Below are 57,671 nucleotides of genomic sequence, written 5' to 3'. Positions count from 1 at the left end.
GCAGGTAGCGCGCATAGGCGCTTGCGTCCAGGTGGTAGGCGTAGTTCATGCCGCCCCGAGGGAGGTGGGCGAACTTGTTCTCCTGGGAGGCGCGCAATTCGAGGCAGTAGTCGCCGTACTCGCCCGCCAGGCCGCGCTCGCGGCCCTTGTGCCAGAAGTGCTGGAAGCCGGCGGTCCAGTGGTCGGTGCCGGTCAGGCCGAAGGAGTGGATGTAGTCCTCGTTCACGTTGCGCCAGTTTTCGAAACTGATGCCGAGCTTGAAGGTGGCCTTGGTCTCGGCCATGAACTCCTGCTCGTTGATCTCGAGGAGGTTATGGAAGTTCAGCAGGGTCGGGATGGTCGCCTCGCCCACGCCCACGGTGCCGATCTCGTCGGATTCGACCAGCTTGATGTCGAGGCGCTTGCCCAGCACCTTCGAGATGCAGGCCGCCGCCATCCAGCCGGCGGTGCCCCCGCCCGCGATGACGACGCGGCGCACGGGCTTGCCCATGCCGTTCAGACCCTTGTCCATGCTTGTCTCCTCAGCGGTTCATTCTTTTCAGTAGTTGGGCGCGGATGCTGCGCACGCTGTCGGCATCCATCGGCGCCAGGGCGCGGCGCGCGTTCGGCGGAATATGGGCGGCGGTCTTCTCATCCGCTTCGAACACGTAGTGGCGGAACAGCCCGGCCCAGGCCTTGCGCTGTTCCGGCGGCAGGTCGCGCACGCTCATCAAGGCATGCATCAGCGCGTTCATCGGCGTATCCATGTAGCCAGGCGACTGGCGCCACCAGTAGTTCACCAGCACGTTGAAGTCTTCCAGCGCCTCGATGTGATGCCACCACATGCTGGGGATGAACAGCGCATCGCCCGCTTCCATCTCGACAGCCAACGCATGCTCCATGGCCGTGGCAAAACGCGGGAAGCGTTCGAGATCGGGCTTCAGGAAGTCGACCAGGCTGATGGCCTGCCCGGCGGGCGTCAGGTCGAGCGGGCCGATATAGAGGTTCTCGACTTGTTCAGGTGGGAACAGGGTGAAGCGGCGGCGCCCGGCGACCACACAGGCCAGGTTGTCCGGCAGGTCGTAGTGGGCCGCGATGCGGGTACGGTTGCCGATCCAGATCGAACCCAGCGCGTCGCGCCCGCCGAGGTCGATGGCGTTCTCGTCGTGGAAACCGGGCAGGCAGCTGTCGATCGTGGTCGAGCCGACGTAGATGGCCGGCTGCTGTTGCGGGGCAGCGCCGCGGTAGCGTTCAAGCTCGGCCAGCACCTTGTCCAGGCGCACCGACACCGGTGCGAAGTTAAAGCCATCCATCGCCTCGTTGTAGAAGAAGCGGCCTTCGATCTCGGGCGGGCCGAACATGGCATTGACGGTGGCGTCGCGGTAGAAGCGGCGCAGGTAGGCGTCGGCAGCAAGCGCGGACGCGCGCGCAGCCCGGACCATCGGCCATTGCGCCACCAGGCCGCGCAGCACCACCGGTTCGGTGGACGCGAGGACGGCCGCCGCAGGGCGGCCGGGGCCGAGGTCGCGCGGCGTCAGGCCGGCCAGCTCGCGGATCGGCTTAGGCGCGGGCAGCACGGCGGGCATTTTTGCGGTCGATCAGCGCCCGGAAGTTCGACAGTGAAGCGAGCTGGAAGTAGATCGCGCTGAGGTAGCCGGCCTTGTGCAGGCTGTCGAGGGTTTCGGCGTCGAGCGCGGCCAGGCGGTCTTCGTTGATGGTGTAGAAGCCGGCGAGACGGTTCTGGGAACCGTCGTCGAGCGTCACATCGAGCGAGAAACCTTCGATCAGATCGTGCTTCACGAGGGCCTCGACGAAGGCGGCATTCGCCGCCATGCCTTCGTGGACGGCGAGCAGCATCGAATTGACGTTCTCGAGGTAGGGGCTCATGCCGCCGTGCGGCAGGAAGATCGGCTCGCCTTCATGCGTGCTGACGCGCGGGCTGTCCAGGTCGATGTGGATCATCAGCTCGTCGCCGTCGCGGCCGATCAGGAAAGGCAGGCGGTCGACCAGCAGCGGGATGGTGCTGGCATCCCAGCCTTCGTCTTCCAAAAACAGGTTTTCGTCGGACTCGAAACCGAGCAGCGCCACCGGTTCGAAGGCGCTCGCTTCGCTCTCCTTGCGGAAGATGATCGGATAGTGGGCCTGCAGCAGCCGGAATTCAGCCGGGAAGGTCGGCACGAAGGCGTGGCGCTCGGTGATGTCGCGGCCGTGGCGGGTGATCACGCGCAGGTCCTTGTGATCGATGTTATTCAGCAGTACGGGATTGGCCATCGGTGTCGTCTCTTTCGTTCTCGTTGTTTATGTCGTCGGAAGCCCGTGGCGCACGATGTGCGCGACGAGCATGCGGTTGTCCGGCAGCGCGGGCAGCATCCTGCGGGTCTGGTCGGCGGCCTGGCGCAGGAAGCCGTCGGCGATCGCGCCGTTGCCCTCCCCGATGCGCTCGCGCCGGGCCAGGCCGGGCTCCGGCTTGAAGCCCATCCCGTACAAAATATACTGGTAGCTCGCCGCCGGGAAGACTTCCTGGATGCGGTTGAAGTCGTAGCGCGAGGGCGGACGGTGGCGCCACAGCGCCAGCAGCTCGTCCAGGCGCTGCGGGATGGTGTCGCCGCGGCGGTTGTCGCGCCAGTAGCCATGCGGATCTTCCGCGCCCTCGCGGCGGCTCAGGACATAGTGCAGTTTCAGGAAGTCGATCACCCGCTCCCAGCGGTAGCTGAAGGTTTCGTTGAAGCGCCGGGCACTGAGCTCCATCTGCGCGCGCGTGACCGGCATCTCGTCGGCCAGCATCGCCGCCGACAATTCGACCATGGCCAGCGCCGAGGCTTCCAGCGGCTCGATGAAGCCGGCGGACAAGCCTATCGCGACGCAGTTGCGGTGCCAGAAGCGCTCGCGGTAGCCTGGTTCGAAGGACAGCTTGCGCGGCGTCGGGATGTCGTCGGGGCCGCCGGTCGCGCGGATGTAGGCGCGCAGCGCGCGTTCGGCCGCATCGTCGCCGGTGTGCGCGCTCGAATACACGTGGCCGATGCCGCGCCGGGAAGGCAGGCCGATGTCCCAGATCCAGCCGGCTTCCTGCGCGGTGGACGTGGTCTGCGAGGCGATCGGATCATCCTCGTGTACATAGGGCACCTGCACCGCCAGCGCGCTGTCGTTGAACAGGACGCCACGCTGCGGAAGGAAGGGCACGCCGTAGTGCTTCCCGAGCAGCAGCGACTGCATGCCGGTGCAGTCCACGAACAGGTCGCCGGCCAAGTCGCCATGCGCCTTGGTGTGCAGGGCGGCGATGTCGCCATTGTCGTGGGAGCGGATGCCGGTGACGTGGTCCGGCACGTAGTCCACGCCGAGCTTTTCCAGGCAGTGCTTCTTGAGGAACAGGCCGAACTTGCCGGCGTCGAGGTGGTAGCCGTAGTTGGCCACCGCTGCGAATTCGGGCGTGACGGCCTGCTTGGGCGCGCGCCCCTGCACGCACAGGTGCGGCTGGTAGCTCACCAGGTCGGCGAAGGGAACGCCGGCATGGCGCTCGAGCCAGCGGCCGGCCATGTCGGCCTCGCCCCAGCCCTGGGGCAGCACGAAGGGGTGGAAGTAATAGTCGTGGTCGGCGCCGCTGACCCAGCGGTTGAAGCGCGAGCCCTGCTTGAAGGCGGCATCGCATTCGCGGAAGAAAGCGGATTCGGACAGGCCGGCCGCGCGCAGGGTGTCGCGCATGGTCGGCCAGGTACCCTCACCGACGCCGATCGTCGGCACGTCGGGCGACTCGATCAGCGTCACGCGCAGGCCGCCGTCACCAAGCGCCTTGAAGCTCGATGCAAGGACGGCGGCAGTCAGCCAGCCGGCCGACCCTCCGCCCACGACGACGACATGCCTGATGGTGGTGATCGCCATATTTGTTTTCAATAAAACCAATGCTGGGCAAGTCTAACCTGAAAGTGAACACAGCGGACCGTGGCATCGGCCAGGGCCCGCTGGTTTTTTTGCCAGCCTCAGCTTAGAACTTGTAGCGGGCCGACAGCATGTAACGCGGACCGGACTGCTCCACATACAGCGCCTGACGCTCGTTACGGCCATGCACGCGCCGGATCTCGTCGGTCAGGTTGATGCCTTCCAACTGGACACTGATGTTCTTGTTGACGTTGTATCCGATGCTCAGGTCAAGCTGGCCGTAGGCTTCGACATACTGCGGGTTCGGCCCCACGCCGTCGAAGGTCGAGGTCAGGAACCTGTCGCGCCAGTTGTAGGCCGCGCGCACGTTCCACTTGTCGTTCTCGAAGATACCCACCAGGTTGGCGGAGTCGCTCAGGCCCACCAGCGCGAATTGCTCGCCGATGCTGGCATTGTTGTACTGCAGGCCCGAGTCGACCTTGGTGAAGTTCGCCTGAACGCCGAATCCGGAGGTGCCGAACATGTGCTGGACGTTAAACTCCAGGCCGCGCAGGCGTGCCCTTTTCTGGTTCGAGTAGCTGGTGATCTGGAAGTTGGCGATCGGGTCGTTCGGCTGGCCTGCGATGGAACCGGTGGCATTGCCGTTGACATCATCCGGTCCGCGCGTCACGCCAGGACGTCCCGCGAAGTTGCGGAAGATGTAATTGCGGATGCAAGTCGTGTCCGAACTCGCGCAGCCGGCGCCGATCGCCGCGTTCCAGTAGGCGCCGCCCACCGGGGTGCGCAGGCCGAAGGGCTGGGCGGTGACCTGCGACTGGCCGGCGTAGTTCTCCAGGCTCTTGCGGAAGTGGCCGACCGAGACGAAGCTCGACTTGTTGTAATACCACTCCCAGGCCAGGTCGATGTTCTTCGACTTGACCGGCAGCAGGCCCGGGTTGCCCTGGGTTCCCCGGCCGCCTTCGATACGACCCTGCACCTCGAGCACCTGGCCGCCGGTCAGCTGGTCATAGCGGGCGCGGCCGATGGTTTCGCCGTAGCTGAAGCGGCCCTTCATGTCGGAACGCAGGTCGATATCGGCGTCGAAGCTCGGCAGCACATGGTGGTACTTGCCGGTCAGGGTGGTGAAGGACGGCGTGCCGAAGCCCACCGCGAACTCGTTCTGCGACAGCCAGGTGTAGGAGGTGGCGATCGGCACCAGCGCGGTCGAGGTGACGTCGGTCTTCTCGTAGCGCACGCCCAGGGCGGTATGCACCGGCATCGCGAAGTCCCAGTCGGTGTTGAACTGCAGGTACAGGCTCTTCGATTTTTCGCGGGTGCGCTGGTCGGTGGTGTAGTTCGGTTTCGGCAGGTACAGCTCCGGCTTGCCCGTGACCGTCGCGGCGAGCTGGCGCAGGGCGGCGAAGTCGAAGGTGTAGAAGGTGTTGAACAGGTTCGGGTTGTCGTGGCCGTCGATGTTGTCGAAGTACTGGCGCAGGCTCTCCTGGTGGAAGTAGCTGGCCGGGTAATCCGACGCCTTGGTCGCGCCGCCCCAGGTGTCGTCACGCTGCTGGACCGAGAAGGCCGAGCGGTTCTTCACGTCGGTCGAGGCCAGGCCGAACTTCAGCTCGGATGCTTCCAGCATCTTCCAGCTGCCGTGGGTCTGCAGCTGGGTGATTTCGCTCTTGACATAGCCGTTCTCGAAGACCGAACCGGTCACCTGCTGCGGGGCGCGCTGGAAGTCGGCGCCCTGGATGCTCAGGACCGGCAGGTCCTTCGAGAAGTCGACGCTGGTGGTGCCGCGGCTGAAGCTGGCGGTGCCCAGGACGTTGGACGAGCCGAACGGGCTGTCCGGTACCGATTCGGCGGTCGAGCGGTGCGCGTCCAGCTCGAGGCGGACGTCGCTGTTGACCTTCCACGCCGCGTTGAAGCCGAGCGACTTGTTCTGGGTCTTGGTGGCGAAATCGGCGCCGCCCATGGCGATGTCGCTGTTGGCCGGGTTGATGATCTCGGTGTACACCAGCGGCGCGGCGACCGGACCGTTGGTCCAGGTGCTCGAGGACGGACCGAAGTTGAACCAGGCCGAGAGGTCCTGGCGGCGGGTCTGGATCTTGTTTTCAGAGTAGGTGTAGTCGAGGGTCGTGGTCAGGGCCTTGCTCGGCGCGAACTGGAACACCAGCTGGCCATTGGTGCGCTGGCGCTGGATGCCGTTCATGGCGTAGTTCATGTTCTGCGGCACCTGGTACAGGTCACCCGGCTTCGGACGGTTGGTGATGTTCTCGGAGCCCGGGGTGCCCGGCTGCGGGATAGTGCCCCAGTTGTTCTCGTCGCCGCGGAACGGCCCCCTCCAGCCGTTGCCGACGGAGGCCACGTTGTAGCCCAGATTGCGTTCCTGGTAGCTGGCCGACAGGCCGATACCGAAGCGGCCGTCGGCCGAGGTGTTGCTGTAGATGCCAGACACTTCGGGGGTGACCTTGCCGCCGCGCTGGACGTCCGCCGGCAGGTTGTCGGCCGAGCGGTCATACACGCCCTTGACGCCGATGCTGGCCTGCAGGCCCGGACGCGAGAGCGGACGCGCGGTCAGCACGTTGATGGTGGCGCCGATACCGCCGGTCGGGGTCTCGGCGCGCGCCGATTTATACACCTGCAGCTGGGAGATCGCTTCCGACGCGATGTTGGCGAAGTCGTAGGCGCGGCCCGGGCGGTCGCCCAGGCTCGAGGTCGGCATCTGGCGGCCGTTCAGCAGCACCAGGTTGAAGTCGGGGCCGACACCGCGCACGGTGACTTTCGAGCCTTCGCCGATGCTGCGGTCGATCGACACGCCGCTGATGCGCTGCAGCGATTCGGCCAGGTTGGTATCCGGGAATTTGCCGATGTCTTCGGCGACGATGCCGTCCACGAAGCCCTGCGCATTGCGCTTGAGGTTCATCGACGATTCGAGGCTGGCGCGCAGGCCGGTCACGACGACGGTCTGGACGCCGGCCGGCGAGGAGGGGGTGCTGGCTTCCTGAGGGGTGACCGCGGCCGGATCGGTGGCGGCGGCAGCGCCAGGGGTCGAGGCGACTTCCTGGGCATGGGCCGGGATGAATGCCGCGCACGCGCTGGCTACTGCCAGGCTCATCAATGTCTGTTTAGCCTTGGGGTAATACATGGTGCTCTCCTGTTTTTTTTAAAATGACCGTCACCCAATCCAACGGTGTCTCCACTACCTGTGCCGGGCTGCACGCTGCCGGCCTTCGATGCTGTCGTCCCTGCTGCCGCCCCTATCGCCGGGCACCTCCTCGCCACCACGCGGCACAGCGAGGACATGCGGCCAGTGCCGATGCCCTCGCTGTCAGGTAGCGGGTAAAAGCTTGCGCGTTGCGCTCATTCATCTGTTAATCGCTCCGGCTTGCATCTCGCGATGCAGTCGTTGATCAAGCAATTCGTCTGGTGCGTGGAAACGTTTCCACGTCAGTTGTCTGAATATTAGGGTTAGCAAAAAAAATTGTCAACGGAATATTCCACGTCGGTATGACCCGAAATGCGGCTGATTTGCAACACTTGGACAGATTTCATGGTAACGTTTCCAATATCCGACCGAAAAGGGGGTGAGCGATGGAGCGACATGGGACGATGTGGCCTGCCGGGCATGCTGGCCGCGCCGCTCTTGCGCTGCTCGTCGCACTGCATGCGGGCCTTCCTGCCGCCCAGGCAAGCGAAGCGGTGCCGGCATTCAGCTGGCCGCACGGGGCGCGCGCCGCGGTCAGCCTCGCCTACGACGATGCCCTCGATTCACAGCTCGACCATGCCCTCCCCGCCCTCGACAAAGTCGGCTTCAAGGCCAGCTTCTACCTGCAGCTGTCGAATCCCTCGGTGGCGCGGCGCATGGAAGACTGGCGCGCAGCCGCACGGCGTGGGCACGAGCTCGGCAACCACAGCCTGTTCCACCAATGCGCCCGCAGCAAACCCGGGCGCGACTGGGTCGCAGCGCACCGCAACCTCGACACCACCAGCGCGGAACAGATGCGCGACCAGGTCCTGCTGGCCAATACCATGCTGGCGGCGATCGATGGGCGGCGGGAACGCACGTTCACCGCGCCCTGCGGCGATACCCTGGCGGGCGGACGCGACTACCTTTCCGCGCTGCGGGACAGCTTCGTGGCGATCAAGGCCGGCAACAACAGCGGCGTCATCGACGCGATGCAGTCGCTCGATCCGCTCGCCATGCCGGTGGCGGCGCCCCAGGGCAGCAGCGGCGCGGAGCTGATCGCCATCGTCCGCCAGGCGATGCAGCGCGGGACCATGGTCAACTTCACCTTCCACGGCATCGGCGGCGACTACCTCAGCGTCTCCGTGCAAGCCCATGACGAACTGCTGCGCTTCCTCGCCGCGCACCGCCGGCAAGTCTGGACCGACAGCTTCATCAACATCATGAAACACGTCAGGCAGCAGCAGGCCCGCCGGCCTGTGGCGCCCTGAACGCACAAGGGGCACCCCGCCTGCGCAGTAGCCAAGGCTGCGGAGATAGCGGGCGCCATCCGCGTCATTCCGGCTTTTTTACGCTCCAGACCGCGGATTGCGCAGTTCATCGCAATCGCTTCGGTGACGGCGCGGCAGCGCCCTATAGTGCTTCCATTGCCACCCTACCGGAGAACAAGCATGAAAAAACTGTTGAGTGCCGCCGCCGTTGCCGCCACGCTCGCACTGGTCGCCAGCCCAAGCTTTGCCAATGACGTCGTACGCGAAAACCGCAGCGTCGATGCCAAGGTCACCAAGGTGAAACTGGACGGCATCGTCGACCTCGTTGTACGCCAGGGCAATACGCCCTCGCTCGTCGTCTCGGGCGACCGCCGCTTCGTCCAGCGCATCACCACCTCCCAGCGTGGCGACACGCTGGAAATCGGCACCGACTCCTTCAGTACCCGCCGTGGCGAGATGAACGAGAAACTACGCGCCGAGCTGACCGTGCCCAACCTCGCCGAATTCACCTCGGAAGGCGTGGGCGCCTCGACCCTCACCGGCTTCTCGGGCAATTCCATCCAGGTTGCCCTCGACGGCGCCGGGTCGGTGACCATGAACAGCAACTACCGCAACATCGATGCACGCCTGGGCGGCGTCGGCGGACTGGCCCTGAACGGCGTACGCGCCGACCGCGTGGACCTCAGCCTGCGCGGCGCCGGCCGCATCAGCATCAATGGCGAGAGCAAACTGCTGCGTGCCAAGCTGGCGGGTGTCGGCAGCCTGGAAGCTCAGGGCTTGCGCGCCGAGTCGGTCGACCTCGACATGAGCGGTCTTGGTGGCGCGACGGTGCACGCGACCCGTGCGGCCGAGATCGACCTGAACGGCATGGGCTCGGCCACCGTCTACGGTAACCCGGCAACACGTAAGGCCAACACCAACGGCATGGGCAAGGTCGCCTGGAAGTAAGCCGCGCAAGTGTCGCCACAGGGCCCGGCGCTACTGATTGCGCCGCTCCCTGATCACCATGCTGTTCCGCACTTCCTTCACCCCCGGCACGTCGCGGGCAAGCTGCGCCGCCCGTGCCGCGCTCTCGGGCGACTCCACGAAGCCGCTGAGCTGCACCGTTCCCTTGTAGGTTTCGACCTGGACTTCGGTCGCCTTGACCTGGGCGTCGGCAGCGAAGGCCGTCTTGACCCGGGTGGTGATGGCGGCATCGTCGATGTATTCACCGGTGCCACGTTGCGCGGACGAGGGGGCGCAGGCACTGAGGATCGCCAGCACCAGGCCGAGCAGGATCAGATGGATGCGGTAGGAAAGATTCATGGAAGGCTCCCGAGAGAAGGCAGACCAGCCCATTCTCTCGGGAGCCCTTGATTCGCGTTTGATACCGAACAAACGTGCAAACGGACCTTTTTTCAATCAGCTTTGTTCAATGCCAGTACCGGTGCCGCGGCGTCCCTGGCCGGCGGCCGCAGGGCAAAGCCGGGCCGCGCGATGTCGCGTCCCAGCACCACGCGCAAGTTGGCGGGCGCGCAGCCGGCCACTTCCTGCAGCTGCGCCTTGCCGAGGCGGCTGGCCAGGCGCTCCGCGGCTGCGCGGTAGCCCGCTTCGAATTCGATGCGGGTCTGGCGCACGCCGAAACCCGGCTGGTTCGACAGGCGCGCCACCTTCAGTCCGTCCGTACCGACCTGGCGTGCCAGCTTGCGCGCCATGCCCGGTACGCCATTTCCATTACGGACTTCGACCAGCGCGAGGCCTGGAGCACTGCCGTCCGGTATGGCCGGTGGCGGTGCCGGTAGCGATGCGGGTGCCGGCGCTGCCGCGCTTGCCGGCAAGGGCCCGCGCCGCAGCGCCAGCATGCCATCCGGTCCGGCATACAGCTGTACCTGGCCCCATCCCTCGTCCTCGCGCCCGGGCGTCTTGAGCGCGCGCTCGATCGCCGCGACCGTGGTCGGGCTGCCGGCGGCGGCATAGTCCGCGCGCAGGTCATGGGCGCGCAAGGCGCCGGCCTGGCTCAGCATCTGCTGCGCGCGCTCTTCCTGCCCGAGCATGCGCAGGGTCTCGCCCAGCAATTGCCAGGAACGGTGGTTCAGCGGATCGAGCAGGCAGGCCTTCTCGAGCGCGACCAGGGCCTGGTCGTATTCTCCCTTGAGGAAGTAGGCATGCCCGAGGTTGCTGAACAGGTAGGCCTTGCCCGGACCGGACGACAAGCTGAGCGATTCCGTCAGCGCCCGCCACAGCGCGATCGCCGTCGCGAACTCGCGCTGTTCCGCGTACAAGGTGGCCAGCCCGTTGCGCGCGTTCACGTGTCCGGGGGCCGACTGCAGCGCGGCCTGGTAGGCGGCGCGCGCTTCGTCATAGCGGCGCGCGAGGTGGTGGTTGCGCCCTGCCAGGTAGGCGTCGTCGGCGGCCGGCGTGGCGCCGTCGAAAGCGGGGTGCGTGCCGAACGGCGCACATGCCGCCAGGCCGGCGCCGGCACACAGCAGCGCCAGACGCATGAGTAAGTTGGTTCGCATCGTAGGCTCCTTCGTGTTCATTGCGCGCCGGTCAGTTTGCCCAGGGTCCGTGAAATCTGGATCATGGCCGGACCGAGCAGTACCATCATCAGCATGGGGAATATGCAGAAAATCAGGGGGAACAGCAGTTTCAGGCCGATGCGGGCAGCGCATTCCTCGGCCACGATGCGCCGCTTGTGACGCAGGCTGTCGGACTGTACGCGCAGCGCGTCGCCGACACTGGTCCCGAAACGCTCGGACTGGATCAACATGGCCACCAGCGCGTCGACATCCTCGACGCCCGAACGCAGCGCGAAATTGCGCAGCGCCTTCTCCTTGGTGAAGCCGGCGCGCATTTCCATCAGGACGAGCTGCAATTCCTGGGCCAGCACCGCGCTCTTGATGTGGATCTCGCCCGCCACCTTGACCAGCGCGCGCTCCAGGCTCAGGCCTGCTTCGACGCATACCGTGAGCAGGTCGAGCGCATCGGGAATGGTTTCGAAAATCTCGCGGCGGCGGCGTTGCACGATGCGTTCAAGGATGATGTTCGGCAGGTAATAGCCGAGTGCGGCCGCGATCAGCAGCAAGCCCATCAGGCGCGAGCCCGGCAGCGCCTTGCTGTAGATGACGGTCAATGCCGCCGCCAGTGCCGGAAGCGTCAGTGCGAGCACCGTCTTCGACGCGAAATACAGCGCCAGGGCGGATGGATTGCGCCAGCCGGCGTTCATGAAGCGCGTGCGCAGGCTGGATTTTTCCCACCCTTCCTCGGGCACCGACAGCTTGGTCAGCGGCTTGACCGCGCTGGCGACGCGTTCGACCCAGCCGCCGCCGGCATCCAGCTGGCCCTGCTCCGCATTGCCGTGGAAGCGGCGCAGGCGTTCGCGCAGGGCCAGCGGTGCAAACAGCACCAGTCCGAGCCAGGCGAGGCCGGAGACGACGCACAGGACGATGAGCAGGAAGATCAGCTGGGAGGATGTCATGTTCACCTCTGGATGGAATGCGGGCCGGACTCAGATGCGGATGCGGATGATCTTGCGCATCCAGACGCTGCCGACCACCATCAGGCCAAGGCCGTACCACATCATGCGTATGCCGCTCGGGTCGGTCCAGAGCACGCTGATGTACTTCGGGTTCATCACCACCATCATGCCCAGCACGGCGAACGGCAGCGCGGACAGGATCATCGCCGACATCCGCCCTTCCGCCGACAGCACGCGCACGTGCCCCACCAGTTTCAGGCGGGCACGGATGATCTGGCTGATATTCCCCAGGATCTCGGCCAGGTTGCCGCCCGATTCGCGCTGGATCAGCACGGCGATGATCATGTAGCGCAGGTCGGTCAGCGGAATGCGCGCGGCCATGGCGTGCAAGGCCTCGTTCATCGGCGCGCCGTAGTTGATTTCCTCGCGGGCGATGCGGAATTCCCCGCTGAGCGGCTCGGGCAGCTCGTTGCCGACGATCTGAAGCACGTTGCTGAACGAGTGGCCGGCACGCAGTGCGCGCGCAATGAAATCGGCGGCATCCGGCAACTGCTGCTCGATGCGGATCAGGCGCCGCTGGCGTGCGCGGCGCAGCAGGACCCACGGCACACACAAGCCGAACAGGGCCACCAGCACGCGCAGCGCGGCCGGCATCTGCCAGCCGAGCGACGCCAGGCCGGCAGCAAGCATGCAGCCGAGCGACCAGGCCAGGAACTGCCCGACCGTGTTGCCGGTGCCGGACTGCACCAGCAGGACATCGATCCGCTGCGCCAGCGGGATGCCGTGCAGGATGCGGTCGAAGGCCGCGTTGCGGCTGTAGGGACGCTGCTTGAGGATCGAGATCCGCTCGCCGCTGCGCCCTGAAGAGCCGGACATGACCTGCAGCCGGCGCGCGATGCGCCGCGCCGCCGCGCCATGCGTGCCCATCCACCACAGGTAGGCGCCCTCGATCGCGAGGACCGCGGCCGCGAACAGGAATACCACGAAAGCGTAGAACAGCGCGTCCATGCTTCCTCCTCAGTCGAAGGTCCGGTCGGGATCGAAGCTGTCTTCCGGCACCGGCACGCCATACATCTTCAGGCGGTCGGCGAAGCGCGGACGAACCCCGGTGGCGCTGAAGCGCCCTTTCACCTTGCCGTCGGCGTCCACGCCGCTCTGCTCGAAGCGGAAGATCTCCTGCATCGAGATGATGTCGCCTTCCATGCCGGTGATCTCCTGCAGGCTGACCACCTTGCGCGTGCCGTCGGTCAGGCGCGAGGCCTGCACCACCACCGTCACGGCCGAGACGATCTGCTGGCGGATCGCACGCGCGGTCAGGTTGACGCCGGCCATGCTGACCATGTTTTCCAGCCGCGACAGCGCGTCGCGCGGGGTATTCGAGTGGATCGTCGCGAGCGAGCCTTCATGGCCGGTATTCATCGCCTGCAGCATGTCGAGCGCCTCGGCGCCGCGCACCTCGCCCAGGATGATGCGGTCGGGGCGCATCCGCAGCGCGTTGCGCACCAGGGCGCGCTGGGTCACCTCGCCCTTGCCTTCGATGTTGGGCGGACGGGTTTCCAGGCGCACCACGTGCGGCTGGCGCAGCTGCAGCTCGGCCGCGTCCTCGATCGTCAGCACCCGCTCGGTGGCCGGAATGAAGCCGGAGATCAGGTTCAGCAAGGTGGTCTTGCCGCTGCCGGTACCGCCCGAGATCAGGATGTTCACCTTGGCCGCGCCCAGGCTTTCCAGCACCCGGATCATGGGCGGCGTCAGGCTCTTGTAGTCGAGCAGGTTCTGCACCGACAGCGGCGTGGATCCGAAACGGCGGATCGACAGCAGCGGACCGTCGACCGCCAGCGGCGGGATGATCGCGTTGACACGCGAACCGTCCGGCAGGCGCGCGTCGACCATCGGGCTCGACTCGTCGACGCGCCGGCCCACGCGCGAGACGATCTTCTCGATGATCTTGATCAGGTGGGCGTTGTCATGGAAGCTGATGTCGGTGAGTTCGAGCTTGCCGCGCCGCTCGACGTACACCTTGCTGGCGGTATTGACCAGGATGTCGGAGACGGTCGGGTCGTTCAGCAAGGGCTCGAGCGGGCCGAAGCCGAGCATCTCGTGCTGGATGTCGAGTACCAGGTGGTGGCGCTCGTGCTGGTTCAGCACGATGCGCTCCTCTTCGATGATGCGCTGGATCAGCAGGGCCAGCTCGTGCTTGAACTGTTCGGCGGTGAGCCGCTTGAGGCGCTCGAGATCGATGCGGTCCAGGATCATCTGGTGCATCAGCTTCTTCAGCTCCTGGTAGGCCTGGTTCGCGACTTCCGGCGGGACAGCGCCGGGCTGGCGCTCCTGGCCGGAACTCGCAAGGCGTTCACGTAAGGACATAAGTGGCTCCGGTCGTTCTGTCTTCCGTGAATCAGTCGTCGGCTTCGCCGCGCCCGAACAGGCGGTCGAACAAGCCCCTGCTCTCCTGCACGCGGCGGGTCGTCACCAGTTCGACCATGTCGGCCAGGCTGCGCGCGGCGGCGCTCGAGCGCGACAGCTGCAGCACCGGTACGCCCTGATTGACCGAGTCGGTCACGGCCACGTAGTCGTTGGGGAAGGTATGCACGACTTCGCAGCCGAGCGCCGCATGCAGGTCCTGCAGACGCAGCTTGCCGCCCTTTTCGTAGCGGTTGACGATCAGCCGGATGTGATCCAGCACGTAGCCGAGCGAGCGGAAGATGTCGAGCAGGCGGCGCGCATCGCGGATGTCGGGCAGTGCCAGCTGCAGCACCGGATAGATGGTGTCGGTGACGTCCAGCGCGCGCAGCGACACCGCGTCGATCTGGCGGCCGACGTCGAGCAGCACGTAGTCGTAGTGCTGGCGCGCGACACGCAGGATGGTGTCGATGTGTTCCGGCTTCGCCTCCCTGGCATGGGCGGCATCGTCGGCTGCCGCCAGCACGCCGAAACCCGGCGTGACGTGTACTACGCAGGACTCGAGAAACGGCCCATCCACACGTGCGATCTGCGCGCAGACGTCGGACAGGGTCATGGTCGGCTTCTGGTCGGACACGTACAGCGCAGCGTCGCCGAACTGGCCATGCAGGTCGATCAGCAGCACCTTCTTGGCGGCCAGGGTGGCGAGCGCGTAGCCGAAATTGGTCGAGATGAAGGTGGCGCCGCTGCCGCCCTTGCAGGCGATGAAGGCGAGGATCTTCCCGTCGCGCAGGCCCGAGACCCCGGCGGCGGCCGATATGCGGTCCATCGACTCATGGAAGGCGCGGTGCACCAGCGGCAACTGCAGCACTTCGCGCACACCGGCACGCATGGCATGGATCAGGAGTTCCGGCTGCTGCTGGTCGGCCAGCAGCATCAGGTGGGCTTCGGGATACTGGCGGCTGAGGCGCTCGAGCAGGGCGGCCTCGGAAGGCTCGGTCTCGGTGGCATCGATGATGACCAGTTGGGGGCTGTCGGCTTCGGGCCGGTCGAGTGCCTCGCGCAGGCTGGCGCGGACGGCCCCGAGGTTCAGCGGCGGCACACGCGCGGCCCCCTGGGAGGCGATCTCCGCATAGAGCTGGCTGTCGCGGCTGATGAGTAGCGCTTTCATGGCGGGCCTCGTTGCTGGCACATCGTGTCAAAGTGGAAGGCAGGCGCTCATCGTGCGCCGCCGGTGGTGACGAAGATCGGGGCCGGGGCACTCTCCGGCTGTGCGAAGCTGCGCTGGTAGCGCTCGTGTGCGCCCTTGGCCGCGCGGCCATCCACCCCGATGGCGGGATTGCGGTTGGACGCCGCCGCCGGGTCGAGCACCTGGACTGCCAAATTGGCGCGCGTGGCGCTGCCGAATTGCCTGTCCCACTCCGGCGTGGTGTGCATGCAGCCCTGCAGGCAGGCGGCCATCAGCGCCGGCAGCAGGAAACGGGTCGTGGTCTTCACGGATGCCTCCTATTTGAGTTCGAAGCCGCCGGCGGTCTGCGCGGCGGGGGGCGCGGCCTGCGGCGTGGACGCGGCAGCAGTGGTCGTGGCCGGGGCATCGCCCTCGAGACGGCCGCCGATCAGTACCTCGCCGCGGGTCGGGATGCCCACCTTGTCGGTCGGCAGCGAGTAGCCGGCGCCCGCGATCGGCTTGACCAGCCGCGCGGTGATGATGAACACCAGTTCGGTACGGTCCTGCTGGTAGTCGGTGCTGCGGAACAGCGCGCCCAGGACCGGGACTTCGCCCAGCATCGGCAGGCCCTTCAGGTTGGCCACCAGGTTGTTCTTCACCAGGCCGCCGATGGCGAAACTCTGGCCGTCATGCAGCTGCACGGTGGTGCTGGCGCGGCGCGTGGTCACGACCGGCAGGATCGCGTTGCCGGTGAGACCGACCGCCGATATGCCGATCCCTTCGCGCGACAGCTCCGATACTTCCGGCGCCACCTTCAGGTTGATGCGCCCGCCCGACAGGACGGTCGGGGTGAAGCGCAGGCCCACGCCGAATTCCTTTTCCTCGAGCGTGACCTTGTTGTTGTCCTGGGCAACCGGGATGTAGAACTTGCCGCCGGCCAGGAAGGTGCCCTCCTGTCCGCTGATGGCCAGCACGTTCGGCTCGGCCAGTATGCGCACCAGGCCGTCCTGCTTGTCGGCTGCCCCGACCAGCCGGTTGCCGTTGTCCTTGTCGAAGCGCAGGCCGCTCTGTGCCTTACCAGTCAGGAAGTTCGACACCAGCCGGGTCGTCCAGCTGCCCGAACCGAAGCTGAACGCGGTGTCGGTCTCGAGCCGCTCGAGCAGGGTCTTCGACACCTCGGCGATCTTGACCTCGAGCTGCACTTGCTGGGGCGCGCTGACGTTGAGCAGGTTGACCACGCGCGTGGCGGCTGCCGCGATGCCGCCGCCGGCACCGGCGCTGTTAGCGCTGCCGTTGTTGGCCAGCGGGATGACGCCGTCGTGATCGTTGGCCTTGTCGGCGGACGGCAGCTGGCGCAGCGGGCGCCGCACGTAGGCAGTCGCCAGCTCGACCGCGCGGGTGATCGCGCCGGCATCGCTGACGGTGCCGGTCAGCACCAGCGAATCGGCGGCGGCCATCACCCGGATGTCCTTCTCTTCGGGCATCGCTGCGGCCAGGGTCGCCTGCAGAGCGGCAGGGTCCATCGAGACCACGATGTCGACCACGCTGCACAAGCCGCTTTTTCCCTGCACGATCATATTGGTGCTGCCGACGTCGACGCCGGCGATGTACAGCGTGTCCGGCGACACCAGCATCGCCTGCACGATCGCGGGATTGCCCACGCTGCGGTTGAGCACCCGCTCGGGCAGGCGCAGCATGGTGGACTTGCCCATGTTGAGCGACAGCGTGGCCGGGCGCGCGGCCTCGCCGCTGCAACCCATCGTGGGTTGGGAGCGCGTTTCCTGCGGTTTGGCGGGAGCGGGAGCGGCCGGCTTGGCAGCTGCGGGAGCCGCATTGGAGGGCACGGCGGCGGCCAGCGCCAGGCCAGCGGCGAACCGTGCAAGATTGAGGCGTCTGTTCATGGCATCCATCCCGGATCGGTGAGGTCAGAAGCATTCCTGTGAAGCGTGCAGGCCGTTGATGACCTTGACGCAATCACGCCGCGGCGCTGCTGCAGGGGGGACTCGGCGCGGCGCCTGCGCCTGCGGCCGGGGTGGGCGCACCGGCAGCGCCACCGTCCGCACCGGCGAGGCCGGCGCCGGCAGCAGGTTCTCCTTGGTGGCCCCAAGGGTCTCGGCCGGGGCCGGATCGACCTGGTTGCGCAGTGCCAGCGACAGGGTGCCGACGCTGCGCGCCAGGTCGAGCTTTTCGGCCTGCTCGGGCGTGACTTCGAGCGTGACGGCATTCACGACCTTCGGCTTGGTTTCGTCGCGGTTGACTTCCTGCGCCACCGCCAGCACCAGGATCCGTTCCAGCACGATCTTGGAAATGCTCCGCTCGCGCGGCCGTCCGTTCTGCGCTTCCTCCTCGGTCTCGGTGCTGACGATGATGTCGACGTAGTTACCCGGCAGGGCGAAGCCGGCCACGCCGATCACGTCGTTGACGCGGACCGTGATGGCGCGCTTGCCCTCGGTGATCAGGGCCGACAGGCCGCCCACGGTGCCGGCCGGCGCCAGCTTGGCCTCGCTCAGCGGCTCGCCCGCCAGGATGCTGGACTTGAGCACCCGTCCCCCGAGCTTCTGGGGGTCGTCGAACGCACCTTTCGGCACGCTGTGGGCCGGCCAGTCGACCAGCTTGAGCATCTCGGGCGCCAGCCGCTGGCCGATGCTGATGTCGGCCCCCGCCACCACGATGCGGCCGGCGCTCTTGGCCGGCTGGGTCAGCAGCCAGCGCGAGGCCAGCAGGACGGCCGCCAGGCCGAACAGGATCGCGAGCGCCATCACGATCACGGCACGCTTGTTTTTCATCGGGCATCTCCCAGGTTACCGGGTTCGAGCGCCGCGCAAGAACCGAACAGGCTGCTCCACGCCTGGACCACGCTGTTCACGTCGAGACGTGGCGTGTGGTCGGCGAACCCGGCGAAGTCGGCAATCCGGCCCAACAGCTCATGCGGCCAGGCAGCCAGCAACGGACGCCGGGTGCGGCGGTGCAGTTCGTTGATCAGGTAATCGATGGCGCCGTCGTCGGCCTCGATGCCGCGCAGCCGGCATTCACGCCACAGCAGCGCGCGGTAGCCCCCTTCGGAGAGCGGGCCCACCGGAATCCGGTAACCGACGCGGCGCATGCAGGATTCATCCAGCACCGCCTGTGGCGCCAGGCTCGTGACCAGCACCAGGGACACGTCGAACGGCAGGGCGTGGCTGGCCCCGCCCGCCACCGCGACGTGGTCGGCGCCGCTCTCGAGCGCGCCCAGCCAGCGGTGCAGCACTTCGGCAGCCGGCACCCGCTGGCGGCCGATGTCGTCGAGTACCAGCAGGCCGTTGTTGGCCAACAGGTGCGGCGGCGCGCGCAGCACGCCGCTGGCGGCGTCGATGCGCAGCTCCAGCATGTCGCGCGCCAGTTCGGCGCCCACATGTACCAGCGGACGCTGGCACAGTGCCCAGCGCGCGTCGCAGCTGCGCCGGTCTTCGAGGCCTCGCGGCTGCAGCGGCGCCGGATGCAGGCCAGGGTCGTAGATCTGCACGATCTCGTGGTTGACCAGCACCGCGTAGGGAATCGCCACGGGCTCCTGGCGCAGCCGTGCGAACTTGCGTGCCAGCGTCGTCTTGCCGCTGCCGGAGGGTCCATACAACATCAGCGGGCGGTTCGAATGCAGCGCCGCGCCGATCAGCTCACGCACCGCGGGTTCGATGCCATCCTCCGCCAACGTGGCTTCCAGCTCGGCGGGGGTGACGCGGGCGGCGTCGGGCTGGCGCAGCGACTGCTGTTCCACGACGCCGCGGTAAGCATCGAGCGTCACCGGCGCCGGCCCGGCGTAGCGCGATTCGGCCAGGTACTCGGCAGCGGCGCGTTGCCCGAAGGCGGTCAGCTGGTAATGCACGTCGATGTCGGAATCGCCGTGCCAGGCCACCTCGGCCAGCTGCTCCGCGATCAGCCCTTGCAGCACTTCGCGCACCACGCTGACCGACAGACGCAGGCGTCCGGTCAGCAGCGAGAGCGGCATCTTGCCGCCGGCGTGCATGATCTTGACCGTGAGTGCGGCGACCAGGCGCGCTTCGAGGCCGGTATCGCGCACCGTGCGTGGCTGGCGCGGCAGGATGGGGACAGGCTCTGCCTCGGGTCCACTGCCGGCTGCAGCTGCCGGCAGGCTGTCGCATGGCCTGGATGGTGAAAACACTTCCATAAGGAAACCTCCTGATGAGGTGCGGATATTTCTTACATTTGTTAAATTGATTCTAACCATCGCTCCCGTCCCCCCGTTTGACCTCCGGCAAGGGAAGCGGGAACCGCGAAACCGGGGCTCAACGGCTCATCAGGAAGTAGATCGTGCCGGCGGCGATCGCCACGCCGTAGGGCATCGAACCGACGCTTGGCTGCGCCTCAGTCGGCGCGACGGGAAGCCGCAAGGCAATCCGCCGCACGAGGCTCCAGAAGTTGACCAGCGCCAGCCGCAGGCGCCCCCGGAAGATGATGATGGCCAGGGCCATGACGCCGCCGGCGCACCAGGCGAGGACTGCAATGTGCAAGGCGGCCAGCGGGCCGGTGAACGCGCCGACCGTGGCCATCATCTTCACGTCGCCGGCGGCCATGCCGCGGATGATGTAAAGAGGAAGAAAAATCAGGAGTCCGGCGGCGGCACCGCCGAAACAGGCCAGCAGGGCCTTGGCGGGCTCCGGTGACAGGGAGTGAAGGGCCAATGCGGCCACGAAGCCTGACAGCAGCAACAGATTCGGGATGCGCCGGCTCGCGAGGTCGTTGATCGCAGCGGCGGCTACCAGGAGCAACAGCAGTGTGTCGAGATAGGGTGCGACAAGCATGGTCGGCTCACCAAAAAAAGCCCCCGGTGCCGGATGGCACCGGGGGCGTCAGCGATTACCCGGCGGCGACACCCAGCTCAGTGCCGATATTCTCGAACAGCGTGCTGAGGTTTTCGCCAAGTTGGTCGGCCGCTACCGCAATCCCGAGGCCGACCAGTGCAGCGATCAGCCCGTACTCGATGGCCGTCACACCGTCTTCATCGGCAACGAAGGCTTTGATGGCGGAGGTAATGGTGCTCATGATGAACTCCTTGTAGTGGTTGATAGGACTTCTACTACGGGTCTTACTGACAGACGGGGCCCCGTCTTGTGCTGCTTTCGACTGCGTCTGTCAGTGGGTTCACTGTACCGAATAGTGCCGCGCGGCAAGTTGATGTCGGGCAAGTTTTCCATGTGGAAATGCCGGGGCGCTGTTCCATTTGCGTCTGCACAAACGCGCCGGGCCGGACGCTTAGCGTATTTGCATCAAAACGATAATTATTGTTAAGAATAGTTGCCTACTATACAAAAACGCATTATGCTGTCCCTCTTGCCCGCTTAAAAAAGCGGCAGCTATGCGATCAACCCGGCCGCGCTCATTGCCTGATTCAGTTCTCTCTGTTTCTGAAAAAACCGACATGGATTCCCTCCTGCGACACATGGTGGACATGACTGGCCATCGCGATCACACGATGCTCGACATCTCCGTGATTTCAGCGGTACAGGAACTGGCGGGGGCGCTGCAGACCCGGGTCTTGAACATCGCGACGGTTTGCGGCCAGAAATTCGTCCGTCCGCGCGCCTGCATCCGCGCCGGCGGCGTGGCCTGTCCGGTAGAGATGCACGACGGCGCCAGCCCGGGCGAGCCGATCGCACTCTTTCCGGAACTGGCGCACTGCCTCGAACACCACGATTCGCGCGCCGAAGGCATGGGAAGCGACGGCCTGCGCCGCCTGTGGCTGCCGATCTGGTTCGGAGACAAGGCCGATACCTGCCTCGAGATCACGCACGAGCATGCGTTCACCGCCGAGTCGATCCACACCATCAGCGGGATCGTCAGTGTGTACCGCAACTTCCAGAACCTGCTCGACTACAGCGAGCGCGACTCGCTCACCGGTCTCCTGAACCGCAAGACCTTCGACGACCAGCTGGCGCGCATGCTGCACTGCGCGGAAGCCGAGCCGCTGGTGCCGGGCCAGCCCGAACGGCGCCACCACGGCGCCGAGGAAAAGCAGTGGCTGGCCGTGGTCGACGTCGACCATTTCAAGAGCGTGAACGACCGCTTCGGCCACCTGTACGGCGACGAAGTGCTGATCCTGATCGCCAACCTGCTGCAGTCCTCGTTCCGTTCGCAGGACCGGGTGTTCCGCTTCGGCGGTGAAGAGTTCGTGGTGCTGCTGCGCTCGACCACGCTGGAGAATGCGCGCAAGATCATCGACCGTTTCCGCACCAACGTCGAGGCGCACGTGTTCCCGCAGGTGGGACGGGTCACGGTGAGCGTCGGCTTCACCAGCATCAGCGCCGCCGATTCGCCGGTGGTCACGCTGGGCCATGCGGACCAGGCCCTGTACTTCGCCAAGGCCAACGGCCGTAACCGCGCCTGCCATTACGAGGAACTGGTCGCGAACGGCCTGCTGCAGACCATCGCCACCAACGACACCGCCGAATTCTTCTAACTCGCGGGGGCAACCCGCTGCGCGAACTCCAGCGCGTCTTCCAGGCGGTCGTCGCCCCAGAACATCTCGCCCTGCACGATGAAGGTGGGCGCGCCGAAGATGCCTAGTTGGCGCGCAGCGGCGGTCTGCGCACGCAGCGCTTCCTTCGCATCCTGGTGTCCGGCGGCCTGCACCACCGCGGCGGGATCGGCAACCAGGCCGTCGAGGGCAGCCAGCACCACGCCGGCCTCGTCGATCTCGCGGTCGTGCACCCAGTTCTCGCGCATGATGCGGCGGCAGAATTCCCCGATCCACGGCTGCCCGCTGCCCAGCAGCGCCACGCGCAGCGGCAGCACCGCCCGGCGCGGAAAATTCGTCGGCCGCGTGAAGGCCAGCCCATACTTCGCGCTGCGGCGCGCCATGTCGCGCCAGACGTATTCGCCTTTCTCTTTCTGCTCGGCGAAGGGCGAGCTTTGCCAGCCGAGTTCGCGGAAGATAGGCCCGAGCAGGAAGGGCTTCCAGTGCAAGGGCACCCCCGCGCTGCCGGCCAGGGCCTCGATGCGCATCACGGAGAGATAGCTGTAGTTGCTGCCGAACTCGAACCAGAATTCGATGGGTGCCGCCATGTCTTCCTCCCGCTTCGTGGAAATGGCTATTGTCGCAGCATTGAATCTCAGGCGATGTTCATGAACTGCATCGGGTTGACGTTCCACTTCTCGGCCGGCTCGTGGCGCAGGATCTTGTCGCCGCCGCCGAAGCCGAGCGGCTTGGACAGGTCGAGGGTCTGCGGCTTGATATAGCCGGGCGTCTTGGTGCTGAAGAACACGTTGACCTTCGGCGTGAGCAGGCTGGTTTCGTGCGGCTCGATCACCACGCCCAGACGCCCCGATTCGAGCAGCACCAGGGTGCCGACCGGGTAGATGCCGACGCAGCGCATGAACTCCTGGGCCAGCGTCGGGCTGAAGTGGAACTTGCTCCACTCGTAGATCTTGCGCAGCGCTTCGGCTGCCGGCATGCCCTTGTGGTAGCAGCGGTCCGAGGTAATCGCGTCGTAGACGTCGACGATCGCCGCCATCTGCGCCAGTTCGCTGATGCGCGCTTCGTCCTGCTTGTCCGGATAGCCGCTGCCGTCGCGTCGTTCGTGATGGTGCAGCGTGATGTCGAGCGGGATCGGGCCGATCTCCGGCGTCTTGACCAGGATGTCGTAGCCGTCGCGCGGATGGCGCTTGATGATGTCGAATTCCTCGTCGCTCAGGCGGCCCTGCTTGTTCAGGATGGCGTCCGGCACCAGCGCCTTGCCGGTGTCGTGCAGCAGGCCGCCCAGGCCGGCCTGGTAGATCGTGTCATCGTCCATCTTGCGCGAACGGCAGAACGCGACCAGCAGCGCGCACACGCTGACCGAATGCAGGAAGGTGTAGTCGTCCTTGTTCTTGATGCGCAGGAGGCCCAGCAGGGCGCCGGAATTGCGCAGGATCGATTCGGTCACGCTCTCGACCACCGGCCCCACCTTGTCCAGCTCGACCGCCTTGCCGAGGCGGGCATCGGCCATCACGGTGCGCACCAGGCCGGCGGCCTGCTTGCGGATCTGGGCGGCGCGCTGCAATTCCTCGCCCAGCGACACGCGGGTGACGATCAAGGGCTTGGCCGCGATCGCCGTGACTTCCGCTTCGGTCGCGGCTTCGGCCTGGGCCAGGGTCGGCGCATCGTCCACGTCCATCCCCTTGCTGCAATCGATGACGACGCCGCGGATCTTCGCGTTGCGGATCTTGTAGACCTCGTCCTCGGTCGTGAGCAGGAAACGGTTGCGCACGAAGGGATGTTCCATCCAGCCGCAATCGAGGTCATGGATAAACATCCCGACCTTCAACTGTGATGCATCCACCTTTTTCAACATGTCGTGTCTCTGCTCTGTGATAATGACGGGCGCCCCTCGGCTACCATGCAGTATAGCAAGATTGTTACATACAATCATCGATTGTTGCTGTTAAGACACACCCTTCAAAAGATGGAATTTCGTCAACTCCGGTATTTTGTCGCCATCGTCGACCACGGCTCGCTGTCGCGCGCCGCCCTGGTCCTGCACGTCGCGCAGCCGGCCTTGACCCAGCAGCTGCGCCAGCTCGAGGAAGAACTCGGCGCGCAACTGCTGCACCGCTCGGCGCACGGGGTAGTGAGCACCGATGCGGGCAAGATCTTCTACGAGCATGCCCAGGCGATCCTCAAGCAGGTGGCCGATGCGCGTTCGGCCGTGGTCCAGTCCACCACCCGGCCCTCGGGCAGCGTGTCGCTCGGCCTGCCCCACAGTATTTCGGGCGCACTGGCGCTGCCACTGCTGCGCGCCGCGCGGGCCAGGTATCCCGAAATCACGCTCCAGCTGACCGAGGAGATTTCGGGCAGCCTCACCGAGCAGCTGAAGTCGGGCCGCCTGAACCTGGCGGTGCTGTTCGACGAAGTCCCGGCCGGACACTTCACCGCCACCGCCCTGGTCGAGGAAGACCTGATGTTCATCTGCCGCGCCGGTTCGGCGTTCGCGCCGGCGGCAGCGACGCTGACCCTGAAGGAAGCGCTGGCCAGCACCCTGATCCTGCCGGCGCGCCAACACGGCGTGCGGCCGCTGGTCGAGCAGGTGGCGCAAGGCGCGGGCCTGGCGCTCGGTCCCGTCCTCGAGATTAACTCCCTCGCGATCCTGCGCTCGGCCCTGCTGGCCGATCTCGGCGCCACCCTGCTGCCGGTGGCGCCCCTGCTGGCCGACATCGAGCGTGGCGCGATGGCGGCCTGGCCGGTCGGCGAGCCGGCGGTGACGCGCCATGTGACGCTGTGTGCGTCGCGGAATATCCCGCTGACGAATGCGGCGGCGGCGATCGGGAAGCTGGTGCGCGAAGTGACCGAAGACCTGTGCGCGCGCGGCGCCTGGCCGGGTGCGCGCCTGAGCGCGGGTTGAGCATATAACGGTCATCATTTTTTCTTATACCCCCATCCGCATTCCCTATTGGCCCTGGCTGGCCTAAGTCCCTACACTCCACGCGGTCAAAAAGCGCCTCTGCCTACCCGGCGGCCGGCGCCACAGCACCGAACCACACAATGGAGACCCGCATGCCAGATACCGTCACGCCACAGGCCGTGGCGCCGGACGTTTCGTCCCGCCTTCACACCGTTACCTTGGACGACAAATACACCGCCAAGTCCGGCAACATCTTCCTGTCCGGTATCCAGGCCCTCGTGCGCCTGCCGATGATGCAGCGCGAGCGCGACGCCGCCGCCGGCCTGAACACCGCCGGCTTCGTGTCCGGCTACCGCGGCTCGCCCCTCGGCGGCCTCGATGAGACTCTGTGGAAGGCCAAGGGCCACCTGGAAGCGAACAAGATCCAGTTCGTGCCGGGCGTGAACGAAGACCTGGCCGCGACCGCGGTCTGGGGCACCCAGACCGTCGACCTGATCGGACCCGCCAAGTACGATGGCGTGTTTGCCATGTGGTACGGCAAGGGCCCGGGCGTGGACCGCTGCGGCGACGTCTTCAAGCACATGAACCATGCCGGCACCGCGCAGCATGGCGGCGTGCTGCTGGTGGCCGGCGACGACCACGGCGCCTATTCCTCGACCCTGCCGCACCAGTCCGACCACATCTTCTCGGCCTGCATGATCCCGGTGCTCTACCCCTGCAACGTGCAGGAATACCTGGACCTGGGCGTGCATGGCTGGGCCATGTCGCGCTACTCGGGCTGCGCGGTCGCCTTCAAGGCGCTGGCCGACACGGTCGAATCGAGCGCATCGGTCGACGCCAATCCCTTCCGCGTCGAGGTGAAGTATCCGAAGGACTTCACGATGCCCGAAGGCGGCCTGAATACCAGGTTGTCCTCGGTTCCGCTGGGCCAGCAGGCGCGCGCCCAGGAAGCGCTGATGCAGGACTATAAGATCTACGCGGCGCTGGCCTACGCCCGCGAGAACAAGCTGAATCGCACAACCATCGACAGCCCGGACGCGAAACTCGGCATCATCGCCTCGGGCAAGTCCTACCTCGACGTGCTGGAAGCGCTGGAAGAACTGGGCATCGACGAAGCCATGGCCGCCAAGGTCGGCCTGCGCCTGTACAAGGTCGCGATGATCTGGCCGCTGGAACCGGAAGGCGTGCGCGAATTCGCGCAAGGCCTGGAAGAGATCCTGGTGGTCGAAGAGAAGCGCCAGGTCGTCGAGTACCAGCTCAAGGAACAGCTGTACAACTGGCGCGACGACGTGCGCCCCCACATCGTCGGCAAGTTCGACGACAAGGGCGAATGGGTCGCGCCGCGCGGCGACTGGCTGCTGCCGCCGAAGGCCGACTTCTCGGTGGCGCAGGTCGCCCGCGTGATCGCCGGCCGCATCGCGCGCCTCGTCACCGATGAAGCCACCTGCGACCTGATCAAGGCGCGCCTGTCCTTCCTCGAAGCCAAGGACGCGGTGCTGCAGAAGGCGATCACCACGCCCTTCCGCCCGGCCTTCTATTGCTCCGGCTGTCCGCACAACACCTCGACCAAGGTGCCGGACGGTTCCTTCGCGCTGGCCGGCATCGGCTGCCACGTGATGGCGACCTCGATCTACCCGGAGATGAACAAGCTGACCACCCACATGGGCGGCGAAGGCACGCCCTGGATCGGCCAGGCCGCGTTCTCGCAGGTGCCGCACGTGTTCCAGAACCTGGGCGACGGCACCTACTTCCACTCGGGCTACCTGGCGATCCGCGCCGCGGTGGCGGCCAAGGTCAATATCACCTACAAGATCCTGTACAACGACGCGGTCGCGATGACCGGCGGCCAGCCGGTCGACGGCCAGACCTCGGTGCCGATGATCGCGCAGCAGATGGCGGCCGAAGGCGTCAAGCGCATCGCGCTCGTCACCGAAGACCTGTCGCGCTACGCGGATCGCTCCAAGCTGCCGGAGATGGTCACCCTGCACGACCGCAAGCACATGGACGACGTCCAGCGCGAGCTGCGCGAGCTGCCGGGCGTGACCGTCATCATCTATGACCAGACCTGCGCCGCCGAGAAGCGCCGCCGCCGGAAAAAAGGCGAGTTCCACGATCCGAACCAGCGCATGGTGATCAACGAAGCCGTGTGCGAAGGCTGCGGCGACTGCGGCATCCAGTCGAACTGCGTCTCGATCCTGCCGAAGGAAACGGAATTCGGCCGCAAGCGCCAGATCGACCAGTCCTCGTGCAACAAGGACTATTCCTGCGCCAAGGGCTTCTGCCCGAGCTTCGTCACCGTCGAAGGCGGCACGCTCAAGAAGAGCAAGGCCGGCGTGTCGAAGAACGGCGCCGACGATGGCTGGGGTTCGCTCCCTGAGCCGGTCCTGCCGAGCGTCGAGCATCCGTACAACATCCTGATCAACGGCATCGGCGGCACCGGTGTCATCACCGTCGGCGCGCTGATGGGCATGGCCGCCCACCTCGAGGGCAAGGGCGCATCGGTGCTGGACATGACCGGCATGAGCCAGAAGAACGGCTCGGTGACCTCGCACGTGAAGATCGCCGCCACCCCGGACCGCCTGCGGGCACAGCGCATCGCCACCGGCGAAGCGGACCTGATCCTGGGCTGCGACATCCTGACCACCGGCGCCGCCGATGCGGTATCCAAAATGCGTCCGGGCCGCACCCTGGCCATCGTCAACCTGCACGAGCAGCCGACCGGCAGCTTCGCCCAGCAGCGCGACTGGGAATTTCCGCTAGGTGACGTGCGTGCGCTGATCCTGGAAGCCGTGGGTGGCGAGTCGGGCGCCGATTTCGTCGACGCGACCAAACTCGCGACCGCGCTGATGGGCGACTCGATCGCGACCAACCTGTTCCTGATGGGTTATGCCTGGCAAAAGGGCCGCATCCCGCTGTCGGAAGCCGCCCTGCTGCGCGCGATCGAGCTGAATGGCGTGGCGGTAGCCTCGAACAAGATGAGCTTCCTGTGGGGCCGCCGCGCCGCCGTGGACTTCAAGCGCGTCGAGAAGCAGGCCACGCCGACCCAATCCATCGTGGTGCAGATGCCGCAGAGCCTGGAGACCGTCATCAAGAAGCGCGTCGAGTTCCTGACCGGTTACCAGAACGCCGCCTATGCGGGCGTGTACGAAGACCTGGTGGCGCGCGTGCGCGCGGCCGAGTCGGCGCAAGGACTGGGCAACAAGCTGTCCCTGGCGGTCGCCAAGTACTACTGCAAGCTGATGGCCTACAAGGACGAGTATGAAGTGGCGCGCCTGTACACCGACGGCCGCTTCGTCGAGCAGCTCAAGACCCAGTTCGAAGGTGACTTCAGCCTGAAGTTCAACCTGGCCCCGCCGCTGTTCGCGAAGAAGGACGCCAAGGGCCACATGGTCAAGGCGCAGTACGGCTCCTGGATGTTCGGCGCCTTCAAGCTGCTGGCGAAAATGAAAGGCCTGCGCGGCGGCGCCTTCGACATCTTCGGCCACACGGCGGAGCGCAAGATGGAGCGTGCCCTCATCGCCGAGTACCGCGAACTGGTCGAAGGCCTGATCGCCAGGCTGGACGCGGCCAACCATGCGGATGCCGTCGAACTGGCCTCGCTGCCGGAACAGATCCGCGGTTTCGGCCACGTGAAGGAAAAAGCCGTGGCCGAGTTCCGTGCACGCAAGGCTGAGCTGTTGTCCGGCAACGTCAAGCGCCGCGCCGCGTAATGATCCCGAGGGGGCGGCAATGCCGCTCCCTTCCGCGTGCCCGGCTTGACGTTAACGTTAACGTCATATACCGTACCAGGATACCCCTGTCCTCCCGAACTGCCAAGGACCCAATCCAATGAACGACATCACCACCGCCGCGAAACTCGACCTGCCGGAGCAGCCGAAGCTGGCCAACAAGGTGCGCTTCGTCACCGCCGCTTCCCTGTTCGACGGCCATGACGCCTCGATCAACATCATGCGCCGCATCCTGCAGTCGAACGGCGCCGAAGTGATCCACCTCGGCCACAACCGCTCGGTCGACGAAGTCGTCACCGCGGCCCTGGCCGAAGACGTGCAAGGCATCGCCATCTCGAGCTACCAGGGCGGCCACGTCGAATATTTCAAGTACATGATCGACCTGCTGCGCCAGCGCGGCGGCGCCCACATCAAGGTGTTCGGCGGCGGCGGCGGCGTGATCGTCCCGGGCGAGATCGAGGAGCTGCACGCCTACGGCGTCACCCGCATCTTCAGCCCGGAAGACGGCCAGCGCATGGGCCTGGTCGGCATGATCCGCTCGATGCTGGAAAGCTGCGACGTCGATCTGTCCTCCTACGCGCCGACCTCGATCGAGGCGCTGCAGCAAGGCGACATCGCCGCACGCCACCGCCCACTGGCTCAGCTGATCACCGCGCTGGAAAGCGGCAAGGCCGACGCGTCGCTGCGCAAGCAGATCGTCGACACCGCCGAGACGCTGAAGGTGCCGACCCTGGGCATCACCGGCACCGGCGGCGCCGGCAAGTCCTCGCTGACCGATGAACTGATCCGCCGCATCCGCCTCGACCAGGGCGACCGCCTCAACATCGCCGTCATCTCGATCGACCCGTCGCGCCGCAAGTCGGGCGGCGCCCTGCTGGGCGACCGCATCCGCATGAATGCAATCAACCCATGGAATGACCAGGCGCGCGTCTTCATGCGCTCGCTCGCCACCCGTGAAGCCGGTTCGGAAATCTCGCAGGCGCTGCCGGACGTGATCGCCGCCTGCAAGGTGGCCGGCTTCGACCTGGTGATCGTCGAAACCTCGGGCATCGGCCAGGGCGACGCCGCCATCGTGCCGCACGTCGACACCTCGATGTACGTGATGACCCCGGAATTCGGCGCCGCCTCGCAGCTCGAGAAGATCGACATGCTCGACTTCGCCGACTTCATCGCGATTAACAAATTCGACCGCAAGGGCGCGCAGGATGCCCTGCGCGACGTCGCCAAGCAGTACCAGCGCAACCGCGAACTGTGGAGCAGGCAGCCCGACGAAATGCCGGTCTACGGCACCCAGGCTTCGCGCTTTAACGACGACGGCGTCACCGCCCTGTACCACGGCCTGCTGCCGAAGCTGGCCGAGCTGGGCCTGCAGGTCGAGCCGAGCAAGCTGACTGCGCCTTCGCAGAAGTACTCGAGCGGCAAGAACGTGATCGTGCCGCCGGCCCGTGCGCGTTACCTCGCCGAGATCGCCGACACCGTGCGCGGCTACCACCGCAACGTAAAAAAGCAGGTGCAACTGGCGCGCGAGCGCCAGCAGCTGAGCGAGACCAAGCGCATGCTGGCCGCCGCCAACCGTGACGTGGTCCTCGATGACCTGATCACGGAACGCGAGAACGCCATGGAAGGCGGCGCCCGAAAGCTGCTGGCCATGTGGCCGGACATGCAGGCCGCCTACGCGGGCGACGATTACGTCGTCAAGATCCGCGACAAGGAAATCCGTACCCGCCTGGTGCAGAAGACCCTGTCGGGCAACCCGATCCGCAAGGTGGCCCTGCCGAAATTCGAAGACCACGGCGAGGTCCTGCGCTTCCTGATGCTGGAAAACGTACCGGGCTCCTTCCCCTACACGGCCGGCGTGTTCGCCTTCAAGCGCGAAGGCGAAGACCCGACCCGCATGTTCGCGGGCGAAGGCGACGCCTTCCGCACGAACAAACGCTTCAAGCTGGTGTCGACCGGCATGGACGCGAAACGCCTGTCCACCGCGTTCGACTCGGTGACCTTGTACGGCGCCGACCCGGCGCTGCGTCCCGACATCTACGGCAAAGTCGGCAACTCGGGCGTGTCGATCGCGACCCTGGACGACATGAAGGTGCTGTACGACGGCTTCGACCTGTGCAGCCCGTCGACCTCGGTCTCGATGACCATCAACGGCCCGGCCCCGACCATCCTGGCGATGTTCATGAACACCGCCATCGACCAGCAGATCGACAAGTTCGTGGCCGATAACCATCGCCAGCCGACCGACGACGAAGCCCAGAAGATCAAGGACTGGGTCCTGATGAACGTGCGCGGCACCGTGCAGGCCGACATCCTGAAGGAAGACCAGGGCCAGAACACCTGCATCTTCTCGACCGAGTTCTCGCTGAAGGTGATGGGCGACATCCAGGAATACTTCGTGCACCATCAGGTGCGCAATTTCTACTCGGTGTCGATCTCGGGCTACCACATCGCCGAAGCCGGCGCGAACCCGATCTCGCAGCTGGCCTTCACGCTGTCGAACGGCTTCACCTTCGTCGAAGCCTACCTGGCACGCGGCATGCACATCGACGACTTCGCCCCGAACCTGTCGTTCTTCTTCTCGAACGGCATGGATCCGGAATACACGGTGCTGGGCCGCGTGGCGCGCCGCATCTGGGCGGTGGCGATGCGCGACAAGTACGGCGCCAACGAGCGTTCGCAGAAGCTGAAGTACCACATCCAGACCTCGGGCCGCTCGCTGCACGCGCAGGAGATCGACTTCAACGATATCCGTACCACGCTGCAGGCGCTGATCGCGATCTACGACAACTGCAACTCGCTGCACACCAACGCCTACGACGAAGCGATCACCACGCCGACCGACGAATCGGTCCGCCGCGCACTGGCGATCCAGCTGATCATCAACCGCGAATGGGGCCTGGCGAAGAACGAGAATCCGAACCAGGGTTCCTTCATCATGGACGAGCTGACCGACCTGGTCGAAGAGCAGGTAATGCAGGAGTTCGAGCGCATCGCCGAGCGCGGCGGCGTGCTGGGCGCGATGGAAACCGGCTACCAGCGCGGCAAGATCCAGGAAGAGTCGATGCTGTACGAGCACAAGAAGCACGACGGCTCGCTGCCGATCATCGGCGTGAACACCTTCCGCAACCCGAACGGCGCCGGCGCACCGGCGACGATCGAGCTTGCGCGTTCGACCGACGACGAGAAGCAGTCGCAGCTGACCCGCCTGGAAGCCTTCCATGCGCGTAACGCGGACAAGGCGCCCGCCGCCCTGGCAGCACTGCAGCAGGCCGCGATCGACAACGAGAACGTGTTCGCCAGGTTGATGGACGCGGTGCGCGTCTGCTCGCTGGGCCAGATCACGACCGCGCTGTTCGAGGTCGGCGGGCAGTACCGCCGCAATATGTAAGTCCTTGTGCCGTGTGCTTCGCTAGCCGAAGCACACCGCATACACCGGCGGCAGCGTGGTGGACAAAGTCCGCCAGCTGTCGCCGCCGTTTTCCGAGATCCACACCCCGCCCGTCGTCGACCCCATCAGCAGGGTACGGCCGTCGCCGCTCACCGCCAGTCCGTGGCGGTACACCAGGTCATAGCAATGCTCCTGCGGCAGCCCATGGCGCAGCACCTCGAAGCTCTTGCCGCCGTCGCGGGTGCGCAGCACCGCCAGGGCCGCGCCGACCGGAATGCGGCGCTGGTCCGCCTCGGCCGGCACGAACCAGGCCGTGTCGGCATCAAGCGGATGGGCCGCCACCGCGAAACCGAAATGCGACAGCGGCGCGCCCGTGATCTCCTGCCAGCGCCGCCCGCCGTCGAGCGAGCGCCACATACCGTTGTGGTGCTGGCACCAGAGCACGTCCGGCTGCCCGGCGCAGCGCACGATGCGGTGCGGGTCCTGCACTTCCTCGTTCTCGTTCATCTCGGGCGGCATGTAGTCGGCACGCATGCCGGTCGCGCTGACGGTCCAGGCTTCGCCGCCATCCTCGCTGCGCCAGGCGCCGCCGCAGGACACGCCCACCAGCAAGCGCCCGGCGTCGCGGGGATCGATGCTGATGCTGTGGATGCCGGGAACGTCGTAGCCGCCGCCGAACCAGCTGGCGCGCTGCGGCACGTCCCACAACGAACGCACCAGTTGCCACGAATCGCCGTGGTCGCGCGAAACGAACAGGCCGCCGGGCAGCGTACCCGCCCACAGCAGGCCGGGCTGGCTGGCGTGGCCCGCCTCCAGCGCCCAGATCATCCGGTTGTTCCAGTCGGTCTTGTCTTCACTGCCCTCGGGCTTGGGCGGATAGGCGGGCGCCGGCAGTTCGGTCCAGGTTTCGCTGCCGGCGCGGCGGCGGTGCAGCTTCACCCCGAAGTGGCCCAGGTTGAGTGCCGCATACAGGGCGCCGTCGCGCGGGTCCGGCAGCGCCATCGATACCGGCTCGCCAAGGAAGTGGACCGGACCGAAGTCCCAGCGGCCGCCTTCCTTGCGCAGTTCGAACAGGCCCTTGCGGGTCGACAGGTATGCACGCTCGCTCATCGTTTCAGCCTCCGGAAAGTGCCTGCAGCACGTAGACTTGGCTGCCAGGCTGCAAAGGGTCGTCCAGGCGCGCGGGGTCGCGGCAGCGCCGGCCGTCGATAAAGATCGTCACGTTCGCGCGCAGCCGGCCCTGGTCATCGAGCACGTAGCCACGCAGCAGCGGATTGATGGCGAAGGCGTCCTCCAGCCCGGCACGCAGTTCGCGCGCCGTGGAGTCGACTTGCGGCACGCTGGTAAAGCGCGCCAATTGCTGGGTGAAGAACAGCTGTGCCATGGCCGACCTGACGCTCCTTCGTTGTTTCTCTTGCGAAATGCCATTCTATGCCTGTCGGACCGGCGCGGCTACTGTCCAATCCCGTGGCCGCCGACCGCCGCGCTGGCCTAGAATGGACTGACGCCAACCAGCGGAGTGCACGCATGCCGATTCAGCCCGAACAGCTCGCCGCCCTGATGCGCGAAGTCGAACTGGAAGACCCGATCGATTTCGCCGACCTTCCCTTTCCCGAGGACGAATTGCGTGAATTGGTCGCCACCCACCTGTGCGAGATGGCGGGGGCGATGGAAAACTTCAGCACCGAAGACCGCCTGATGACCCTGCTCGCGGTATCGGCCAAGCTGGTGCTGGAAAACCTGGTGTTGCATGTCCAGCTATTGCGCCGTCATGGCTTACCGGTCGGCGAGAACGTGGAAGCCCTCCTCGGCCGCCTGCGCAAACCCTGATCCCCCATGCATGGGGCTGCAATCAGCAGCGAACTGCTGTTATCTTTCCGCAAATCAACACTACGCCCAGCGCAAGCGCGCACAATAGCAACACTGCCAGGCTATTTGCGGATACGGATGAGATGATGACGTTGGCAACGGATTCCTTAGGGTATTATTAACACTCGGGAAACTTCGCTTGCACCCAAACCACACTTTACGCAAGCGCCTTCATCAAGGGAAAAGACAATGCCGGGTACTCTCACCAAGAAACAACTTGCCGTTGCCGTGGTTTCCGGCGCCATCCTGCTGAGCGCGGGCATGGCCGGTTGTAGCCGCACCCAGACTGCGGAAGAGCTGATTGCGGAAGCGCAACAGTACGAAAAGAAGGGCGACCGCAAGGCTGCGTTGATCCAGCTCAAAAATGCAGTCGCACAAAACCCGGAAAACGCTGAGGCGCGCCTGCGCCTCGGTTCCCTGCATCTCGAGCTCGGCGATGCCGCTTCGGCGGACAAGGAACTGCGCAAGGCGGCCAGCCTGGGTGTCGCGGCAGACAAGATTCAGCCGCTGCTCGCACGCACGATGTTGCAGCAGGGAAAGTTCAAGGAGCTGCTCGAGGAAATCAAGCCCGAGCAGGCCAAGGCATCTCCAGTGTTGCTGGCCCGCCGTGGCGATGCCCACCTGGCGCTGGGCGAAAAGGACAAGGCCAAGGAAGCGTATGAAGCCGCACTGGCCGTGTACGGAAATGCCGGTGACGGCCTGATCGGCCTGGCGCGCCTGGCCGCATCGGAAAACGACCTGGCGGCTGCCAGCCGTTTCGTCGGCGATGCCACGACCCGGGACCCGGGCAATGCCGAAGCCTGGATGATGCTGGGTAACCTCCAGCGCAGCCAGAGCAAGGCCAAGGAAGCGCTCGCCGCCTATGACAAGGTACTGGCAATCAACCCGGCACACCGCAGCGCCAATCTTGAAAAAGCCTATGTGCACATCGGCACGAACGACCTTGCGGCAGCCAAGGCCGATATCGAGGCCGCCAAGAAGCATTGGGGAAGCGACCTGAACGTCACCTACGCCCAGGCCCTGCTCGACTATACCGGCAGCAAGAACGCCGAGGCCAAGGAACTGCTGCAGAAGATCCTGAAGGTCGCGCCCGAGCACCTGCCGAGCATCCTGCTGGCCGGCGCCGTGGAGCTGAACCTGGGCGGCAACCAGCAGGCCGAGCAGCACCTGCGCAAATACCTGGAAACCCTCCCGAACAATCTCTATGCCCGGAAACTGCTGGCACAGGCCCTGCTCAAGACCAACCAGCCCGCCGAGGCCACCGCGGTGCTGGCCCCGGCCCTGAAGGACGGCAACAAGGACGCCCAGCTGCTGGCGCTGACCGGCCAGTCCTACCTGCAGTCGCGCGACTTCGCCAAGGCCTCGGACTATCTGGAGAAGGCCTCCGCGCTGGCGCCGGACGCGGCCAGCATCCGCACCTCGCTCGGCCTGTCGAAGCTCGGCCAGGGCGACTGGGACAAGGCGATCGGCGAACTGGAGCGTGCCGCCACGCTCGACCCGAAAAACACCGAGGCCGGCTTTGCGCTGGCCCAGGCCGAACTGCGCCGCGGCCAGTACGACAAGGCGCTCACCGCTGTCCAGGCGCTCGAGAAGGCACAGCCGGACAACCCGGCGGTCCACAACATGAAGGGCGGCGTCTACCTGAGCAAGCAAGACCTCAAGAATGCCCGTGCCAGCTTCGAGCGGGCACTCGTGCTGAACCCGTCCTACTTCCCTGCAGCGGCGAATCTGGCACGGATCGACATCGCCGAGAAAAATCCTGCCGGCGCCAAGAAGCGCTTCGAAACCCTGCTGGCCAAGGACAAGAAGAACATCGAAGCGATGAATGCGCTGGCGACGCTCGAATTGCAGGCAGGCCGTCCCGAAGGCGCCACCACCTGGCTCGAGAAGTCCCAGGCGGAAAACCCGGAAGCCCCGGCCCCGGCGGTCAACCTCGGCAACCATTACCTCCGTACCAAGCAGGCCGACAAGGCACTGGCGCTGGCGCGCAAGATGCTTGCCGTCCACCCGACCAACCCGGAACTGCTGGACCTGATGGGCCAGGCGCAAATCGCGAAAGAAGACCACGGCGGCGCCCTCGAGTCGTACAGCAAGCTGGTGAACGTCGTCCCGAAATCGGCGATGGCGCAAATGCGCCTGGCGACGGTGCACCTGCTGATGAAAAACGACGCGGCTGCGGCCGACGACCTGAAGCGCGCCGTGGCCCTCGATCCGAAATTCGTCCAGGCCCGGGTTGCCCAGGCCCAGATGGCCATGCGCGCCAAGAAGCCGGAAGAGGCGCTCGCGGTGGCGCGCCAGCTCCAGAAGGACGAACCGAAGGCGACGGTCGGCTTCGAACTGGAAGGTGAAGTGCTGCTGGCCCAGCAAAAGCCGGCCCTGGCAATTGCCGCCTTCGAGAAAGCCTATGCCATCAGCAACTCTTCCTCTCACCTGCTCAAGATCAACGAGCTCCTGAAGCAGACCGGCAAGGAAGGCGAGGCCCAGGCCCGCCTGGCGAAATACCATGCCGCCCATCCAAAGGACCAGGTCGTAAGCCTGCTCATTGCTGACGGCTATCTGGCCAAGCGTCAGTTTAAGCAGGCAATTTCCAGCCTCGAAACGACCGTCAAGACCAATCCATCAAATGCGGTCGCGCTGAACAACCTGGCATGGGCATACCAGCAAGAAAAGGATCCGCGTGCCCTGCCGACCGCCGAACAGGCTTTCAAGATTGCTGGCGAGAACCCGGCGGTCATGGATACGCTGGGCTGGGTGCTGGTGGAAAGCGGTAACACGGCGCGTGGCCTGGAAGTGCTGCGCAAGGCGGTCGCCAAGGCCCCGGAAGCCCATGACATCCGCTACCACCTGGCCGCAGCCCTGGCCAAGAGCGGCGACAAGGCCGCCGCGCGCAAGGAACTGGAAAAGACCCTGGCGTCAGGCAAGCCCTTCGCGGCGCTGGAAGATGCCAAATCGCTGATGCAACAACTGTAAAACGCTGCGGCGGCGGCCTTTCCAGCCGCCGCCCATCCCGATGTCGACTCGATTGCCCCTGGGCCTGATCATGACTTCCCTTACCCAACAACAAGAATGCGAAGCGGCGCCGAGTGGTTTCTTCACCCGCATCATCGAACGTTTCAGCGGCAAGCGCGACGTACTGATTCCCTACTTCTCTTTCCAGAAAGTACTAAAAGGGAATATGGAATCCTACGTGCTCAAGGAAATCTACAAGTTGCGTTACGAAGTGTATTGTCTGGAACGGCACTATCTCGAAGCGGACGACTTCGAGAACGACCAGGAAACGGACGAATACGACGATTGCGCGATCCATTTTGCCGCCTACACCCTGAACAAGGATATCGTCGGTACGGTGCGTCTGGTCCAGCCGCATGAGGGCCAAGCCTATCCTTTCGAAAGCCACTGCATACCTTTCCCTGAATTCACTTATCCGCCTCGCGAAAGCGCGGCGGAAGTCTCGCGCCTGGTGGTCAAGAAGACGCACCGCAGGCGCCGTGGCGACTCGATGGAGGGTATTTCGCAGGACTTCATGGAAAAAGGCAGCACGAAGACGATTCAACCGCGTTCAACCGTGCGGCGCGACAAGCGCGGCAATAGTCCGCTATTATTGTTGGGAATGTATCGAGAGATGTACCGCCATAGCCGCCAAAACGGGATTCGTTACTGGTACGCCGCTATGGAAAGGTCACTGGCGCGCTCGCTGGAAAAGATGGGATTCAGGTTTGTGCCGATCGGACCGCAGGTGGATTACTACGGTCCGGTCACTCCCCACATGGCCGACCTCGATGAACTGATCGGGCGTTTAAAGAGAGAAAACAAGTTCCTGGCAGCGTGGTTCAACGACGAACCGATCCCCCTGTGGATCATGGTAAAGACCATGGTCGGCAGTTATATGGAGGGACGTTTCAGGAAAAAATAACAGGGTCCAAAACTGGACAAAAAATACAGATGGACAACGGAAAAGCACGCGTCGATCCTGACGCCTTCCTGTCCCGTGTTGAGTTCGGGGCACATCAGGAAACAATCGATCACGTCAATCGCAAGATTTTCCGGGCTTACCGGGGCGGCCATCACGGTGCAATCCCGGGCGACATCTTCAGGCTGCGGCACCAGGTGTATTGCCTCGAATGCGCCTTCCTCCATCCGGAACAGTATGTCGACGGCATGGAACTCGACGACTACGACGACGTTTCCACCCATTTCGCAGCTTTTACGATGGACGAGAAACTGGTCGGGGCGGTGCGCCTCGTACAACCCTCGGCCCCGAAACCCTATCCCTTCGAATTGCACTGCGAGGTCTTCGGCGATTTCGAAATGCCGGACCGCGAACAGTCGGCCGAGATCTCGCGCCTGGTCGTCAAGAAAACCCACCGGCGCCGGCGTGCCGACAGCGTGCTGGGCATTCCAGGTTTCGTCCCGACGCATGAACCGTCCTACGAATTCGATCCCGCCGTCGACCGCCGTGACCGAACCTCGCCGATGCTGCTGCTGGGCATGTACCGCGAAATGTTCCGCCACAGCCAGGAAGCCGGCATCCGCTACTGGTATGCGGCGATGGAACGCTCGCTCGCCCATGCCTTGAAGAAGATGGGATTCCGCTTCATGGCCATCGGCCCGGAAGCGAACTACTACGGGGCGGTCACGCCCTACGTGCTGGACCTGCATGACCTCGGACGCAAGCTGCGTCACAGCAACCCGACACTGGCGGCCTGGTTCAACGAAAAAGCGCCCGTGGTCGAGCATACCCATCCCTCCCGCGTGCACGTGGTGCGCAATCAGGAATTGGGCAGCATGCCCGGGCACGGCGACATCAACTAGCGATATTCACCAGTTTGGTGACGTGGTTGCGGAAGCTGTGGATCACCATGTTGGGCGCCGCCGGCACTTCCATCCCTGCCAGCATGTCATGCATCATCGCCATCGCCAGCGCCGCCACCGAGAAGCTGCCGACCGCGATCTGCGAGGCCGGGCAGGCGGTGCCATCCTCCATGATGGTCAAGGCCTTGGCCACCTCTTCCATCACCTGACGGTCCAGATGGGCGCCGATGCGTCCCATCACGCGGCCGAACACTTCTGTATAGCTCAGCTTGCCTTCCGCAGCCGCCGCTTCCACGTCGCGCTGAAGGATGGCCGGCAGCGAATTGCCCGAACCCGGCGGGAAATACATGACCCCCGCGCCGAAGCCGATGTTCATGGCCGTAAAGATCGGCTTGCCGCGCGCGGCCGCATTGCCGTGCAGGGCCAGCACCGCTTCCAGGTCGACGAAATCGATGGTATCGAAGATCAGGTCGACCTGGCCGACCAGGTCGGCCGCGTTGTGTTTGTCGAGCATGGCCACGTGGGCCTCGACCGTCGCCTCCGGATTGATGCGCAGGATGTGCTTCTTGAGCGCCTCGACCTTGGGCGTGCCGACGTCGTCGAAGTCGAAGAACTGGCGGTTCAGGTTATGGGCGTCGACGGTATCGCCGTCGATGAGCACGAAATGCTGGAAACCGGTGCGCGCCGCGCAGATGACGGGGCCGCTGCCAAGCCCGCAACCGGCAAACAGGACACGAGCGTTGCGGATCTTGTCCTGGGTGCTGGCATGGATATATCCACTGTTTCGCTTGGTAAATTCGTCGTAGTTGAAAGTATTCATCGGTCTCGCATTCGGTTTCACGCAGGACTTCTATCGTAGTGCAATTTTTTACAACGTGCGAGAGTTGTGTTAGCTAGCTCACTGTCGGATTTTCTTACAAGGGATTAAGACTAACGCGCAGATTCCGATTGGAAATTTTACATTTCTTATTAGTATCAATCACTTACAAGACCTTTTTAAATCTGGCACAGATAATGCTTAATACCTGTTGTCGCTGTTGTGTATAACTACCTTGTGAGGATTTGAAATGAACATGAAGAAGATCTCGGGAATCATCGCTGGTGTCGCACTGGCTTGCGGCATGGCTGCCCCAGCTAGCGCGATCACCCTGACCGCTGGCGATATCAAGATTACGTTTAACGCATTTGATGCTGGTACCGTTGGCTACTCCACCGCTACCCCGGGCATCGTTTGCAACACGGTGGCAAGCTGCGATGCTGCGGCAGGCATGCCGTCGCAAGGCGCCGTCGGTAGCGAAGATACTTGGGGCATCTTCTCCGTTGAAAGTATCAGCAACCTGTCGACCGGCCAGCAGATCTTCACCGCAGGTCAGAATGGTGAATACCTGACCGGCGTGTTCGGCGGCCTCAAGGATACCCTGGTCGAAGTTTCCGGTGTCACCATCCCGACCATCTCGACCCTGAGCACCGGCGGCTGGCTGAACATGTACCTGAACAACGCCATGTATAACGGCGCGCTCGGCACCGGTGGCCGTATCGGCCCCGACGGCTACACGGGCATCACCGACATCGGCGGCAAACTGGTGCTGAAGACCGAGTTCGCTCCTAGCGTGGTGTCGACTCCGGCTGGTTACAGCTACGCTTCGAGCTACCGCGTGAATGGCGCTACCGGCGACGGCAGCGGCTTCCTGGACGTCGTCGGCGGCGCGTGGGCTGAATGGTTCAACACCAACAGCATCGCTGACCTGGCCGGCGGCTCGGCGCACGACCTGATTCTGAACACCAGCTTCGACATCCTGAACGGCTACGAAAATGGCTGGAACGTCGACGCCAGCGGCGACGTCGAAGGCAAGCTGAAGGAAGTTCCGGAACCAGGCTCGCTGGCCCTGCTGGGCCTGGGCTTCGCCGGCCTGGCTGGCCTGCGCCGCCGTCGCGCTGCCAAGTAATATTCCTCACCGCCGGGGAAACCCGGCGGCACCAGGAAAACGGAAAGGCCGGATCTTACGATCCGGCCTTTTCCTTTGCTAGGGCGCCACTTCTTCCTGGCGCGGCGAGATGAAGGCCTTGTGGAACAGGTGACGCGCCAGCATCAGCGGCGGCATGCGCAGCCAGTTGGCGCGCAAGTAGAGCGCGCCGCGGGCCGCTGGCGTTAAGCCGTCGGCGCAATCCGGATGTGGCGGTATGAGGGTACGCAGGAACAATGCGTCCATCAAGGCCAGCAGGAGCGCGGGAGGCCGGCCAGCGGTTGCGGCCGCGACCAGCACCGCCGGCGGGACTGCGGTCCCGAGCAGGCGGGTGCAATAGCGCAACGCATAGAACAGCGGCCGTGCCAGCTGCAGCTGCACGGCGCGCGCCGCCAGTCCGTCCCAGAATCCGGACGCGGCGCCGAAATGCTGCAGCAGTCGGTGCAGGTCGAGCAGGCCGCGCAGGCCGTGGTCCATCTCGCCTTCGGAGAACAGGTGTACCGCACTGTGCAGCACCAGGTCGTGCGGCGCTAGCATCCATATCCCTTCACTCCCGGGGATTGGCTGCGCCGCAGCGCGCAGCAGCGCCGGATCCGGCCGCGCGGCCGCCGTTTCCGGCAGGATTGCATGGTGCACGTCGATCGTGCTGCCACGCTTGACATGCTCCATCGGCGGCAATTCATGCATCCATTCGCGGTAATAACGCTGGTCGTAGGCATCCTGCTTCGCGCCGGCCCAGCCGTGCAGCATCAGCGCCGCCTCGACTTCGCCGATGCGCTCCTTCGGCACCAGGATGTCGACGTCGGAAAAGATGCGGCCGGCGGCTGGCGGCAAGCCGGCCATCGCATAAGCTGCGCCCTTGAGCAGGATCAGCGGCAGTCCCAGACCATTCAATGCGCGCTGGATTTGACCGACCTCAAAACGCACGGCTTCCTGGTGGCGCGCAGCCAGGACCGCCGCCCAGTCGAGGTGCCGGCGCGGCGCTGGCGGTACCGCATCCAGCAGCCCTGCCTCGGCAAGCATTGCGCTCAGGCTGGCGCGCAGGCTGGCGTTGGCGGCATGACGCAGCAGCAGATCCCAGCCGGCCAGGTCGAGCGTCAGGCTGCGCCCGGGATCGCGCAGGACGTCGACCAGCAGGGGCAGCGCACCCGTCTTCATGCGCACAGGGCGGCCGCACCGTCGAAGCGGTCGAACACGGCCATGGCATCGTCGAGCCGGCTGTAGCGGAACGACCATCCGGCGCAGTCCTCGACCAGCCGTCCGAGGGTGTCGAAACCCTGGGCGCCCAGCACCGCATAGTTGAAGGCATTGTCGGCCATGCCTGTGAACAGGCGCGCCTTCGGCAGCGCCGCGAGCTGCGCCGGCGCGCCCGCTTCGTAGGTTGGGAACACGACATGGGTGGCGCGCGCCGGCAACCCGGCGTCGGCGACGCTGGCGCCCGGTGCACGCATGTGGGCGATGGTGCCCTTGGTGGTGCCGTGGACCTCGGGGCCGAACAGCGCATCCGGGGCATAGCTGCGCAGCACGCCGATCGAGGCGTTCTTCAGGCTGACAGGGCGCGGCAGCGGAATCAGCGCCAGGTCGGCGGGCCGGATCAGGGTCAGCTCATCCGATAACAGGCGCCAGCCGCGGCTGGCCAGCGCGGCGCACAGGGTGCTCTTCCCGGAACCCGGGGGCGCCGGCAGGATCACGCCGGCATTGCCGCGCTGAAGCACGGCGGCATGGAGGATCAGGAAACCGTGCGCATGGTTCGAGACGCACCAGTTCATCACCCACTCGAACATCGGGTAGGCCTGGGCCAGCGGCAGCGGCTGGAAGGGTTCGACGCCATCGCTGTCGAAGCGCACCTGGGGATGGTAGCAGCGGCGCAGGCCCTTGCTGCGGCGGAAGGCCAGCTGGAAATCGGCAAACCCGTCTTCGCCCTCGACCGGGTAATCGGCATACAGCAGGGCGATGGTGTCGGCCAAGTGGGCGATATCGGTACGGATGCGGCTGCGGAAAGGACCGGTGCGCAGCACCAGGCCGGGGCCGGACAGGGCTAGACGGCCATGCAGCTCCGCGCGGCCAAGGCTGGCCAGGGTCAGCATGGGCAGGGCTCGATCAGGCTAAGCTGCGACAGTTCGCCGAGCAACCCATCCAACTCATCGCCCAGCCCGGCGTCGTCGATGTCGAATTCTTCCAGCAGACTGGAGGCCAGCGCCGCCGCGGAAGCGGGGCCGGCGCGCAGCCTTTCCAGTACGCACAGGGCAGCCAGGCCGAGCAGGTGGGTCTCGCCCGACAGGTCGTTGTACAGCAGGGCTTCGTCATCCCAGCAGCGGTAGGCCAGCGACTGCCCGCTCATCAATCGCCACATCGGCAAACCGCGTCCTTAGTCGTGGGTGGACTCGAGATAGCGCTTGGTCTGCTCGGCGCTCCACATCACGCCCTTTGCCGGCTGGTAGTAGCCGGTGCTCTGCAACTCGCTCCACATCTGGGTAAGCGTACGTTCCGACAAATAGCTGATCCAGCCCTTCTTGACGTTCAGATATGCAACGACCAAATGCATGCCGAGATTATACTTATCGAAATCGCAACCCCTCACTATCTGGAGCAGCGTCGACGAACCATAAGTGCTGTCGTTCTTGAAGGAGCAGCCGAACACGTTGCTGAATGGCGTGCCTTCCGCGACAGGCCAACCGCCGTGGTTCTTCCAATAGCCCGGCGAGCGGCCCGAGCAGGCGACGGGCTTGTTCGCATAACTGCTGCTCAAACCGGTGGAAAGCGCCGCGGATGCGGATACGCACACCCTGGTGGCGTGGCTCTGGGTCGTCCACAATACGCCGGCCGCACCCAGCCCGGCCTTGGCCAGGCGGCGACGCGCCGCGCCCTGCGGGGTCATTGGAGCAGCCTGCTCGCCACTCCCTGCTTGGTCTTCGGTGGACACGGTGTCTTCCTCACATGAATGGTATGCCAGATGGCTGACATTACGGCTAAGCAAGAAATGTGCCGTACTGCACTGTTTCTATAAAATTTTCTTTAAAAACAAGCAGCTGGCACCGACCGTCACGCCATCATGCAATAAGTCTAGCGAGATTCCTTACCCATGTGTCAGATTTCTCGACACAAAGACAGGTCAGAAGAAGCTTTCAGGAATTACCAGCACATCGCCCGGACGCATTGTCATGTTGGCCGAGATATCGCCGTCCTTGATCAGGTCGTCGAGGCGTACCGCGTACCGCTGTTGTTTGCCGTCCACAGTACGAATAATACTGGCGCGGTTACCCGACGCAAACTCGGTAACGCCGCCGACCGCGATCAGGACATCCATCAATGACATATCCTTACGGTAGGGCAGCGCTTGCGGACGGGCCGCCTGCCCGATCACGCGAATCTGCTCGCTGTAACCGCCCACGAAGTTCGTCACCACAACGGTGACAACCGGTTGCTGGATGAACTTGGCCAGTGCCGCCTCGATATCGCGCGCCAGCTGGGTCGAGGTCTTGCCAGCGGCCGGCAGGTCTTCCACCAGCGGCGTGGTGATCTTGCCGTCCGGACGGACCGGCACCGACATCGAGACTTCCGGATTGCGCCAAACGATGATGTTAATGGCGTCGCCTGGACCGATCAGATACTCGGGATTCACAGCCTCGGTCGAAGGGGCTGCGGGCGGAACGCTGGCGCAGCCCCCCAGAGCCAGCAGGCAGGTAAAGGCGGCGGCTTGGGTTGCGCGCTTGATCTGGTGGGTCATATTCGTGCTCACGTCAAAATCCTTTGGTTGGCTGCGCTGCAGATATCAGCAGGCTGCTGCGTGCGTGCAAGTGTCGAGCATAATTTTATACCATAGCACTTCGGCAACACGTGCACAATTGAAATACTTGTGGCGCGTTTGCACGTCGGACCCGCCACGCGCACTCCTTTACTGGGTGCGCTGCAGCAACTCACGCACATGGCGCACCGGAATCGCGTAAGTGATGCCGCTCGGATCCGATACCGCGCTTTCTCTGAGCCCTTTCAGGAACACCATGTTGATGACGCCGACGACGCTACCATCTTCCGGCCGGTACAACGGACTCCCGCTGTTGCCAGGATAGGCGGTGCCGTCCAGCTGGTACACCAGGAAAGCCGGCCGTTGCAGCTGAGCGATTGCGCGCGCGTCAAGCTGGCGTGAACTCAGCGAAGGACGCACGGCCGGTGCGATCGCGGCCAGCAAAGCGCGGTGGGTCGCCGCGTGCAGGCCCAGGCGCATGCCGAGAGGGTAACCGGTAAAGGCCAGATCCTGTCCTTCGGCGACGCCATCGTCGCCTGCCAGGGCCAGCGGGGCCAGCGGCGTCCCGGAAAGGCGCAAATGGGCCAGGTCGCGCTCCGTATCCAGCCCGACGAGGCGCGCGGGGCGGAAGCTGACGGTCTCGCCTTCGCCGCCGATCACTATGCCAAGCTCCTCGTTGCGGGCGCCGTCGAGCTGCTTGGGAATGACGTGGGCATTGGTGATGATGCTCAGGCCGTCGCCGACGGCGAAGCCGGTGCCGACGAAAACGACGGCGGGCTGGCGGGTCTTGAGCAGGGTGCCGACACCCACCACCGACCCTTTGATCCGCGCCACCGTGCCAGGCAGGTCCCGGGCCTGGAGCAAGCCGGCGGCGAGGCTCAACGACACTGCGGAAACGCCGAGCAGAAAGGCGCGCCCGGCAGACCACCTGGCGCCCCGGTACACGCGCGAACTCTTTCGGTCAAGAATCAATTGTGTGGGCGCTTTTGCATTTCCGACATTAAAATACGTATTTGACACAGAGCAATATTCATTAAAGAAACGGTCACGAGTGTACGCGAGACGAGGATCGGGAGCACAGCAAAATTTCCAATCAGAAAACGATTTGGTCGGATTAATGTTGTAATCTTGTAACTTATTGAGGCGAAGCTAGACAACAAGCCGTCCGCGTGTCGTTGCGTATAGGAATTGTGTTGCGGGGACCACCGATTTTATCGTTTTCCCTGCTTATTTTTCCGGCCCGCAATTGCAATTGCTCAGTCAACAAGCGATCATGCAGACTACCTTTTATTGATTGACGAGCTTGCATCTTTTGCAGGCTCTTAGGCGAGAATCCACGACATGGCAGAAATCACAGCCGTAATCCTTAACTTTCTCAAGGCAATCGGAAAGTACCGCTGGCATGCAGTCTTCATTACCTGGGCCGTGGCGATCGCGGGCTGGATCGTCGTACTGAAGCTGCCCAACCAGTATGAAACCTCGGCCCGCGTCTATGTCGATACCCAGAGCATCCTGAAGCCGCTGATGTCCGGCATGACTACCCTGCCGAACCTGACGCAGCAGGTCGTGTTCATGCGCAGCACCCTGATCAGCCGTCCGAACGTGGAACGTGTGATGCGCATGGTCGATCTCGACGTCAAGGCCAAGACCACCAAGGAACACGAGGAGATCGTCGATGAGCTGATGGACAAGATCAAGATCGCCGGCACCGAGCGCGACGACATCTACACCATCAGCTACACCGCGCCCGATCCGAAACTGGGCAAGGACGTGGTGCAGTCGCTGCTGACCATCTTCGTCGAGGGCAGCTTCGGCGGCAAGAAGCAGGATTCGGAAAAGGCGGTGCAGTTCATCGACGACCAGATCCGCAACTACGAAGAAAAGCTGGCGGCGGCCGAGAACAGCCTGAAGGAATTCAAGATCCGCCATATGGGCCTGCTCCCCGCGGTGGGCAGCGATTTCGGTTCGCGCCTGATGGGCGCCAACGAAGCCCTGAATTCGGCGCGCCTCGAACTGGCCGAAGCCGAGCAGGCGCGCAATGCGATCCGCAGCCGCATCGCCGGCGAAGCGGGTCCGGGCGAGACCGTGGCGCCGCCGCTAACCGATCCGGAACTCGAGGCGCGCATCGCCTCCGTCGTCAAGACCCTCGACGCCCTGCGCACCCAGTACACCGAGGCGCATCCGGACATCATCGCCAACGCGCGTCTGCTCGAACAGCTCAATGCCCGCAAGCGCGACCTGGCCAAGAACCGCAAGCCGAGCGCCGACCCGGGCGCCGGCTACAGTCCGATGTTCCAGCAGCTGAACGTATCGCTGTCGGAAGCCGAGGCGCGCGTCGCTTCGCTGAGGGCACGTGTGGCCGAACACGCATCGCGCGTGGCCAACCTGCGCACCCAGAGCACCGAAGCGCCTGCGATCGAGGCACAGCTGGCGCAGCTCAATCGCGACTACGAAGTCAACCGCGACAACTACCAGAAACTGGTGGAGCGCCGCGAATCGGCCAAGCTGTCGGGCGACCTGTCCTCGGCCACCGACATGCTGACCTTCCGCGTCATCGACCCGCCGACCGCACCGCTGGTGCCGACCGGCCCGAACCGCCTGCGCCTGTTCTCGTTCGTCTTCGTCGGCGCGCTGGTCGCCGGCCTGGCCGTCGCTTTCCTGCTGAGCCAACTGCGCCCGACTTTCCTGAGCCAGGTTGCCCTGCGCGAGGCGACCGGGCTGCCGATCCTGGGCTCGATCGGCATGAACTGGACCGAACAGCAGACCGTTCGCCGCAAGCGCCGCCTCGTCGCGCTCGGTGCCGCCGTGCTGGTGCTGTTCGCCATCTATGGGGCAGGCGTGGCCGCCATCCTGGTCCGCCCGAGCCTGTAACGATCACAAGGAGTAGACCGTGAGCATTATCGAAAAAGCAGCGCGCCGCATCGATCAGGAACGTGTCCAGTCTGCGCCGCTGCCGGTGTCTGCACCGCGGGCCCAGGTTCCGGCCCCGGTGGCGGACGCCGATCTCGACGTCCTGGAACCCGTTGCGGTAGCGGCACCGGTCCTGACGCCCCCCGTCGCCGCCCCGGCCATCGAGCTCGATGGCGCGACCGCCCCCGCGGCGCCAGCCCCGGTCGTGCGTCAGCCCCTCAAGGTGGAACTTGATCTGGCGCAGATGCGCGCCAGCGGCATGGTGACCGCCGCCGGTGGCCGCACTCCGCTGGTGGAAGACTTCCGCATCATCAAGCGTCCGCTGCTCAAGCGCGCTTTTGCCGACCGCATCGACGGCGAGAATCCGGCCAATCTGATCATGCTGACCAGTTCGCTGCCGGGCGAAGGCAAGACCTATTGCGCGATCAACCTGGCGATGAGCATCGCCATGGAACTCGACCACACCGTGCTGCTGGTGGACGCCGACGTGGCCCGCCCATCGGTGCTGCGCACGCTCGGCCTGCCGGCCCACCGCGGCCTGATGGACCTGCTGGTGGACGACAAGCTCGACATGTCCGACGTCCTGTTGCGTACCAATGTCGATACCCTGAGCATCCTGGCCGCCGGCACCGCCACGCCGCGCGCCACCGAGCTGCTGGCCAGCTCGACCATGGCTAGCCTGGTGCGCGAGATCGCCAACCGCTATCCGGACCGGGTCGTGATCTTCGATTCGCCGCCACTGCTGCTCACCAGCGAAGCGAGCGCGCTGGCCGCTCACATGGGCCAGATCGTCGTGGTGGTCGAAGCGCAGAAGACGACCCAGCACGCGGTCAGCGAAGCCTTGCGCCAGCTCGAAGGCTGCACCAACGTGAACCTCATTTATAACAAGACCAGGGACATCCCGGGCATCGAAGAGACGTATGACTACCACTACGGTTAAGAGCAAGGCATCTCTACGCCTTGCTCCACTGGCCGCCGCCGCCCTGATGGCGGCGCCGGCCTGCCACGCCGACTGGCGCGTGGTGCCCAGCCTCAGCCTCACCGGAACCTACACCGACAACGTCGCGCTGCAACGCGACGAACTGGCCGAATCGCAGTTCGTCATCGAGTCCCTGCCCGGAATCGCCGTGGTTGGTTCAAGCGACCGCTACAATTTTGCGGCCAGCAGCCTGTGGCGCCAGTTCCGCTACAGCGGCGCCCGGATTCCGGGCACAGTCGACAGCACCTATGAGTACTCGCTCAGCGGCCAGGGCGAACTCGCCCGCGATTTTCTGTTCATCGAGGCGCAGGCCGCCGCGTCCCCGCAGGCGATCTCGGCCTTCGGCCCACAGCTGAGCAACAACCTGTATGCGCTGGGCAATCGCACCCAGATCAAGACCTGGCGCATCAGCCCGCATATCGAACGGCGCTTCGGCCGCACTGCCGAGATGTCGCTGCGCTACACGCGCGATTCCGTCGATGCGGGAGACCTCAACAGCTACGGCAGCAGCCTGGGCGACCTGTTCAGCGCCAGCCTGCGCAGCCCACGGGACGTCCGTACCCTCAGCTGGGGCCTGGACTTCCAGCGCCAGAACATCGAAAACGAATTGGCCGGCCCCTCGTCGAGCACCAGCATCGTCTCCAACCTGCGCTACGCAATGAATCCGCGCTTCGCGCTGACTGCGACCGCGGGCTACGACCGCTACGACTACCAGTCGCTCGGCGGGCGCACAGCCGGGCGCAACTGGTCGGGCGGCTTCGACTGGCAGCCGTCGCTGCGCACTACCCTGAAGGCCTCGTTCGGCCGCCACTATTTCGGCAAGACGGGCGCGCTCGACGCCACCCACCGCAGCCGCCGCACGACCTGGAACATCAATTACGACGATGCGGTGACCACCACGCGTTCGCAGTTCCTGCTGCCGTCGGCGATGGACACCGCCGCCATGCTCGATGACCTGTTCAAGGCTGCGATCCCGGATCCGGTGCAGCGCCAGCAGGCCGTGGCCGACTACATCCGCAACACCGGACTGCCGCCCAGCCTGGCCGACAACATCAACTACCTGAGCAACCGCTACCTGCGCCAGAAGCGCCTGCAGGCATCGAGCGCGTTCGCGCTGTCGCGCACCACCGCGATGCTGTCGGTGTACGCGACCGAGCGCATCGCCCTGTCGCGCCAGGAAACCGACAGCGACCTGCTGGGCAGCCAGCTGGCTTCACTGAATGACAACGTACGCCAGCTCGGCGCCAGCCTGACCGCAGGCTACCGTTTCAATCCGCGTTCGATCGCGAATGCATCGGCAACCTTCACGCGCAACCGTTCGCTTAGCACCGGCATCGAAGACAGTCAACGGATGTTCCGTGTCGGCTACAACCGCGAAGTCGGCAAACACATGCGCGCCGCGGTCGAGGTGCGCCACCAGCGCGGCGGCGCCGGCGTGTTCGCCGGCGGCTACCGCGAGAACGCCATCTCGGCCAGCCTGGCCGTCCAGCTTTGAGGAGCCAGCAAGCGATGTACGAAACTTACTACGGACTGTCCGCCAAGCCCTTCCAGCTGCGTCCGGACCCGCACTTCTTCTTCGGCAGCAAGGGCCACAAGCGCGCCATGGCCTACCTCGAGTACGGCCTGTCGCAAGGCGAGGGCTTCATCGTCATCACCGGCGAAGTCGGCGCCGGCAAGACCACGCTGGTGCGCAACCTGCTGAACAAGATCCCGCTTGACCAGATCGTCGCCGCCCACATCGTCAACACCAGCCTCGATCCGGAAGACACGCTGCGCATGGTGGTCTCGAGCTTCGGCCTGCCCTACGAGGGCGCCAGCAAGGCCGAGCTGCTGAATCGCCTGGAGCAGTTCCTGCGCGGCGTCGACCGCCAGGGCAAGCGCGCCCTGCTCGTCATCGACGAAGCCCAGAACCTGAACGCACGCACGGTCGAGGAACTGCGCATGCTGTCGAACTTCCAGACCGACGACCGCTCGCTGCTGCAGACCTTCCTGCTCGGCCAGCCGGAATTCCGCGCCACCCTGCACAGCCCCGGCATGCAGCAGCTGCGCCAGCGCGTGATCGCCAGCTACCACCTGGGGCCGATGGATGCGCAGGAGACCCGCGCCTACGTCGAGCACCGCCTGGCCACGGTCGGCTGGAAGGGCGACCCGTCCTTCGACGACGATGCCCACGCGGCGATCTACGCCTACAGCGGCGGCATCCCGCGCAAGACCAATACCCTGATGGACCGGGTACTCCTGATGGGCTACCTGGAAGAGCTGCACGCCTTCACCGGGGACCACATCAACGAGGTGGTGCGCGACATCGCAGAGGAATACGAGCTGCCCGAGGTCATGGGCACGCCGGACGCTCCGCTCCAGCAGAATGAACTGCGCACGGTGGACACCCACAGCGGCGACCGCCGCGCCGGCGCCAGCGTGGAAGTGCTCGACGAACGCATGATGCGCCTCGAGAAATCGATCGTCTCGGTACTGTCGATCCTGAAGAAAATCGTCGCCACGCCGCAGGGCGCGGCGGCCCAGCACATGGACAACCAGGAATGAAACTCTACGCACCGGCACCGCGACCCTCACCTGGCCAACCTTCTGCGCCGGGAGAGCGCATCCGGAACGCCATGACCTGCGACGTCGAAGACTACTTCCAGGTCTCGGCCTTCGCGCCCTACATCGACCGCGACTCCTGGCCGTCGCGCGAATGCCGGGTCGAGGCCAACATGGAACGCATCCTGGCGATCTACGAGCGGCACGGCGTGAAAGCCACCTTCTTCACCCTGGGCTGGATCGCCGAGCGCTACCCGAGCATGGTGAAGAAGATCGTGGCCGCGGGCCACGAGCTGGCCAGCCACGGCTACGGCCACCTGCGCGCCTCGGACCAGGACCGTGCCCAGTTCGACAACGACATCCGCTCGTCCAAGGCGCTGCTGGAAGACATCGGCGGCCAGGCCGTGCTGGGCTACCGCGCGCCAAGCTTCTCGATCGGCCACGCCAACCTGTGGGCCCTCGAGGCGCTGCAGGAAGCCGGCTACCGCTACAGCTCGAGCATCTACCCGATCGCGCACGACCACTACGGCATGCCGGACGCGCCGCGCTTCGCCTTCTACCCGCATGGCCCGGACGGCCTGCTGGAAGTGCCGGTCACCACCGTCAACATGCTGGGCCGGAACCTGCCGGCCGGCGGCGGCGGCTACTTCCGCCTGCTGCCCTACGCGCTGTCGCGCTGGATGATGCAAAAGGTGAACCGCGAAGACCGCCAGCCGGCGCTGTTCTACTTCCACCCCTGGGAACTCGACCCGGGCCAGCCGCGCCCAGCCGGCCTGGACGCCAAGTCGCGCTTCCGCCACTACGTCAACATCGAACGCATGGAAGGCCGCCTCGAGCAGCTGGCGCGCGACTTCGCGTGGGACCGCATGGACCGCATTTTCCTGGACAGTAAGTAAAACAAGCGAACCGCACCATGAACTCGATCATCGAAGCCGCCCAGGCCAAGCGCGCCGCGCCGGCGCTGGCCACCGGCCCCCAGACCCTTCACCTCCTGCAGCCGCACGAAGGCGCGCGCTGGGACGCCTTCGTGCGTGCCTGCCCGGACGCGACATTCTTCCACCTGTCGGGCTGGCAGAAGGTCATCGAAGAATCCTTCGGTATCAAGACCTGGTTCTACTACGTCCAGCAGGACGGCCAGATCCAGGGCGTCCTCCCCCTGGCCGAGATCAAGAGCCGCCTGTTCGGCCACTCGCTGGGTGCGATGCCCTTCTGCGTGTACGGCGGCGTGGCCGCCATCGACGAGGGCGCGCGCGTCCTGCTCGACGAGGCGGCCGACAAGCTGGCGCGCGAGCTGGGCGTCGGCCACCTCGAATACCGCGGCATGCAGCGCGCCCACCCGGACGACGCCAGCTGGCACACTAAGGAGCTGTACGTCACCTTCCGCAAGGAGATCAGCGCCGACGACGAAGCCAACCTGAACGCCATCCCGCGCAAGCAGCGCGCCATGGTACGCAAGGGGATCAAGCTGGGCCTGAAGGGCGTGGTCGAGAACAACGTCGACCGCATGTTCGAGGCCTATGCCAACAGCGTGCTGCGCCTCGGCACCCCGGTGTTCCCGAAAAAATACTTCGCGCTGCTGCAGCAGACCTTCGGCGAAGAGTGCGAGGTGCGCAGCATCTATACCGAAGACGACCGCCTGGTGGCCTCGGTGCTGTCCTTCTACTGGCGCGACGAGGTCGTCCCCTACTACGGCGGCGGCATGGACCTGGCGCGCGAAGTGGCCGGCAACGACTTCATGTACTGGAACCTGATGCAGGCCGCCGCGGCGCGCGGTTGCCGCATCTTCGACTACGGCCGCAGCAAGCTGGGCACCGGCGCCTACGACTTCAAGAAGAACTGGGGCTTCACCGCCACGCCGCTGCCGTATGAGTACAGGCTTTACGCGTCGGACAAGCTGCCCGATAACAACCCGCTGAACCCGAAATACCAGCTGTTCATCAAGATGTGGAAGAAGCTGCCGCTGCCGGTGGCGAACTTCCTCGGCCCCTACATCGTGCGCAACCTGGGATAAGACGTGGAAGACCTGCTGCTGCTGATCCACCGGATCCCCTACCCGCCCAACAAGGGCGACAAGATCCGCTCCTACCACCTGCTCAAGCACCTGGCGCGCGACTACCGGGTGCACCTGGCTACTTTCGTGGACGACGCCGACGACTGGCAGCACGTGCCGACCGTCGAGAAGATGTGCGCGAGCAGCCATTTCGCCAGCCTGAACCCGACCCTGGCGCGGGTGCGCAGCCTGGGCGCGCTGGTCAAGAACCGCTCGCTCTCGCTCGACTACTACCGGGATGCCAATCTGCAGCGCTGGGTCGACCAGACCGTGGCCGCCCACAAGATCGAACGGGTGCTGGTGTTCTCCTCCGCGATGGCGCAGTTCGTCGACCACCACCGCCAGGCGCGCCGCGTGGTCGATTTCTGCGACGTCGACTCGGACAAGTGGCGCCAGTACGCCGACAAGAAATCCTGGCCGATGAGCTGGCTGTACCGCCACGAGGCGCGCCAGCTGCTGTCCTACGAGCGCCAGGTGGCGCGCGACTACGACGCCTCGCTGTTCGTGTCGGCGCCCGAAGCCGACCTGTTCCGCCAGCTGGCCCCGGAGAGCGACGCCAAGATCGGCTTCTTCAGCAACGGCGTCGATACCGATTACTTCTCGCCCGCGGCGGTGCAGTCCAGCCCCTACGCGGAAGGCGAGCGCGCCATCGTGTTCACCGGCGCCATGGATTACTGGCCGAACGTCGATGCGGTGCAGTGGTTCGCGAGCGAGGCGATGCCGCTGCTGCGCGCGCGCTTCCCCGACCTGCGCTTCTACATCGTCGGCGCACGCCCGGCCCCGGCCGTGCTGGAGCTGGCCAGGCAACCGAACATCGTGGTGACCGGCACCGTGCCGGACGTGCGGCCCTACATCGCCCATGCGCAATGCGCGGTAGCCCCGCTGCGGATTGCGCGCGGCATCCAGAACAAGGTGCTCGAGGCGATGGCGATGGCCACCCCGGTGGTGGTGACGCCGCAGGCGCTCGAAGGCATCGAGGCCGAGCCGGGCCGCGAGCTGGTGCTGGCGCATGACGCCGCCGGCTTCACCGACGCCGTGGCCGCCCTGCTGGGACGCGCCGGCAACGACATCGGGCTGGCCGCACGCGCCAGGGTCGAACGCAAATACAGCTGGCCGAGCAACCTGGCCTGCATCGGGGAGCGCCTCGAATGTTCCTGAAACCTCCTCCGGGCGTGGTGCAGACGCCCGCCGTCACCCCGACCCCGCTGGCGGCCGCCGGCATCGTCGCGCTGGTAGTGGCGCTGCTGGCACCCTTCCTGCTGTATTCCGGCACCGTGGCCTCGATGGTGGCGACCTGGAACAGCTCCGAGACCTTCGCCCACGGCTACGTGATCCTGCCGATCAGCCTGGGGCTGGTCTGGCGCGAGCGCGCCTGGTTCTCGCGCCTGCCGGCGCGGCCCTGGTGGCCCGGCCTGGTGCTGATGGCCGGCGCCGGCGCCGCCTGGCTGGCTGGACGCATGGGCGAGGTGCAGGTGGTGATGCAGTATGCCTTCGTGTCGCTGCTGCCGCTCGCCGCCCTGACCCTGCTCGGACCGCGCCTGGCCTCGAAGTTCACCTTCCCGCTGCTGTTCCTGCTGTTCGCGGTGCCCTTCGGCGAAATCTTCGTCGGCCCCCTGATCAACTACACCGCCGACTTCACGGTATGGGCGGTGCAGGCCACCGGCATTCCCGTGCTGCGCAACGGCACCCGCTTCGAGCTGCCCACCGGCAGCTGGTCGGTGGTCGAGGCCTGCAGCGGCATCCGCTACCTGATCTCCTCGATCACCCTGGGCTGCCTGTACGCCTACCTCACCTACCGCTCGAACATGCGGCGCGCCGTCTTCATCGGCCTGTCGATCGTGGTGCCGATCGTCGCCAACTGGCTGCGCGCCTACGGCATCGTCATGATCGGCCACCTGAGCGGCATGGAGCTGGCGACCGGCGTCGACCACCTGGTCTACGGCTGGCTGTTCTTCGGCGTGATCATGTTCATCATGTTCTGGATCGGCAGCTACTGGCGCGAAGACGACCAGCCGGCGCCCGCGCCCGTCAGGGCCGCCGATGTCCCGGCAACGACGCAGGGCCCGGCGAAGTCGCTGGTACCGGTGGCGGCCGCCGTGGTAGCCGTGGCTGCCGCCTGGCCGGCCTTTGCCGCCTTCAACGACCGCGCCAATCACAACCCGCATCCAGTGGCGCTGGCCATCCCGAATGTCAGCTGGCCGGCAGCCGCCGGCTTCCCGGACTGGCAGCTCGACTACATGGAACCGGACACGCGCCTGGCGCGCATCTATGGCGCCCCGGATGGACGCCCGGTGCGCCTGGATATCCTGTACTACCGCAACCAGAGCAAGCAGAAGGGCCTGATCAGTTCCGTCAACCGCCTGGTGCCGCCGAAGCATGCATTCCACGAGACCGCCTCGGCGGCGCGTACCGAACAGGCGGGCAGCCACAGCCTGGCGCTGCGCGAAGCGGTGCTGTCCGGCCCGGGCGGACCGCTGCTGGTCTGGCACGTGATGTGGGTGGACGGCGCCTACACCGCGAGCAAGGTGGCCGGCAAGCTGCGCCAGGCCCAGGGCAAGCTGCTGTTCCGCGGCGACGACGCCGCGCTGGTGGCGCTTGCCGCACCCTATGCGGGCGACGATGCCGACGCCGCGCGTGCCACCCTGCGCGCCTTCCTCGGCCGGCACTTCGCCGCCATCGACGGCGCGCTGGTGCAGGCGCGCGGAAAATAACAGGCAGCCGCATGCGCAACGACCTCGATCATCTGACCATGCAACGGCCACTGGTGGTGCACCTGACCTACGCGCTCGACGTCGGCGGGCTGGAAACCCTGCTGGTGGACTGCATCAACCGCATGCCGCCGGAGCGCTACCGCCATGCGGTGGTGTGCCTGACCCGCTATACCGACTTCGCCGGGCGCATCACCCAGCCCGGCGTCGAGCTGTACGCGCTGGGCAAGCCGCCCGGCCTGGGGCTAGGCACCCACCTGAAGTTCTGGAAGCTGATGCGCCGGCTGCGTCCAGCCATCCTGCATACCTACAACCTGTCGGCCCTCGAATACAACTTCAGCGGCGCCCTGGCCGGGATCCCGGTGCGCATCCATGCGGAGCATGGGCGCGACGCCAGCGACCCGCACGGCCTGAACCCGAAGCACAACTTCCTGCGCCGCCGCCTGGCGCCCTTCATCGACTGCTTCATCCCGGTGTCGGAAGACCTGCGCCGCTGGCTGGGCGAGACGGTCCGGATTCCGGCTGCCAAGACCCTGTTCATCAAGAACGGGGTCGACACCGACAAATTCGCCGCCGCCACCGCCAGCCCTGCCTCGCCCTGGGCCCCGGACGACATCGTGATCGGCACGGTGGCGCGCATCCAGGACGTCAAGAACCACCGCCACCTGGTCACCGCCTTTGCCCGCCTGCGTGAACTGGTGCCGGAACAGCGCGAACGCCTGCGCCTCAGCATCGTCGGCGACGGCCCCCTGATGGGCGCGGTGCGCGAACAAGTCGCCGCCCTCGGTCTGCAGGACGTGGTCTGGCTGCCGGGCGCGCGCGACGACGTGGCCGGGCTGCTGCACGGCTTCTCGCTGTTTACCTTGCCCTCGCTGGCCGAAGGCACGCCGGTCTCGATGCTGGAAGCGATGGCCTGCGGCCTGCCGGTGGTCGCCTCGCACGTCGGCGGCATTCCCGAAGTCGTCACCGATGGCGTCGAAGGCACACTGGTGCCGCCGCGCGAGGTCGAGGCGCTGGCCGCGGCGCTGGCCGCCTATGTGCGCGATCCCGAGCTGCGCCGGCGCCAGGGCGAGGCAGCCCGGGCCAGGATCGAACATGCCTTCAGCATGCGCGCCATGCTCGAGGAATACGGCCGCCTGTACGACCGCCTGTGCAGCCACAAGCTGCGCCAGCCAGCCTGATTAAGCCAGGCTGAAGCATTTCAGAAAAAGATCAGAAAAACTTAAGGAACACCCATCATGTGCGGAATTGTCGGCATCCTGGATACCCGCGGCGCTCGCGACATCGACCGCGAAGCGCTGCGGCGCATGAATGAAAGCCAGCACCACCGTGGCCCCGACGAGGGCGAGCTGTACCTGGAACCGGGACTCGGCATGGGCCACCGGCGCCTGTCGGTGATCGATATCGCCACCGGCCAGCAGCCCTTCCGCAGCGGCGACGGGACCATGGCCCTGGTATTCAACGGCGAGATCTACAACTACCGCGCGCTGCGCGACGAACTGATCGCGCTCGGCCACGTGTTCCGCACCAAATCGGACACCGAAGTGATCATGCAGGCTTACCAGGCCTGGGGCGAGGACTGCCTGCGCCGCCTGCGCGGCATGTTCGCCTTCGCCCTGTGGGACAAGAAACGCCAGCTGCTGTTCATGGCGCGCGACCACGTGGGCGTCAAGCCGATGTTCTATTCGCTGCTGCCGAACGGCCTGTTCGTGTTCGGCTCCGAGCTGAAGTCGATCATGACCTTCCCCGAGCTGTCGCGCGAACTCAACCCGCGCGCGGTCGAGGATTATTTCGCCTACGGCTACGTGCCGGAACCGAGCACCATCTTCCACAACGCTTACAAACTCAGCCCGGGCTACTGCATCACCCTGCGCGTCGGCGACACGCAAGTGAACCCGCGGCGCTACTGGGACCTGCCCTTCCGTCCACAGGCGCCGCGCCCGGAAGCCGAGGTCACCGCCGAACTGGCCGCGCGCCTCCAGGAAGCAGTGCTGTCGCAGACCGAAGCCGAGGTGCCGCTGGGCGCCTTCCTGTCCGGCGGCGTCGATTCGAGCGCGGTGGTGGCGATGATGGCGCAGCAGGGCAAGGAGCCCGTGACCACCTGCTCGATCGGCTTCGACGACCCCGAGTTCGACGAGTCGACCTATGCCAATATGGTGGCGCAGCGCTACGCTACCCGCCACCACGCGCAGGTGGTGAGCAAGGACGACTACGGCCTGGTCGACCTGCTCGCCGGCCTGTACGACGAACCCTATGCCGACAGCTCGGCGATCCCGACCTACCGTGTCTGCC

Annotated in this window: 49 protein-coding genes (2 of these 49 running past the window's edge); 21 read left to right on the top strand and 28 right to left on the bottom strand. The window is 65.4% G+C overall.

From position 1 onward, the window contains the following. The 5 genes from AC56LK_RS14175 to AC56LK_RS14155 form a co-directional block, all read right to left on the bottom strand. Positions 1–511 carry the 5' portion of a tryptophan halogenase family protein gene (locus AC56LK_RS14175; RefSeq protein WP_497185136.1) on the bottom strand. Its footprint begins 995 nt before the window's first position, so the window shows 511 of its 1,506 coding nt (coding positions 1–511); its start codon is at positions 509–511; the stop codon falls past the left edge of the window. A 10-nt stretch (positions 512–521) separates the two neighbouring features. Further along, complete coding sequence (locus AC56LK_RS14170; RefSeq protein WP_497185135.1) at positions 522–1,565, bottom strand: cupin-like domain-containing protein; 1,044 nt, start codon at positions 1,563–1,565, stop codon at positions 522–524. Continuing rightward, positions 1,540–2,250: a SapC family protein gene (locus AC56LK_RS14165; RefSeq protein ID WP_497185134.1), complete on the bottom strand. Its 711-nt coding sequence runs from the start codon at positions 2,248–2,250 to the stop codon at positions 1,540–1,542. Before AC56LK_RS14165 ends, AC56LK_RS14170 begins: the two co-directional genes overlap by 26 nt. Positions 2,251–2,277: 27 nt before the next feature. Beyond that, positions 2,278–3,855 carry a tryptophan halogenase family protein gene (locus AC56LK_RS14160; RefSeq protein WP_497185133.1) on the bottom strand — a complete coding sequence of 526 codons (1,578 nt, stop codon included), beginning with the start codon at positions 3,853–3,855 and terminating at the stop codon, positions 2,278–2,280. Positions 3,856–3,958: 103 nt separating this feature from the next. Further along, positions 3,959–6,949, bottom strand: a complete 2,991-nt coding sequence (locus tag AC56LK_RS14155; protein ID WP_497185132.1) for a TonB-dependent receptor — start codon at positions 6,947–6,949, stop codon at positions 3,959–3,961. A 494-nt stretch (positions 6,950–7,443) separates the two neighbouring features. Between AC56LK_RS14155 and AC56LK_RS14150 the strand changes: the two genes are divergently transcribed. After that, on the top strand, positions 7,444–8,289 hold the full coding sequence (locus AC56LK_RS14150) for a polysaccharide deacetylase family protein (RefSeq protein ID WP_497185131.1): 846 nt from the start codon (positions 7,444–7,446) through the stop codon (positions 8,287–8,289). 180 nt (positions 8,290–8,469) lie between these two features. Further along, a complete protein-coding gene (locus AC56LK_RS14145) occupies positions 8,470–9,237 on the top strand; it encodes a GIN domain-containing protein (protein ID WP_497185130.1) in 768 nt (255 codons plus the stop codon). A 30-nt stretch (positions 9,238–9,267) separates the two neighbouring features. Here the strand turns inward: AC56LK_RS14145 and AC56LK_RS14140 are convergent, their stop codons facing one another. From AC56LK_RS14140 to AC56LK_RS14085, 12 genes are all read right to left on the bottom strand, one after another. Further along, positions 9,268–9,594 (bottom strand): BON domain-containing protein, encoded by a 327-nt coding sequence (locus AC56LK_RS14140; RefSeq protein WP_497185129.1) that lies wholly within the window; start codon positions 9,592–9,594, stop codon positions 9,268–9,270. A 92-nt stretch (positions 9,595–9,686) separates the two neighbouring features. Beyond that, positions 9,687–10,787 (bottom strand): LytR C-terminal domain-containing protein, encoded by a 1,101-nt coding sequence (locus AC56LK_RS14135; protein ID WP_497185128.1) that lies wholly within the window; start codon positions 10,785–10,787, stop codon positions 9,687–9,689. A 17-nt stretch (positions 10,788–10,804) separates the two neighbouring features. Next, the gene (locus AC56LK_RS14130) at positions 10,805–11,746 is read right to left on the bottom strand and encodes a type II secretion system F family protein (protein ID WP_497185127.1); all 942 of its coding nucleotides are present in this window, start codon (positions 11,744–11,746) and stop codon (positions 10,805–10,807) included. A gap of 30 nt (positions 11,747–11,776) precedes the next feature. Then, on the bottom strand, positions 11,777–12,754 hold the full coding sequence (locus AC56LK_RS14125) for a type II secretion system F family protein (RefSeq protein ID WP_497185126.1): 978 nt from the start codon (positions 12,752–12,754) through the stop codon (positions 11,777–11,779). 9 nt (positions 12,755–12,763) lie between these two features. Further along, the gene (locus AC56LK_RS14120) at positions 12,764–14,110 is read right to left on the bottom strand and encodes a TadA family conjugal transfer-associated ATPase (protein ID WP_497185125.1); all 1,347 of its coding nucleotides are present in this window, start codon (positions 14,108–14,110) and stop codon (positions 12,764–12,766) included. A 31-nt stretch (positions 14,111–14,141) separates the two neighbouring features. After that, the gene (locus AC56LK_RS14115) at positions 14,142–15,317 is read right to left on the bottom strand and encodes a CpaE/TadZ family protein (RefSeq protein WP_497185124.1); all 1,176 of its coding nucleotides are present in this window, start codon (positions 15,315–15,317) and stop codon (positions 14,142–14,144) included. A 47-nt stretch (positions 15,318–15,364) separates the two neighbouring features. Next, positions 15,365–15,643 (bottom strand): hypothetical protein, encoded by a 279-nt coding sequence (locus AC56LK_RS14110; protein WP_497185123.1) that lies wholly within the window; start codon positions 15,641–15,643, stop codon positions 15,365–15,367. A gap of 9 nt (positions 15,644–15,652) precedes the next feature. Beyond that, positions 15,653–17,215 (bottom strand): type II and III secretion system protein family protein, encoded by a 1,563-nt coding sequence (locus tag AC56LK_RS14105; RefSeq protein ID WP_497185122.1) that lies wholly within the window; start codon positions 17,213–17,215, stop codon positions 15,653–15,655. Positions 17,216–17,239: 24 nt separating this feature from the next. Then, on the bottom strand, positions 17,240–18,100 hold the full coding sequence (gene cpaB, locus AC56LK_RS14100; protein ID WP_497185121.1) for a Flp pilus assembly protein CpaB: 861 nt from the start codon (positions 18,098–18,100) through the stop codon (positions 17,240–17,242). Beyond that, positions 18,097–19,476, bottom strand: coding sequence for an ATP-binding protein (locus AC56LK_RS14095; RefSeq protein ID WP_497185120.1), 1,380 nt, complete (start codon positions 19,474–19,476; stop codon positions 18,097–18,099). The genes cpaB and AC56LK_RS14095 overlap by 4 nt, the downstream gene beginning before the upstream one ends. Positions 19,477–19,594: 118 nt before the next feature. Further along, positions 19,595–20,110, bottom strand: coding sequence for an A24 family peptidase (locus tag AC56LK_RS14090; RefSeq protein WP_497185119.1), 516 nt, complete (start codon positions 20,108–20,110; stop codon positions 19,595–19,597). A gap of 55 nt (positions 20,111–20,165) precedes the next feature. Then, positions 20,166–20,351, bottom strand: a complete 186-nt coding sequence (locus tag AC56LK_RS14085; RefSeq protein ID WP_497185118.1) for a Flp family type IVb pilin — start codon at positions 20,349–20,351, stop codon at positions 20,166–20,168. A 376-nt stretch (positions 20,352–20,727) separates the two neighbouring features. On the opposite strand from AC56LK_RS14085, the gene AC56LK_RS14080 reads away from it, so the two are divergent. Then, the gene (locus AC56LK_RS14080; RefSeq protein WP_497185117.1) at positions 20,728–21,765 is read left to right on the top strand and encodes a GGDEF domain-containing protein; all 1,038 of its coding nucleotides are present in this window, start codon (positions 20,728–20,730) and stop codon (positions 21,763–21,765) included. Here AC56LK_RS14080 and AC56LK_RS14075 read toward each other — a convergent pair. Further along, a complete protein-coding gene (locus AC56LK_RS14075; RefSeq protein WP_497185116.1) occupies positions 21,762–22,370 on the bottom strand; it encodes a 2-hydroxychromene-2-carboxylate isomerase in 609 nt (202 codons plus the stop codon). The genes AC56LK_RS14080 and AC56LK_RS14075 overlap by 4 nt on opposite strands. A 47-nt stretch (positions 22,371–22,417) precedes the next feature. Continuing rightward, positions 22,418–23,638: an HD-GYP domain-containing protein gene (locus AC56LK_RS14070; protein ID WP_497185115.1), complete on the bottom strand. Its 1,221-nt coding sequence runs from the start codon at positions 23,636–23,638 to the stop codon at positions 22,418–22,420. 111 nt (positions 23,639–23,749) lie between these two features. On the opposite strand from AC56LK_RS14070, the gene AC56LK_RS14065 reads away from it, so the two are divergent. The 3 genes from AC56LK_RS14065 (at position 23,750) to icmF (ending at position 31,801) form a co-directional block, all read left to right on the top strand. Further along, positions 23,750–24,685, top strand: a complete 936-nt coding sequence (locus tag AC56LK_RS14065) for a LysR substrate-binding domain-containing protein (RefSeq protein ID WP_497185114.1) — start codon at positions 23,750–23,752, stop codon at positions 24,683–24,685. Between the two features lie 152 nt (positions 24,686–24,837). After that, the gene (locus tag AC56LK_RS14060) at positions 24,838–28,395 is read left to right on the top strand and encodes an indolepyruvate ferredoxin oxidoreductase family protein (RefSeq protein ID WP_497185113.1); all 3,558 of its coding nucleotides are present in this window, start codon (positions 24,838–24,840) and stop codon (positions 28,393–28,395) included. A gap of 118 nt (positions 28,396–28,513) precedes the next feature. Beyond that, positions 28,514–31,801, top strand: a complete 3,288-nt coding sequence (icmF, locus tag AC56LK_RS14055) for a fused isobutyryl-CoA mutase/GTPase IcmF (RefSeq protein ID WP_497185112.1) — start codon at positions 28,514–28,516, stop codon at positions 31,799–31,801. A gap of 21 nt (positions 31,802–31,822) precedes the next feature. Here icmF and AC56LK_RS14050 read toward each other — a convergent pair whose 3' ends face one another. Together AC56LK_RS14050 and AC56LK_RS14045 are read right to left on the bottom strand one after the other, a co-directional pair. Further along, positions 31,823–32,911, bottom strand: a complete 1,089-nt coding sequence (locus AC56LK_RS14050; protein ID WP_497185111.1) for a WD40/YVTN/BNR-like repeat-containing protein — start codon at positions 32,909–32,911, stop codon at positions 31,823–31,825. A 4-nt stretch (positions 32,912–32,915) separates the two neighbouring features. Then, positions 32,916–33,185 (bottom strand): MoaD/ThiS family protein, encoded by a 270-nt coding sequence (locus AC56LK_RS14045; RefSeq protein WP_497185110.1) that lies wholly within the window; start codon positions 33,183–33,185, stop codon positions 32,916–32,918. A gap of 143 nt (positions 33,186–33,328) precedes the next feature. Here AC56LK_RS14045 and AC56LK_RS14040 point away from each other — a divergent pair, with 143 nt between their 5' ends. The 4 genes from AC56LK_RS14040 to AC56LK_RS14025 all read left to right on the top strand — a co-directional run bounded on the left by AC56LK_RS14040 (position 33,329) and on the right by AC56LK_RS14025 (position 38,482). Further along, positions 33,329–33,631, top strand: coding sequence for a hypothetical protein (locus tag AC56LK_RS14040; RefSeq protein ID WP_497185109.1), 303 nt, complete (start codon positions 33,329–33,331; stop codon positions 33,629–33,631). Between the two features lie 228 nt (positions 33,632–33,859). Next, positions 33,860–36,640: an XrtA/PEP-CTERM system TPR-repeat protein PrsT gene (gene prsT / locus AC56LK_RS14035; protein WP_497185108.1), complete on the top strand. Its 2,781-nt coding sequence runs from the start codon at positions 33,860–33,862 to the stop codon at positions 36,638–36,640. 70 nt (positions 36,641–36,710) lie between these two features. Then, entirely contained in the window at positions 36,711–37,583 is an 873-nt protein-coding gene (locus AC56LK_RS14030; protein ID WP_497185107.1) for a PEP-CTERM/exosortase system-associated acyltransferase, read from the top strand. 29 nt (positions 37,584–37,612) lie between these two features. Beyond that, entirely contained in the window at positions 37,613–38,482 is an 870-nt protein-coding gene (locus tag AC56LK_RS14025) for a PEP-CTERM/exosortase system-associated acyltransferase (protein ID WP_497185106.1), read from the top strand. Here AC56LK_RS14025 and AC56LK_RS14020 read toward each other — a convergent pair. After that, positions 38,475–39,302: a HesA/MoeB/ThiF family protein gene (locus tag AC56LK_RS14020; RefSeq protein WP_497185105.1), complete on the bottom strand. Its 828-nt coding sequence runs from the start codon at positions 39,300–39,302 to the stop codon at positions 38,475–38,477. The genes AC56LK_RS14025 and AC56LK_RS14020 overlap by 8 nt on opposite strands. Positions 39,303–39,549: 247 nt before the next feature. Between AC56LK_RS14020 and AC56LK_RS14015 the strand changes: the two genes are divergently transcribed. Next, a complete protein-coding gene (locus tag AC56LK_RS14015) occupies positions 39,550–40,428 on the top strand; it encodes a PEP-CTERM sorting domain-containing protein (protein ID WP_497185104.1) in 879 nt (292 codons plus the stop codon). Positions 40,429–40,506: 78 nt separating this feature from the next. Here AC56LK_RS14015 and AC56LK_RS14010 read toward each other — a convergent pair whose 3' ends face one another. The 6 genes from AC56LK_RS14010 to AC56LK_RS13985 all read right to left on the bottom strand — a co-directional run bounded on the left by AC56LK_RS14010 (position 40,507) and on the right by AC56LK_RS13985 (position 45,079). Beyond that, positions 40,507–41,604, bottom strand: a complete 1,098-nt coding sequence (locus tag AC56LK_RS14010; protein ID WP_497185103.1) for a nucleotidyltransferase domain-containing protein — start codon at positions 41,602–41,604, stop codon at positions 40,507–40,509. Continuing rightward, entirely contained in the window at positions 41,601–42,533 is a 933-nt protein-coding gene (locus tag AC56LK_RS14005; protein ID WP_497185102.1) for an HprK-related kinase A, read from the bottom strand. The genes AC56LK_RS14010 and AC56LK_RS14005 overlap by 4 nt, the downstream gene beginning before the upstream one ends. Beyond that, positions 42,527–42,787 carry an HPr-rel-A system PqqD family peptide chaperone gene (locus AC56LK_RS14000; RefSeq protein WP_497185101.1) on the bottom strand — a complete coding sequence of 87 codons (261 nt, stop codon included), beginning with the start codon at positions 42,785–42,787 and terminating at the stop codon, positions 42,527–42,529. Before AC56LK_RS14000 ends, AC56LK_RS14005 begins: the two co-directional genes overlap by 7 nt. Positions 42,788–42,814: 27 nt before the next feature. Beyond that, a complete protein-coding gene (locus tag AC56LK_RS13995; RefSeq protein ID WP_497185100.1) occupies positions 42,815–43,369 on the bottom strand; it encodes a hypothetical protein in 555 nt (184 codons plus the stop codon). Positions 43,370–43,558: 189 nt separating this feature from the next. Continuing rightward, positions 43,559–44,173 carry an XrtA/PEP-CTERM system exopolysaccharide export protein gene (locus AC56LK_RS13990; protein WP_497185099.1) on the bottom strand — a complete coding sequence of 205 codons (615 nt, stop codon included), beginning with the start codon at positions 44,171–44,173 and terminating at the stop codon, positions 43,559–43,561. Between the two features lie 168 nt (positions 44,174–44,341). Next, positions 44,342–45,079, bottom strand: coding sequence for a S1 family peptidase (locus tag AC56LK_RS13985; protein WP_497185150.1), 738 nt, complete (start codon positions 45,077–45,079; stop codon positions 44,342–44,344). 453 nt (positions 45,080–45,532) lie between these two features. On the opposite strand from AC56LK_RS13985, the gene AC56LK_RS13980 reads away from it, so the two are divergent. The 10 genes in view from AC56LK_RS13980 to AC56LK_RS13935 are tightly spaced (at most 57 nt apart) and all read left to right on the top strand, a layout consistent with a single transcriptional unit that may run on beyond the window. Continuing rightward, positions 45,533–47,062, top strand: a complete 1,530-nt coding sequence (locus AC56LK_RS13980; RefSeq protein ID WP_497185098.1) for an XrtA system polysaccharide chain length determinant — start codon at positions 45,533–45,535, stop codon at positions 47,060–47,062. Positions 47,063–47,081: 19 nt separating this feature from the next. Further along, positions 47,082–48,041 carry an XrtA-associated tyrosine autokinase gene (locus tag AC56LK_RS13975; RefSeq protein ID WP_497185097.1) on the top strand — a complete coding sequence of 320 codons (960 nt, stop codon included), beginning with the start codon at positions 47,082–47,084 and terminating at the stop codon, positions 48,039–48,041. Next, entirely contained in the window at positions 48,022–49,575 is a 1,554-nt protein-coding gene (locus AC56LK_RS13970; protein WP_497185096.1) for a TIGR03016 family PEP-CTERM system-associated outer membrane protein, read from the top strand. The genes AC56LK_RS13975 and AC56LK_RS13970 overlap by 20 nt, the downstream gene beginning before the upstream one ends. Before the next feature lie 14 nt (positions 49,576–49,589). Next, on the top strand, positions 49,590–50,624 hold the full coding sequence (locus AC56LK_RS13965; protein WP_497185095.1) for an XrtA/PEP-CTERM system-associated ATPase: 1,035 nt from the start codon (positions 49,590–49,592) through the stop codon (positions 50,622–50,624). Continuing rightward, positions 50,621–51,517 (top strand): XrtA system polysaccharide deacetylase, encoded by an 897-nt coding sequence (locus AC56LK_RS13960; protein WP_497185094.1) that lies wholly within the window; start codon positions 50,621–50,623, stop codon positions 51,515–51,517. Before AC56LK_RS13965 ends, AC56LK_RS13960 begins: the two co-directional genes overlap by 4 nt. Before the next feature lie 17 nt (positions 51,518–51,534). Continuing rightward, positions 51,535–52,632 (top strand): FemAB family XrtA/PEP-CTERM system-associated protein, encoded by a 1,098-nt coding sequence (locus tag AC56LK_RS13955; RefSeq protein ID WP_497185093.1) that lies wholly within the window; start codon positions 51,535–51,537, stop codon positions 52,630–52,632. A gap of 3 nt (positions 52,633–52,635) precedes the next feature. Continuing rightward, positions 52,636–53,829 (top strand): TIGR03087 family PEP-CTERM/XrtA system glycosyltransferase, encoded by a 1,194-nt coding sequence (locus AC56LK_RS13950; RefSeq protein ID WP_497185092.1) that lies wholly within the window; start codon positions 52,636–52,638, stop codon positions 53,827–53,829. Further along, a complete protein-coding gene (xrtA, locus tag AC56LK_RS13945) occupies positions 53,820–55,382 on the top strand; it encodes an exosortase A (RefSeq protein ID WP_497185091.1) in 1,563 nt (520 codons plus the stop codon). The genes AC56LK_RS13950 and xrtA overlap by 10 nt, the downstream gene beginning before the upstream one ends. Positions 55,383–55,393: 11 nt before the next feature. Next, positions 55,394–56,560: a TIGR03088 family PEP-CTERM/XrtA system glycosyltransferase gene (locus AC56LK_RS13940; RefSeq protein WP_497185090.1), complete on the top strand. Its 1,167-nt coding sequence runs from the start codon at positions 55,394–55,396 to the stop codon at positions 56,558–56,560. A gap of 57 nt (positions 56,561–56,617) precedes the next feature. Further along, positions 56,618–57,671, top strand: partial view of an XrtA/PEP-CTERM system amidotransferase gene (locus AC56LK_RS13935; protein ID WP_497185089.1) — the 5' portion only. Its footprint extends 842 nt past the window's final position; the window shows 1,054 of its 1,896 coding nt (coding positions 1–1,054); its start codon is at positions 56,618–56,620; the stop codon falls past the right edge of the window.

The sequence above is a fragment of the Telluria sp. ZB4P36 genome (assembly GCF_059685865.1).
The sequence above is the reverse complement of the archived record's forward strand: the minus strand, read 5'-3'. Positions and strand labels throughout refer to the sequence as shown.

Coding starts and splice junctions, on each gene's coding strand:
- AC56LK_RS14040 (WP_497185109.1), top strand. CDS start 33,329: ATGCCGATTCAGCCCGAACAGCTCGCCGCCCTGATGCGCGAAGTCGAA.
- AC56LK_RS14155 (WP_497185132.1), bottom strand. CDS start 6,949: ATGAGCCTGGCAGTAGCCAGCGCGTGCGCGGCATTCATCCCGGCCCAT.
- AC56LK_RS14140 (WP_497185129.1), bottom strand. CDS start 9,594: ATGAATCTTTCCTACCGCATCCATCTGATCCTGCTCGGCCTGGTGCTG.
- AC56LK_RS14030 (WP_497185107.1), top strand. CDS start 36,711: ATGACTTCCCTTACCCAACAACAAGAATGCGAAGCGGCGCCGAGTGGT.
- AC56LK_RS14070 (WP_497185115.1), bottom strand. CDS start 23,638: ATGTTGAAAAAGGTGGATGCATCACAGTTGAAGGTCGGGATGTTTATC.
- AC56LK_RS14060 (WP_497185113.1), top strand. CDS start 24,838: ATGCCAGATACCGTCACGCCACAGGCCGTGGCGCCGGACGTTTCGTCC.
- AC56LK_RS13990 (WP_497185099.1), bottom strand. CDS start 44,173: ATGACCCACCAGATCAAGCGCGCAACCCAAGCCGCCGCCTTTACCTGC.
- prsT (WP_497185108.1), top strand. CDS start 33,860: ATGCCGGGTACTCTCACCAAGAAACAACTTGCCGTTGCCGTGGTTTCC.
- AC56LK_RS13965 (WP_497185095.1), top strand. CDS start 49,590: ATGTACGAAACTTACTACGGACTGTCCGCCAAGCCCTTCCAGCTGCGT.
- AC56LK_RS14085 (WP_497185118.1), bottom strand. CDS start 20,351: ATGAGCACCATTACCTCCGCCATCAAAGCCTTCGTTGCCGATGAAGAC.
- AC56LK_RS14065 (WP_497185114.1), top strand. CDS start 23,750: ATGGAATTTCGTCAACTCCGGTATTTTGTCGCCATCGTCGACCACGGC.
- AC56LK_RS14010 (WP_497185103.1), bottom strand. CDS start 41,604: ATGAAGACGGGTGCGCTGCCCCTGCTGGTCGACGTCCTGCGCGATCCC.
- xrtA (WP_497185091.1), top strand. CDS start 53,820: ATGTTCCTGAAACCTCCTCCGGGCGTGGTGCAGACGCCCGCCGTCACC.
- AC56LK_RS14135 (WP_497185128.1), bottom strand. CDS start 10,787: ATGCGAACCAACTTACTCATGCGTCTGGCGCTGCTGTGTGCCGGCGCC.
- AC56LK_RS14170 (WP_497185135.1), bottom strand. CDS start 1,565: ATGCCCGCCGTGCTGCCCGCGCCTAAGCCGATCCGCGAGCTGGCCGGC.
- AC56LK_RS13940 (WP_497185090.1), top strand. CDS start 55,394: ATGCGCAACGACCTCGATCATCTGACCATGCAACGGCCACTGGTGGTG.
- AC56LK_RS14115 (WP_497185124.1), bottom strand. CDS start 15,317: ATGAAAGCGCTACTCATCAGCCGCGACAGCCAGCTCTATGCGGAGATC.
- AC56LK_RS14165 (WP_497185134.1), bottom strand. CDS start 2,250: ATGGCCAATCCCGTACTGCTGAATAACATCGATCACAAGGACCTGCGC.
- AC56LK_RS14080 (WP_497185117.1), top strand. CDS start 20,728: ATGGATTCCCTCCTGCGACACATGGTGGACATGACTGGCCATCGCGAT.
- AC56LK_RS14045 (WP_497185110.1), bottom strand. CDS start 33,185: ATGGCACAGCTGTTCTTCACCCAGCAATTGGCGCGCTTTACCAGCGTG.
- AC56LK_RS13970 (WP_497185096.1), top strand. CDS start 48,022: ATGACTACCACTACGGTTAAGAGCAAGGCATCTCTACGCCTTGCTCCA.
- AC56LK_RS14095 (WP_497185120.1), bottom strand. CDS start 19,476: ATGGAAGTGTTTTCACCATCCAGGCCATGCGACAGCCTGCCGGCAGCT.
- AC56LK_RS14025 (WP_497185106.1), top strand. CDS start 37,613: ATGGACAACGGAAAAGCACGCGTCGATCCTGACGCCTTCCTGTCCCGT.
- AC56LK_RS14160 (WP_497185133.1), bottom strand. CDS start 3,855: ATGGCGATCACCACCATCAGGCATGTCGTCGTCGTGGGCGGAGGGTCG.
- AC56LK_RS14090 (WP_497185119.1), bottom strand. CDS start 20,110: ATGCTTGTCGCACCCTATCTCGACACACTGCTGTTGCTCCTGGTAGCC.
- AC56LK_RS14075 (WP_497185116.1), bottom strand. CDS start 22,370: ATGGCGGCACCCATCGAATTCTGGTTCGAGTTCGGCAGCAACTACAGC.
- AC56LK_RS14125 (WP_497185126.1), bottom strand. CDS start 12,754: ATGGACGCGCTGTTCTACGCTTTCGTGGTATTCCTGTTCGCGGCCGCG.
- AC56LK_RS14000 (WP_497185101.1), bottom strand. CDS start 42,787: ATGAGCGGGCAGTCGCTGGCCTACCGCTGCTGGGATGACGAAGCCCTG.
- AC56LK_RS14020 (WP_497185105.1), bottom strand. CDS start 39,302: ATGAATACTTTCAACTACGACGAATTTACCAAGCGAAACAGTGGATAT.
- AC56LK_RS14105 (WP_497185122.1), bottom strand. CDS start 17,215: ATGAACAGACGCCTCAATCTTGCACGGTTCGCCGCTGGCCTGGCGCTG.
- cpaB (WP_497185121.1), bottom strand. CDS start 18,100: ATGAAAAACAAGCGTGCCGTGATCGTGATGGCGCTCGCGATCCTGTTC.
- AC56LK_RS14145 (WP_497185130.1), top strand. CDS start 8,470: ATGAAAAAACTGTTGAGTGCCGCCGCCGTTGCCGCCACGCTCGCACTG.
- AC56LK_RS14015 (WP_497185104.1), top strand. CDS start 39,550: ATGAACATGAAGAAGATCTCGGGAATCATCGCTGGTGTCGCACTGGCT.
- AC56LK_RS13955 (WP_497185093.1), top strand. CDS start 51,535: ATGAACTCGATCATCGAAGCCGCCCAGGCCAAGCGCGCCGCGCCGGCG.
- AC56LK_RS14150 (WP_497185131.1), top strand. CDS start 7,444: ATGTGGCCTGCCGGGCATGCTGGCCGCGCCGCTCTTGCGCTGCTCGTC.
- AC56LK_RS14120 (WP_497185125.1), bottom strand. CDS start 14,110: ATGTCCTTACGTGAACGCCTTGCGAGTTCCGGCCAGGAGCGCCAGCCC.
- AC56LK_RS13960 (WP_497185094.1), top strand. CDS start 50,621: ATGAAACTCTACGCACCGGCACCGCGACCCTCACCTGGCCAACCTTCT.
- AC56LK_RS13980 (WP_497185098.1), top strand. CDS start 45,533: ATGGCAGAAATCACAGCCGTAATCCTTAACTTTCTCAAGGCAATCGGA.
- icmF (WP_497185112.1), top strand. CDS start 28,514: ATGAACGACATCACCACCGCCGCGAAACTCGACCTGCCGGAGCAGCCG.
- AC56LK_RS14050 (WP_497185111.1), bottom strand. CDS start 32,911: ATGAGCGAGCGTGCATACCTGTCGACCCGCAAGGGCCTGTTCGAACTG.
- AC56LK_RS14005 (WP_497185102.1), bottom strand. CDS start 42,533: ATGCTGACCCTGGCCAGCCTTGGCCGCGCGGAGCTGCATGGCCGTCTA.
- AC56LK_RS14130 (WP_497185127.1), bottom strand. CDS start 11,746: ATGACATCCTCCCAGCTGATCTTCCTGCTCATCGTCCTGTGCGTCGTC.